Origin of the sequence: Streptomyces sp. SAJ15, from assembly GCF_007595705.1 — a bacterium.
Taxonomy (GTDB): domain Bacteria; phylum Actinomycetota; class Actinomycetes; order Streptomycetales; family Streptomycetaceae; genus Streptomyces.
This window is the reverse complement of record NZ_NISY01000025.1, coordinates 1-42,293: the sequence shown is the minus strand read 5'-3', so window position 1 is coordinate 42,293 and position 42,293 is coordinate 1. Positions and strand designations below refer to the sequence as shown.

The window sequence follows — 42,293 nt, the reverse complement described above, 5'->3', positions numbered from 1 at the left end:
CAGGACTGCGGGCCGCAGACCGGCGGCGGCGAGGTCGTCGAGCATGTCCAAAGCGAGCTGCCACTTGGGCCGGTGGTGCTCGGTATCGGGGATCCGGCAGGCCCGCCTGCGGGCCTGCGTGTTGGGCCCGTCCCAGGTGGCGGGCAGGAACAGGCGCCAGGACAGCGGGCACGAGGCGGTGTCGGAGGCGGCGTGGACGCTGACGCCGATCTGGCAGTTGCCGACCTTGCCCAGGGTGCCGGAGTACTGCCGGGCCACCCCCGGCGAGGAACGCCCGTCCTTGGGGAAGCCGGTGTCGTCCACCACCCACACCTGCGGCCGCACCGCGGCCACCGCCCGCCATGCCAGCCGGGCCCGGACCTGCTCGACCGGCCAGGTCGAGGACGTCATGAACTGCTGCAACTGCTGATGGTCGACACCGAGTCGTTCGGCCATCGGCTGCATCGACTTGCGCCGACCGTCCAGCAGTAGCCCTCGCAGATACAAGGAACCCTTCGCCCGCTGGTCCCGCCGCGCAAGCGGCGCGAACACCTCCCCCGCGAACTCCTCCAACCGGCCCCGACACGCAGCAAGCTCACCCGCCCTCATACAAACAGCGAACTACCGAACACCCACCACGACAGGGCCAGCTAACAAAGCACTACTAGGCGCCGCGCCGCCCGCCAGGTGGGTGCTGGCGAAGGCTGGGAGGCGCGGGCCCAGCCGCGACGTTGTACACGCCGTCGACTGCGAGGAAGCACGGGCCGGAGCGCCGACCTTCACTCTAGAGCGGGGCGCTGGACGCGGCGCAGCACCCCGGCGACCAGCTGTGCTCACCGTGTGGTGCCGCCGCTGAACTCGATACCCTCATCAAGGGCCTCGACTGCGGTTTCGGCCAGACCTGAGCGGCGGGTCAGTGGCGGGTGACGGCATAGCCCGTGTCGTTGACAGCGCGGGTCCACACGTCGCGGTCGAACCACTTGCTGATGTTCGGCTGCATCTCGGTGATGGTGCGCATCCGGGTCTCCCAGTCGTGCCCGGCTGGGCCGCGGCTGCCGTCGCACCCGGCGCAGCCGTCCTCGCCGTGGATGTGGCCGGCCATCCACGCGTTGACCGCTACGTTGAGGATGACTGCGTACAGGTCGCCGCCGGTCTGCGCCAGGGAGTCCGGCACCCCGGCGAGCACCAAGGCGAGTTCGGGGTTGTCGATCGGCGGCATCGGGGCCTGGGCCACATCCTTCTCGCGGCTGCTGTCCTCGTAGGAAGACAGGCTCCGCGCGAGGCGGTCGGCTGTGGCCCTGGCGTCGAAGTAGCGCCAGGCGGAGCGCACCTGGATCCTGAGCTGCTCCGCCACGGTGCTGATGTTCTTCTCGATGGTGTCCTCAACGGTCGCCGGCGCGAGGGTCACCCCGAGGCGGGCCAGCTCCGCGAGCGTCTGGGCAACGGCTTCCTTGAAAGCTTTCGTGTTCCGCACCCAGGGAATCGTAGGCGTGTCTGAGCAGCCATCGGACTGCTTTACAGACATTGGGACCCCACCCACCGAGCCGGAAGTCGAGGAACCGGCCGCGGGGAAGTTCGTCGACCTCATGTCGTCTTCGGCCTCCTCCCGGCTGACCTGCACCGAGCCCCAGCTCGAACTCCTCGGCTAGCTTCCCAGCCATGCGATGGTGCTCGGGCACGACGTGAAGACCAACACCGCCTTCCTCCAGCAGATCGCCGCCTGACCAGGCTGAAGCCGGGCGCTCTGGAGAGGGCGCCCGGCTCGCTGTCTGCTTCCGCGTCAACTCCAGCGGCAGCCATCCGCAAGACCCGATGGACGCGGTACCGGCCGCTGAGGTGCCGCTCCAGCCACTCCACGCGCCGCGCAATGGTTATGCTGCGCGACGTTGACGACCAGGTCGCGCCCAGCCGCATCACCTGGGTGGCCTGCGCCGCGTTGGAGAAGCGGCACCGCGGCCGCCCGGACGGGGCACCACGGCGTTCCGGTACGCCCCAGCCCGGAGCCAGTTCACGAGGCAGCGGGCGACAGGTAGTGCCGGGCCCACATCGGGCAGCCCCCTCGGCTACGGCCCAGTCGGGATCCGTCGCACACGGCGCGCCGCTGCCGCCGCGGAGGCGCTGGAAGTCCTGCTCCCACCGCACGGAGATGCCGTATCCGCGAGACATGGCTGCGTTGTTCGGAATGGCCCGAATCGGAGCCCGACGAGACACGCCAGGTGCGCGCGAGAAACTCGGTGCCGTGACCGTGCTTACCGGCGGCGCCACCGGCAGTTCCGTGACGTGAGGGCGTCGGGACAACGGGCCTTACCGACGGGTACGACGGGTTGACGTCACGCAACGCCGAGCGCGCGCAGGACGGCCCCCGCTAGGTCGGGCGTCCACGGGGAATCCGGTCCGCTGCTGCGGCTGACTCCCTGAGCCAGCTGCCGGAGGCTGTACAGGTCGATGGTCCGTAGCCGCCACTCGTGCGGGTGTGCACCAGGCCGTCCTCGCCGCGACGGGCCTGGAGTCCGTATACGCCTGTCTCGACCCTGTTCGTCACTTCCATGCCCACGATCATGCCTGGGACCGAGGGCTACTGGTCGTACGCCCACGCGCGGCCGGTCTGTCGGTACTCCTCCACCGGGATCGGTTCCGCGCCCGGTCGCATGCGGGCGGTGTAGAGCAGGCCGTCGAGGTGGTCGATCTCGTGGGCGACGAGCCGGGCGAGGCCGCGCTCGTACACTGTGGTCACCTCGGTGCCGTCCAGGGCGGTGGTCACCACTGTGATCACCAGAGGGCGAGAGACCATGCCGCGGACGTCGAAGAACGACAGGCACCCCTCGAACTGCTCGTCCATCTCCTCCGAGCGCGCCGTGACGCGCGGGTTGAGCAGGACGATCGGGGCTGCAGCGGGGTCGACGGGCTGGACGACGGCCGCCGCCCGGCCGATGCCGACCTGCGGCGCCGCGATCCCCATGCCCTTGGCGAAGGGGTGCACGCGCGCGATCCGCTCCATCGCCGCGAAGAGCGTCTCGACGGTCTGCTCGGCGGTGTCCTTCTCTGCGGGCAGGTCGAAGGGGCGGGCGGCCTCGGCGAGGACGGGTGCGCCGTACTGCACGACGCCGAGGTCACGCATCTGCTTGCTGGGCCGCACCGTCGTCACGTCAGCTCCCTGTCGCACGTATGGGGTTCGGGCCGGGCGGCTCGGAACCGCCATTCGAGACGGTACCGGGCGTGCAGGAGCGGTGTGGAGGTCGTCCAGGAGAACAACCGGGTGCCGTTCTCGTCCCTGCGGACGGGGGCGGTCCGCAGCGGAGATGCCTCGGCGGTCATGGACGTCTCGGTGCCCCAGACGACCGGGTCGAGCGCCGTGGGAAAGGCGAGCTGTACCTCCAGGTGCTCGGTGGGCAGCCGCACGGCCCGCTGGAACCACCGGCCCCACTTCTCGTCCCCCACCGAGTAGGCGTACTCGATCCACACGGACTCTCCGGGGTAGAGGGGGAAGCGGCCTTGGTCGTTCTCGAACAGCAGCCAGATCTCCTTGAAGGCGTCGCGGTCGTGCTTGGCCTCCCACCGCATCGCCTCCCCGCGGCACGTCGCGCTCAGCGCCAGCTCCTCCCAGGTCAGCGGGTGGGTCCGGTAGTGCGCGTTGGAGCGCTCCGGCTCGCCCGGGTACCGGTCGACGCTGATGCGGATCAGGTAGCGGGTCACCGGCTCGGTGCCGGTGTTCCGCAAGCGCCGGCGCATCGTCAGCCGGTATAGACGCCCGTCGTAGTCGAGGCGGGCGGCGTCGTGCTCGACGACGAGCGCGGAGCCGGTCGCGTACGGCTGCTCGGCCGCCGCCCGCGGTGCCGGCGGTGCCGTCCGCCCGCCTCGGGCTTTGGCCGCCTCGTAGTCGCACCATCGCTTCCAGATGGCCTTGCCGGCGCCCAGGGCCTCGTCCGCGCGGCGGGCGAAGTCCTCGGTCGGCTTGTGCCGCCCGGACTCCACATGGCTGACGTACGACGGGTCGAAGCCCATCGCCGCCGCGAGCGCCCGCTTGGACAGGCCTCTCACCTCGCGCCAGTAGGCGGTCTCGGCCGCGAATGCCTCGGCCGCCTGCTCCATGGTCATCGCATCGTGCTGCTCTCCCATCAAGACCCCCCGGCCGGCTGGTTGATGACGAACGTGAGTGAACCGTGAGTGAGGCCAGTTCACCATCCCGTCACCGCCCCTGGCCCCGGTTTTCTGCCCTTCAACCGGCCCGGACGACCCGGGCCCGGCGGGAGGGAGACCGCCGTGCGGCTGCTGTACCTGCTGAACATCTCCAACCCCGGACGGCTCTCTGCTGACTCCGGCTTCACCTTCGCCGGCCTCCTTACCCCCGCCCTCGCCGACGCCGGGGTGGACGTGACCGTGGCTGCTCCGGCCCCCGCCGGCGACGAGCGGGTGGCCTTCGCCCCCACGGCCTCGCCGTCCACGAAGTACCGCGCCCGCCTCGACCCCGGCCTCGACGAACTCGTGGCCCTCGTCCGCCAAGTCCGGCCCGAGGTGGTCGTGGCCAACCAGATCGAGGCCGCTCCCGCGATCCGCGCCGCCCTCCTCGAAGCCGGCACCGACGCGCGGATTGCCGGGTACTGCCACTACCTGCCGTTCTCCTTCACCGACGACGGCGACCTGAACCTGGACCCGTCCCTGGACGACGGCGGCCTGGGGCGGCCGGTGTTGCTGACCTTCGCCGCCGGCCTCGCCGCGTGCGACCGCGTGCTCGTCCACTCCGCCACGGCCGCGTCCTGGACCACAGCGGCGGCCGACCGCATGGGCGTCGAGCTCGCCGAGAAGCTGCACGTCGTGCCCGCCCCGCGCGACGAGCGACTGGTCCGCGACCCCGCCGACGTTCCCCCGCCAGACGGCCGCGTGACAGCGTCTACAACCACCGCCTCTACGCGCACTACGGCACCGCCCACTTCACCGCGCTCGCCCGGCACCTGGTCACCCAGGCGCCGGTGGAGCTGATGGTGATGGACCTGTTCGGCACCCGCAGCCCCGAGCGAGTCCGCCTCGACCCCAGCCCCGAACGCCACCGCGCCCAGCTCGCCGCCCTTGACGGCGTCACCGTCGTCTCGGACCGCGGGGACCGGGTCCGCTACCGGGACCTACTGGCCAGCGCCCACTTCGGGATCGCCTCGTTCCGACCGGGTTGCCCATGGTCCATGAGCGTGGTGGACTGCCAGGGGATGGGCCTGCCGGTCATCGCCCCCCGCACCGGTTGGCTGGCCGAGCACATCGACGACGACCTGCTCTTCGACACCGACGACGAGGCCGTACGGATCGCGCCGCGGAGTTCTACCGGGTGCACGCCAAGCGCGCCCACGCCTCCACCGCCGACGCCGCCCCGTCCGCCGTGGCCGCCAGCTACCTGGAGGCGATCGCGTGAACGGGTTCGACGCAGTTCTGCTGTCCTACGACGAGCCGATGGCGAACGCGCTGCACCGCCGTCTGGGCCAGGTGCTGGGCGGCACGGTCAAGCGCCTGCACGGGGTGCGGGGCATGCACCGTGCCTACCGGCTGACGGCCGAGATGGCCGACACCGAGCAGTTCTTCCTCGCCTACGGCGACTTCTCCATCGACAGCCGCTTCCCCGCCGCCGACGTCGAGCTACCGGCCGAGGCGGTGTCGATGCGGGTGTGGCGGGCGGTCAACCCGGTCAACGGGCTGACCTACGGCTACGGCGGGCTCAAGCTGATCCGGCGGTCGGCCTTGCGGGAGATGACCGAGGCCGTCGACGTCCTGGAACCCCGCCTTCCATGCGTGGTACGGGCTCTGGTTGAACCGGGTCGTCCCGGCCGTGTCCTGGCAGAACTCGACCTTGCCTGGGAGAGCGGCGACGAGTGCGCGATGCTCGCGCGCGGCAGCGAGTACGGCATGGCCGACGCAGACGCCCGTCATCGGATCGACGCCTGGACAGGCAGCCGCGAGGGCGGCACGCTCCGCCACCCGGAAGGGCTGCCGGGGCCAAGCAGCATTGCGGTGCCCGGCCTGGCCTGTGGGAGGCGGAGGCCTGCCGCCACTGACGCCGTGCAGGCAGTGCTCGCCGTGCCGGGTTGCAGGGTGCGCCTCAAGGCAGGCGGGAGTGCGCGACCTGGGCGGTGTCTCCCGTCGTGTCGTCGTCGCCGGAGACCAGGAGGCAGAGCGGCAGATGGACCGGCACTTCGGGGAACTGGAACTGTCCACGCGCCAGAAGCTGGCGCTCACCTGCCGGATCGCCTACGACGGCGGCCATGACTCCGGGCTCGCCGGGCAGATCAGCGCCCGCGGGCGGGAACTGGGCACCTACTACACCCAGCGCCTGAGGCTGGGCTTCGACGAAATCACCGAGGACAACCTTCTGCTGGTGAACGAGGACCTGGAGGTCCTGGAGGGCGAGGGCATGCCCAACCCCGCCAACCGCTTCCACACCTGGATCTACCGGGAGCGCGCGGACGTCAACTGCATCATTCACACCCACTCCCTGCACACGGCCGCATTCGCCATGCTGGAAGTGCCGCTGGTCGTCTCCCAGATGGACACGACACCGCTGTACGACGACTGCGCCTTCCTCAAGGACTGGCCGGGCGTTCCGGTGGGCAACGAGGAGGGCGAGATCATCTCCGCCGCCCTCGGCGACAAGCGGGCCATACTGCTCGCCCACCACGGCCAGTTGGTGACGGGCTCCACGATCGAGGAAGCCTGCACCCTGGCCCTGCTCATCGAGCGAGCCGCCCGGCTGCAGCTGCTGGCGATGTCCGCGGGGACCATCCAGCCCCTGGACCCGGCTCTGGCCCGCGAGGCCCACGACTGGACCTCCAGCGACCGGCGCAGCAAGGCGAACTTCGGGTACTACGCGCGCAAGGCGCTGCGCAATCACCCCGACTGCCTGACCGGGCAGGTGGAGCTGTGACGGCCACCCCGCCCCTGAAGGGCATCATCTCCTACCCGGTCACCCCCTTCGACGCCGTCACCGGCGAGGTCGACCTGGCCGCGTTGCGGAAGCTCACCGACGATCTGGTCGCCGCCGGCAGTCACGCCGTCGCCCCGCTGGGCAGCACCGGCGAGAGCGCCTACCTGACCGAGAAGGAATGGGACGCGGTCTGCGAGAGCACCCTGACCACGGTGGGGGGGCGGGTGTCGACCCTCGTCGGCGTCTCCCACTGGAGCACCGAGAGCACGGTCCGCCGCGCCCGCGTGGCCGCCCTCCACGGGGCCACCGCGATCATGGTGCTCCCCCAGGTGTACTGGAAGTTGACCGAAGCCGAACTCGTCCGGCACTACGACGAGGTGGCCCGGGCCACCGACCTGCCGATGATGCTCTACAACAACCCCGGCACCAGCGGGGTGGACCTTCAGCCGCAGACCGTGGTCGCCCTCGCCCGGAAGATCCCCAACCTCACCATGGTCAAGGAGTCCTCCGGCGAGGTCTCCCGCTTCCGCGCCATCCGTGAGCTGTCCGACGGAGAGCTGTCCGTCTACAACGGCAGCAACCCGCTCGCCCTGGACGCCTTCCGTGCCGGAGCCGCCGGCTGGTGCACCGCCGCCCCCTGCCTCGTACCGCGGCACGTGCTGGAGCTCCACACCGCTGTCAGCCGAGGGCAGCACGACCGCGCGGACGCACTGCTGCAGCAGCTGCTGCCGTTCCTGCAGTTCATCGTCCGCCACGGTCTCCCCCGGACCGTCAAAGCAGGTCTGGACATCCAGAACCGCCCGGCCGGACCGCCACGGCCACCACTGCTGCCTCTGTCCCAGGACGAGACGCGGCAGCTGCGGACGATGCTCACCCGCCTCTTGGCCGGCGGGCTGCCACCGGCAGTCACCCCGTCCGCCATCTGACGCAACGGGCGAAGTTTCCGCTTCCGCGCTGAGGGGCCGGCCCCTCAGCTCTGCCGGGGCGACGCCTGCTGGACGACCTCGAAGGACCAGACCGTCGAGCCGGTCGCGGCGGGGGCGCTGCTGGGCGGCGCCCGCGCGGGACGCGAAACGCTGCTCCAGCACCTCGCGCTGCTCGGCCGGAACGGTCAGAACCGCCCCGGCATTGCGGCGAGGGTGACGATGCCGAGACGTAGGCGCGCTTTTCGTACCTGGTTGCCACGGCCCGGAAGTTCTTGAGCGCCATGACGGTCCGTTCCACTTCGTTCCTGCGGGCGTACCTGTTGGGGTCGAATCCGGTGGGCCGGCCGCCGCCGCTGCCTCGGCGTCGGCGGTTGGCCTGCTGGGTCCTGGGTTCGGGGATGGTGTGCTTGATCGGGCGTCGGCGCAGGTCTCGCCGGTTCCTGCATGAGGAGTACGCCCTGTCGCCGCTGAGGTGACCGGGCCGTGTCCGGGAGCGTCCCCCGCGCTGGGGCGGGGGACGCGGATGCGGTCCAGGACCGGGATCATCCGGGGCGCGTCGCCCCACTGGCCCGGGGTGATCAGCAGCGCCGGCGGGCGGCAGCGGCCTTCCCCGACCAGGTGGATTGTGGTGGGCAGTCCGCCGCGGGAGCGTCCGAGGGCCTCGTCGCTGCGGTGCTAGACAGGCCGGGACCGCTTCCCGGGAACGCGGGGTGGGCGGGCGCCGGCCGCGTGGTGGTGGGCCTGGCAGATGGTGGCGTCCACGCTCGCCATGGACCAGTCGATCCGCCCTGCGGCGCCGGCGTCGGCCTGTACGGCATGCGGGATGCTGTCCCGGGTGCCGTCCGCTGACCAGCGTCGGTGCCTGGAGTAGATCGTTTTCCAGTTCCCGAAGCGTGACGGTAGGTCACGCCAGGGAACACCGTCCGGAGTCTGCAGAAGATCCCGTTGATCACGGTGCGATGGTCCTTCCAGCGTCCGCCCCTGCCGCTGTGCTTCGGTAGATGTCCCTCCAGCCGGGCCCACTCGCCGTCCGTCAGATCACCCCTCCCCACGCTGGCCAGAACGATCGAACGCGGACACTGTCACCGATCTGGGCGATGGGGACCTCGGCCGCGCGGGGCTCTCCTGCCAGATCATGCAGCCGGGCCGGTGCGCATCAGCAGCCACGCGACGCGGGTGTTGCCCGGCGCCTGGGTGCCCAGCTGCTCCCACCCTTTTGCGGCGTCGCCGTTGGCGAAGCGGACGTCCCACTCGTCCCCGGCCGGCGGTGGGGCGGCGCGGTCTTCGCGCTGTGGGCTCACGCGGCGGCCGCCGGCTCGGGCACGGGCCCGAGGTCCTCTCCGGAGTCGGTGGTCAGCGCGGCGCACAGCTCGGGGCCGGCGTGCACCTCGGCGGAGTGCCGCCACTCGGTGATCAGCTGGGCGACAGCGGCGGTGTTGTCCGGCTCCACGGCCGCTTGCCGGGCCTCGGCCAGCTCGGCCGAGAACTCGCGCACGTCGTGCGCGGGCAGGTAGGGCACCCACGGGAACGTCGCCGGCAGCACGTCCAGGACCAGGGTGCGGCCCCGGGAGGTGCGCATCATCTCCACGAACAGGCGGCTGGCCGCGCCCATGACCTCCTGGTCCTGCTCGGCGCGCGCGGCCGTGGTCAGCACCAGGTCCTCGTCGTCCCGCCGTCGGAGCAGCATCCGCCGCGTTCGCGCCGACCGGTGCCCGCTCGACGGTCTCCGTTCGCCACTTGCGCGGCTAACACTGTTAGCCGTACGCTGTGATCACTTGGCTAACAGCGTTAGCCACCCGCCCCGCCACTTCCCCTCGGAGCCCCCATGCATGCCGTCCGTACTCACATCGACATCGCCGCCCCCGCCGCCCGCGTGTGGCAGGTGCTCACCGACTTCGACGCCTACCCGCAGTGGAACCCCTTCATCGTCAGCATCAAGGGCGTCCCCGAAACGGGCGCGGTGCTACAGAACGTCATCGTCAACAACGGCTCCACCATGCGCTTCCGCCCCACCGTCCGCGCCGCCGTCCCCGGGCGGGAGCTGCGCTGGCTCGGGCGGCTCGGGCTGCCCGGCCTCATCGACGGGGAGCACTCCTTCCTCATCGAGGAGACCGGGCCCGGCAGCGTGCGGTTCACCCAGGCCGAGACCTTCACCGGCGCCCTCGTGGCCCTACCCTTCGTACGCCGCACGCTCGACGTCCACGACGCCTTCGCGGCGATGAACACCGCCCTCAAGCAGCGAGCCGAGCAGCAGTGAGCACCGACCAGCAGCCCGTCCGCACCCCGCGCACCCCCCGCGCCGCCCAGATCGCCGCCGCCGCCCGCGACCTGCTGGAGGAGCGCGGCCGCGACGAACTGACCATGCGCGCCCTCGCCGAGCGCCTCGGCATCCGCGCCCCCTCCCTCTACAAGCACTTCCGCAACAAGGAAGCCGTCGAAGCGGCACTCGTGGAGGACGCCCTCGCCGAGATGGGTGCGGCCCTGCACACCGCCCTGGGCGAAGTACCCGCCACCGGCCGCGTGCCCGCGCTCCTGGCCGCCTACCGGCGACACGCCCTCGCCCACCCCGGCCTCTACCGCCTGGCCACCACCGGCCCGCTGCCGCGCGCCGCCCTGCCCGACGGGCTGGAGGAGTGGGCCGGAAGCCCCTTCTTCCTCGCCACCGAGGACCCCCACCTCGCCCAGGCCCTCTGGTCGTACGCCCACGGCATGGTGCTCCTCGAACTCGACCACCGCTACCCGGACGGCTCCGACCTCGACCTCACGTGGCAGGCCGGCGCCCGCGCCTTCACAAAGCCGCGCCGCTGACCGGCACGGTCGCGGCACAGCGGGGACTGTGCCCACTTCGGCCGTAGAACGGCGCTGCCTCCGGGCGGCCGGAACAGAAGAGGAGAAAGGCGCGCAGAGGTTCTCCGGGCCGAAGCGGTCTCGAACTGCCAGGAAGACTGCGTGACATGGAACCCGACCGCGTCCGTTCCTGGGAGCGGATGACCGTGTACCGGGCTACAGGAGCGGCCGGCACACTCGGCTCTGCCTCGCTGCTGGTCGCCGCGTACCTGGAATACACCGGCGTCAGCACCGAGAGGTTGCACCTGGAACACGCCGGTGCCACAGCGGAGGCGGCCTGCCGTCTCGCCGAGGCCGCGCACCCCACCGGCTGGAGCGCCATCGCTGTCGAGGACGCCGTGGACGCGATCGGCACCCTCGTGGAGGCCCTCTCGTCCCTGGATGCGCACTCCGCACGGCTCCTCGCCCCGATCAGGGTGACCCGCGCGGTCGAACGCCCCGCATCTGCCGCGCTGGAGCATCTGGTCGCCCGGTTGTCCGCAGGCCCTGGCCATCCGCGAGCGGCATCCGGAACAGCCTCGCCGGGCAGCCGGGGCAGGCGATGCCCGCAGCCGCGGCGGCGGTGGGCGCGGCCACGTCCGGCGCTGGTACGCCTGGGGCCGCCCCCGGGAGGGGGTACGCGGGCCGCCCTGGCAGGCAGGGCGTGGAGAGGCTGCGCAGCCTTGGCCGCGCAGTGATTCAGGATGCGGGTGTGGCGGTGGTCTCTTCGTCGGTCAGGCGGGCGCGCCAGTTGCTGACGTGGGCGTCGGGCATGGACGCCAGGCGGGCGATTTCCCCGTCGCTACGGCCGTCGGACCAGGCCAGGATCCGCGTCACGGTGCGGTTCCGTGCGGCGCGGAATTCCTTGAGCATGTTCTCGAGGCGTTCGACTTCCTGGGCTTCGAAGACGAGCTGCTGGTCGACGCCGGAGCGTTCCTCGGCGCGCAACCGATGCATATAGGCGTCCAGGCCCGTCAGGACCAGGCCCTCCTCATGCGCGGCGTTCTGGAACCTTTCGGCCAGAGCCGCCAGCACGCAGTCCGTAACGTCGGCGAGGTTGGCTCCGGGGGGCTTGGCCGCCTCCCAGGTGCCCCGGCCGGACTCCGTCGTCTCCAGCCAGATGCGGGCGTCCGTCGGAGTGCGGTCGCCGCACGCCTCCGCCCGGTAGGCGTACAGGGCGGCACGGTGGCCGTAGAAGGTGAAACCGTCCTCGATCTCCTGATCGGTGGCGCGGCACATCCGCCCCGGTACACCTCCGTAGCCGCTCTCAGGACGGTAGTCGGCGTAGGCGTCGAGTTCCGCGTCCGTGGCCAGGCCCCAGGAGGGGTCGCACAGGTCGGGGTTCATGGAGAGGAACGTGCCGACCTCGATGCGCCACGACGGGACCGGTGTCGTGCGTGGTGTGGGCCACATGAGCTCGCCGGAGGGGGCCTCGGTGTGGGTCGTGGCCTGCTCGATGTCGTCCCAGGCGGTGGCGGCCTCGGCCGACCATTCCAGCTCGTCCTCCGGCCCGATCCGGTGGACCGAGTCCACGAGCCGCTGCACGGCGGGCAGTATGCGCAGCGCGAGCGCGTGCAACTCCTCGGCGGTGAAGAACCGCCAGGAGCAGCCGCGCTGTTCGTCATGGGTCAGGTGGCCGAGGAGCTGCACCATGACTCCGGGGGCCGGAATGGTTCCGTCGCCGAGCGCTCTGCGGGGAGGACCGGGGAGCTGACTGCTGCGGTCTTCGTGCGAGGCCCGCCAGTCGATGTCGCCGAACCAGACGGTGCCGTCGTGTGCGTCCACTGCCAGCCACTGGTGGTAGCCGGCTCCCGGGCCGTAGCGCTGTTCCTGCTGCTCGGCGTGCTCGTCGTGCCACACGTATTCGGCGGGGGGCGGGGCCAGCTCTACGGCCATGAAGCCGTCCTCGGGGCGGTAGCCGGTGAGGACGCGGGCTGTTCCCGGCGCGCTGTTGGCTGCGGTCATGAGGGGTTTCCTCTCGGTGGAACGTCAACCGCCGCAAACGTAGTGCGCCCGGCACTCGATAGTTTAACTTTCAGCCATTGTGGCCGATAGTCGGAGGTGCCGAAAACGCTGGGCCACGGTGCGGTCTACGCGCGTGCAGCCGCCGCCAAGTTGGCTGCTTTTCACACGGCCGCAACAATTCGTTCACCTCCGGCTGCCGCCCCCGCCGCACGGTGGGCCTCAGGAGAGCGCGGACAGTGCTTGCGCGGCGAGCATCTGCTCCAGCGCCAGGACGGCGTGCGGGGCGTGCCGGGTGTTGATGCGGACGGCGTAGATGTAGCGCGTCAACTGCGGCTCGGCCAGGGGGCGGGCCACGACCCGGGCGGTGCCGCGGCCCAGCGCCAGTCGCGGCATGACGGCAACGCACAGGCCCGCGGCCACGAAACCGAGGACCGTGTTGAAGTCGTCGCCCTCGTATTGCAGGCGGGCCTGGAAACCCGGTGTCTGGGCCATCTGGGACAGCAGTTCCAGGTGCAGAGCGGCCTCCGGAGCCGCGATCCACGTTTCGGTCGCGAGGCTGGCCAGGTGGATGACCTCCCTGCCGGCCAGGCGGTGGTGTTCGGGGACCACGGCCACCACCGGATCGCGTGCGACCAGCGTCCGGCGCAGCATCCGGGGCGGCGGGTCGGGAATGAAGTCGTAGTCGTAGCTGAGGGCCAGGTCCATGTCCCCCCGCTTGAGCCGGTTGTAGCCGGCCTCGGGTTCCAGTTGGGAGAGGCTGACCTGCACGTGGGGGTAGGCCGTGTGGAGTTGGGCCAGTGCTTGCGGGACGATGCTGGTGGCGGCGGAGGCGAAGGCGCCGAGCCGGATCCGGCCGGCCGTCCCCGCGCGCATGGCGTCCAGTTCCGCCGATGCCGCCGCCAGCACGTTGCGGACGCTGTGCCCGGCGTCGAGAAGGACTTCGCCGGCCGGGGTGGCGCGGACGGGGCGGCGCTCGAGCACCCTGAGGCCCGCGCGGCGTTCGAGTTCGGCGATCTGCTGGGAGACGGCGGGCGCGCTGTAGCCGAGTTCGCGTGCGGCGGCGCTGAAAGAGCCGTGCCGCACGACGGCTTCGAGGGTGGCGAGCAGGCGGGGGTCGAGTGCGTGCACGGAGTTAAGGCTCACTTATCTATTGCGAAGATGTGTTTTCTTGTGGTTGCGGTTGAACGCCAGCAGGATTCTTGCTCGCGGCAAGAAAAACGCAAGCCCGTGCTCCTGGGGCGGGAGTGCCGCTCCTGTGCCGGTCGGGGTGTCCTCCGCCGGTGCCCCGACCGCCTCCTGCCGCAGCCCGCCGTGGCTGCGGAACGGCCGGCGGGCGGGTATGGATCCGGCCGTCGACGATCACCTCTCATGCCCCGGAAGGAAGTGGTATGCACCTACGCCGGCTGTCCTCAGGCGGCGGTTGGTCACGCCGTCGCGCTGCCGCCGGCATCGCCCGCGGCACACCCGTTCCCGGAGTGCGCCGGGGCTTGCAGCCGGTGAACGCGCACGCGGGCGGCACCCTCCTGCAGCGCCTGCCCCACGGGGTGGGCCGTCACGGCCACAGCCCCCACCTTCGGCGGCAAAGCCGCCAGTGACCTGCCGGAGTGCGCCGGCACGCCGGGATCCCGGTCGCCGGGGGTGCCGCGGTGCACTCCGGTGTTCCTTGACCATCTGGGCCATCTGCTCGACCGGTTGGAGCAGAAGATCGACACGCGACGCACTGGCATGTCGGTCGGCCCTCATCGACATCGTGCGCCCTCAGCGTAGGGCCACCACCATGGAAGGCAGACCCGAGGCGTGAGCGAGCAGTTCCTCAAAGACGAGAAGCGCCCCACGGCCCGTCACGTCGACGCCGGGGACACCGGCTACAGCAAGTCCTTGAAGCCCCGGCACGTCAATATGATCGCCATCGGAGGTGCGATCGGCACCGGGCTCTTCCTCGGCGCGGGCGGTCGCCTCGCCGACGCAGGGCCCTCACTGTTCGTCGCCTATGCCGTCTGCGGCGTCTTCGCCTTCCTCGTCGTGCGTGCGCTCGGCGAGCTCGTCCTGTACCGGCCGTCCTCCGGTGCCTTCGTCTCGTACGCCCGGGAGTTCCTGGGGGAGAAGGGCGCGTACACCGCCGGCTGGATGTACTTCCTCAACTGGGCGACCACCGGCATCGCCGACATCACCGCCGTCGCCACGTACACCCACTACTGGGGCATGTTCTCCGATGTCCCGCAGTGGGTGATCGCGCTCGTGGCCCTGGCCGTGGTCCTCACCGTCAACCTCATCTCCGTGCGGATCTTCGGCGAACTGGAGTTCTGGTTCGCGATCGTCAAGGTCGGCGCGCTGGTGGTCTTCATGGGCATCGGGATCTTCCTCCTGACCACCCGTCACCCCGTCGACGGCGCCGTCCCCGGCCCGGCCCTGATCAGCGACAACGGCGGGGTCTTCCCCAACGGCCTGCTGCCCATGCTGCTGATCATCCAGGGCGTCGTCTTCGCCTACGCCTCCGTCGAACTGGTCGGAGTCACAGCCGGTGAGACCGAGAACCCCGAGAAGATCATGCCGAAGGCGATCAACTCGATCATGTGGCGCGTCGGCATCTTCTACGTCGGCTCGGTCGTCCTGCTGTCGATGCTGATGCCGTGGAGCAGCTACGGCGCCGGCGAGAGCCCGTTCGTGACCGTGCTCTCCCGCATCGGTATCCCGGCGGCCGGCGACGTGATGAACCTGGTCGTCCTTACCGCGGCCATGTCCTCGCTCAACTCCGGCCTCTACTCCACCGGCCGTATCCTGCGCTCCATGGCCGTCAACGGCTCCGCACCGCGCTTCACCGCCCGGCTGAGCCGCAGCCAGGTGCCCTACGGCGGCATCCTGCTCACCAGCGGCATGTGCGTCCTCGGCGTCGGGCTCAACTTCGTCGTTCCGGCGGACGCGTTCGAGATCGTGCTCAACCTCGCCGCCCTGGGCATCCTCGCCACCTGGGGCATGATCATGGTCTGCCACCTCCTCTTCTGGCGGAAGACCCAGAGCGGCGCATTGACCCGCCCCTCCTACCGCCTGCCCGGCTCCCCGTGGACCGAACTGGTGACGCTGGCCTTCCTCGCCTCCGTCCTGGTCCTCATGTACGCCGACGGAGGGGCCGCGCGCACCACCGTGCTGTGCGTGCCGCTGATCGCCGCGGCGCTGGTCGCCGGCTGGTACGCGGTTCGCGGGCGCGTGGCGGGCGCCGCCGCCGAGAGCGAGGACTGAGCCGGCCACCGGCCCGCGGCCACCGGCCACCGGCATCTGCAGGTCGCAGCATCAGCGGTGGTGCGGCGGCGGTGGCGGGACGGTGGCCGTGCCCGGTGGCGTCTGCGGCCACACCAGCAGGACCGGGCAGGGGGCGTGGTCGACGATGAAACGGCTGGTGGGGCCGAGGCTGCGGGGGCCGAGGCGGGTGCGGTCGCCGTCGCGGGCGAGGATGAGCAGGTCGGCGCCCTCGGCGGCGGCCACGACCTCGCGTTCGATGCGACCGGAGCGTTCCCGCCGGGTGCACGGGCGTCCCAGCCGCGCGGCCGCGTCGGCCAGGAGCCGTTCGCCCGCATCGTGGGCCAGGTGCTCCACCCGTGTGCCGGGGTCGCGGTCGGGGCGTGCCCGGCCCAGCAGACCGGCGTAGGCGCCGTGCGCCACGCCGGGCGCGCCGGGGCCGCTGATGTGGAGCAACACTGTTTCGGCGTCCGCGGGTGTGTGGGCGCGCGCGGCGTCGACACAGGCGGGCCAGGTGCCCTCGACGATCCAGACGATGACACTCACGCGTTCAGCCTCCGATCGTGTGGAGTGACACCCACAGTGCCACCACCGCCGGCAGCAGGGCGGCAGGCGTGGCGAGCAGGCCGAGCCGGGTGAACTCGCCCAGTTCCACGTCGGTGTCGTGTTCGCGCACGATACGCCGCCACAGCAGCGTGGCCAGGGACCCGGCGTAGGTGAGGTTCGGGCCGATGTTCACCCCCAGGAGCACGGCCAGGACGGCGCCCGGTCCGGTGGGGGCGGCCAGCGGCAGCAGCACCAGGACGGCGGGCAGGTTGTTGATGACGTTCGCCAGGACGGCCGCCAGCGCCGCGATGACCAGGAGGGACACCAGGCCGGTGCCCTCCGGGAACACGCGGCCCAGGGCGTCCGCCAGGCCGTTGTCGACCACCGCCCGGACCACGATGCCCAGCGCCAGCACGAAGACGCAGAACGGCAGGGCCGCGGCCCGCACGAGCGTGCGGGGGCTGGTGCGCCGTCGGGCCAGGGCGCGGACCGCCAGGACGGCCGCGCCCGCGGCCGCCGCCCAGGCCGGGTCGATGCCGAGCGTCGAGGCCAGCACGAAACCCGCCAGCGTGCCGGCCACCGTGAACAGGGCGAAAAGCGGAAACTCAGGGGTCTCGACGGCGGGCGGGGCGCCGGCGCCCGCGTCGAGGTCGGTGGCGAAGAAGCGGCGGATCACCAGGTACTCCGCCCCGATGGCGACCAGCCACGGCAGCGCCATCAACGCGGCGAACCGGGTGAAGGACAGGCCGCTGGCGGCGAACGCCAGCAGGTTGGTCAGGTTGGACACCGGCAGCAGCAGCGAGGCGGTGTTCGACAGGTGGGTGCAGGCGTAGACATGCGGCTTGGCACGGGCGCCCAGCCGGGCGGCGGTGGCGAAGACCACCGGAGTCAGCAGGACCACCGTGGCGTCGAGGCTGAGGACCGCGGTGATGAGGGAGGCCATCATGAAGACGATGCCCAGCAGGCGGCGGGGCCGGCCGGCCGACCGGCGCGCCGTCCAGGCGCCGCAGGCATGGAACAGGCCCTCGTCGTCGCACAGCTGGGCCAGGACCAGGACGGCCGCGAGGAAGCCGATCACCGGGCCCAGCCGGGCGGCCTCGGCCACGGCATGGTCGAGGGGGATCGCTCCGGTGGCGATGACCACGGTGGCGGCGGGGACCGCCACGACCGCCTCCGGCCAGCCCCAGGGCCTGATCACCGCGCAGGCCAGCACGGCCAGGAGCAGGACGACGGACAGTGCTTCTGAGAGGGAGGCGTTCAGGGTCAAAACCTTTCGGGTGCGGTCCTCGGCACGAGGGGGAAGAGTTCCTGGTACAGCTTCACCTATGTCCCTGCGTGCCCGGTCGCTCCGCTGCGGGCCGACGTGGCGGCGTGTCCTGGGCCCTTCCCGCCGCAGCGGACGCGGAAGAAGCCTGTGGCCGGCGGGAAACCGAAAAGGCGCCTTCGTTCAGGCAACCGTGAGCAACACGGCCGCGTCCGGACCCGTCGGAACCGGAGAAAAGCTCAGGGAGGGGCCGCCTTGTGACTTCCTGTACTCCCCCCGCACTCCCGACGCGCCGGTGGTCGTCCGACGTCGGTTCGCGGTCGGTTCTCCCGGCGAGGGTCACGGTCACGGGCACGGGCACGGGCACGGGGTGAACGGTACGGGGCGACGTTGCTGAGCCACGCCATCGCGTGCGTGAGCCATCAGCCCCCGTGGATACGCGAGCGGGCCCGGACCGGCCGGTCCGGGCCCGCGAGCTGCCGGGGGCTGCCGGGGGCGCATCCTCTACAGGTCGAACTCCACGTGCTCGACGTCCGTGAAGCGGACTTCCTCCAGGGAGCCGGCGCGGCGACCGCCGTCCTGGAAGTACACCTCCTTGAGCGCTTCGGCGGCGATCTCCCGCAGGCGGTCGTCGTCGGCTCCCTGGTCCTGGGCGTCGAAGAGGCGGGCGGCGTAGTGGGGTGGCAGGGCGACGGTCAGGTGCCGGATGCGGTCCTGGTCGGTCGAGCCGATCGGCGCGGCGTAGCCGAGGCGGGCTCGGGTGTCGATGACGATGCCGCCGGTGGTCGCCGCCTTCTGCCGCGCCTTCGCGCGGATCTGCGGCTGCCACCGCTTCTTCACCTCCCGCTCCAGGCGGGCGGCGAGGTCCGGGCGGGGTGTTCTGATCTGGTCCTTCACGTACCGCTCGACGGTACGCTGGGAGATGCGCAGCATCTGGGCGACCGGCTTGGTGCTCTTGAGCTGCTTGACCAGGTAGCGCATCTGCGCGCCCGCGCTCTTGGGTGCCGGGCGGGTGAAGGACTTGTGCACCGCAGCGTCCAGGCCGTCCCGAACAGGCTCATCGTCGCCTTCTCCTACTCTCCGTTGTCGGCGTCGGTGACGGTGCCGTCCTTGATGTACCGGGCGAGGTTGAGTTCCGGGGCGTTGAACTGGTCCCGGACGCCTTCGCCCCACAGGACGGTCTGGGTGCCTTCGTGCTTGACCAGGCCGGGGTTGATGCCGAGCTTGAAGCCGCCCGGCAGCGGTTTGCCCTCCCGGTAAGGGTTGTCCCGTAAGTGATCTTGCCGTGGGATGATCTCGGCCGTGGCTGGTGTGATCACGGCGTCTGAGCCGTCCTGGATGGCCCCGTTCGCCGGACTGAGCCCGCGTGCCTTCGGCAAGTTGATGAGGCAGCTGCATCGCGAGGGCGGCGACGCGCCGGGCCGTGGCCGGCCGTGGAAGCTGTCCCTGGAGGACCGGGTGCTACTGGTGGCCGCGTACTGGCACACCAACTTGACCCTGTGCCAACTCGCGCCGCTCTTCGGAGTGTCCAAGTCCACCGATCGCGTCATCGACCACCTCGGCCCCAGGCTCGCGCTGGCCCCGCGCAGGCGCTTCGCCAAGGACGCGGTGCTGATCGTGGAATCGCTACTCGACGAACCACCAGGTGGTCATCGACGCCGACACCCGCCCGGTCGTGGTGGTCGGCCGGCCGCTGCCGGGGAACCGCAACGACTGCCTGGCCTGGGTCGAGTCCGGTGCCAAGCGGGCGGTCGGCAACACTACGACGATCGCGGACGGCGGCTACCTGGGCACCGGGCTGATCATGCCGCACCGCCGGCGCAAGGGCGAGGAACTGCCCGACTGGAAGGAGGCCCACAACAAGAGCCACAAACGGGTTCGCGCCCGCGTCGAGCACGCCTTCGCCCGTATGAAGACCTGGAAGACCCTGCGCGACTGCCGCTTGAGAGGCGACGGTGTACGCCACGCGATGCACCGCGTTGCCCGCCTACACAACCTCGCTCTCACGGGATGACTCCCGCCGCAATGCGGGACCTGAGAGGTCCACGGGAGACCGGCCTTGGGGAGCATCGGGGCAACCGATATCGGCTGCCCCGATGCTCCCCAAGGCCGGAGACGGCTCCCCACCTCGCAGTCTCGGAGGAGAATCAGTCGAGGCAGAACTCGTTGCCCTCGATGTCCTGCATCGTGATGCACGACTCGTTGACGCCATCGGCGCGCTGCGTCAGCACGTGTTTCGCGCCGAGCGCCATCAGCCGCGCGCATTCGGCCTCGAGTGTGGCCAGGCGCTCCTCACCCACGAGCCCGGCGCCGGCCCGCACATCGAGATGCACCCGGTTCTTGACGACCTTCCCTTCGGGAACTCGCTGGAAGAGCAAGCGCGGGCCCACACCCGAGGGATCAGTGCACGCGAAGTAGATCTCATCCTCGGGCGGCAGCGAGCGGTGGTACTCCTCCCACGTGGCAAAGCCCTCCGGGACCGTCGGCACGACGTACCCCAGCACCTCGCACCAGAAGGCGGCGAGGCGCGCAGGCTCCGCGCAGTCGAAGGTCACTTGGAACTGTTTGATCGTTGACATCGGCGCACGATAACAGGGCCCTGCTCATCTCCCCAGGTCGGGAGGTCCGCACGTTGTCGGGAGGAGGCGCCTGCCACCCGCTGCTGTGTCGTGCGGTCGCAGGGGTGAACCGAGGTCAGTGCCTCCCCCAGGGGAACCTGGGATGCCGTCCCGGCCAGCGACTCTCGTGCTGCCAAAGATCAGTTACGGGATAGTGGCTTGCACCATCGGGCATCTCCGACCGGCGTGCCGGAAGGACAATTTCGGTCAAGAAGCCCGTTTCATAGGGTCGTTGACGATCGCAGCGAAGACCCCACACCACGGTAGTCACGCACACGCATGCTCACGTCCACGATCAGCTGTGTCGTCTCTACCGCCGCCGCTACCGTTGCCGGGCTCAACCGTCCTCACCCGGCGAAGCCGCCGACCGGGCCCCGCTTCCACCGAGAACACAGCCCGGAATCGCCGTCACGACGGCCGGCGCATCGCCCCACGCGTGGCTGACCAGACCACGCCCGCGCTGGAGGCGGCATTCTACCCCCACGCTCCATGTTCACCACGCCGCCGGCCTGCAGGGCACGGCCGCGCTCGACACCCGTCGCGGGGCGTGGATGATGCTCGATCCGGACGCCTCGCGGATCTGGCAGGCGCCGGCACCGTGCGAGGCGGCACAGCCGGGCTCGCAGATGAGATCGCCCTCCCCGCTGGCCAGGACCCGGAGGCCGTCGAAGGCCGGATCACCGCGTTCGTCGAGCACCTGGTGGCCGCCGGCGTGCTCGTCGACACCGACCGCCCGGCCCGCAGGAGTGGCGGCGATGACGGCCGTGGTCGTGGCACCGCCGCAGCACGGGCCTCCCGGCCGGACGCGCTGCGGACACCGGGGGGAGCGGGCCGATAGTGTCGAGGGTCGGTCGCAGGCTGAGGGGGGTCCATGGCGAAGCGCAGGCCTAGTACTCCAGTTGCACTTTGCTATTGCCGCTGGTTAAAGGCTTGTTTTCGAGTGTAACGAGCTGACTGGTCGTCATGTTGCTGGAGTTCGTGACCGGCGGCATGTGATGGCTGTTGTGCTGATCGTGCAAGATGATGTGCGGCCCGATGTCTGGGCTTCGGAGCTGGAGGAGGTGCTGCTGCGGATCGGTCACCGGTTCGGCCGGGTCGATCTGCGGCGGCGGATGCGGGACTACGTGCGCGGGCTGCTCGGTCCTGTCGGCAGGAAGAACGGCTGGCAGCTGGCCGAGTACGTCGGCCATGATGTGCTGGCTGGTCTGCAGCACCTACTGAACCGGGCCCGGTGGGATCCGGACGAGGTCCGTGACGACCTGCAGGAATACGTGGCCGAACGGCTCGGCGAGCCTGACGGTGTCCTCATCATCGACGAGACAGGCTTCCTCAAGAAGGGGGCCACTTCGGCGGGCGTGCAGCGGCAGTACTCGGGCACGGCGGGACGTACAGAGAACTGCCAGGTCGCCGTGTTCGCGGCCTATGCCTCGACGCGGGGCCGGACCCTGGTCGACCGGCAGCTGTACCTGCCGAAGTCCTGGATGTCCGACCGGGAACGGTGCCGGGCGGCGGGGGTACCCGACGGTCGCGCGTTCGCCACCAAGACCGAGCTCGCCCGGCACCTGGTGACCAGGGCGCTGGCCTCACCACTGCCCATCGCGTGGGTGACCGCGGACGCGCTCTACGGCCAAGACTGGCACTTCCGCCGCATGCTTGAGGAAGCCGGAGTCGGGTACGTCGTCGCCGTGCCGAAGTCGCAGCAGGTCAAGTCCCTGGCCGACTGCTGGCGCATCGACCAGCTCATCTCCGACGCACCCGACGACTCCTGGGAACGGCTCTCCTGCGGCGACGGCGCCAAGGGCCCACGCGTCTACGACTGGGCGGCCGCAATGCTGCCGACAGTCCCGTTCTTCGAGGGTGACGGGCCCTCGCACCGTAGGTGGGTACTGGCCCGCCGCAACATCGCCTGCCCGGACGAGATCGCCTACTACCTGGCATACGCGGCCACGGGGACCACCGTGAACCAGCTTGTCGCCGTCGCCGGCAGCCGCTGGGCGATCGAGTGCTGCTTCCAGAGTGCGAAGAACGAATGCGGCCTCGACCAGTACGAAGTCCGGCGCTACCCGGGCTGGTACCGGCACATCACCCTCGCGATGCTCGCTCACGCCTTCCTCGCCGCCATGGCCGCCGCCAACGCCGCTGAAAGGGGGGCAGCAGAAACGGATCTTTCCTCGTCCCGCTCAGCCTGGCGGAGATCCGCAAGCTCATGGCAGCTTGCCGCCCTGGAGCAAGTCACCGTCAGCACACGCATCACGCCCTGAGATGGTCCCGCTTCCGACGGCGCCACCAGGCCACCGCCAAACGCTGTCACTACCAACGCCGCACCGGCATCACGAACTCCACCAACATGACGACCAGTCAGCTCGCTACACTCGAAAACAGGCCTTTGACCAGCGGCAATAGCAAAGTGCAACTGGAGTACTAGTGATCTGAGTCAGAGATAGAGATTCTTCGACAGTAGGCGGCGACTTTGTCGAGGATCTCGTCGGCGGTCTTCGTCCAGACGAACAGCCGTGGGTTGTCGTTCCTGTCGGCGAGCCAGGCCCGGATGTCGCGTTCCAGTGCCTGGACGGAGCGGTGGACGCCCCGCTTGAGCTTCTTCTGCGTGAGCTCGGCGAACCACCGCTCCACCAGGTGTTCAGCCACGAGGAACTCGTGGGCGTGAAGTGCAGGTGGAAGCGCGGGTGGGCCAGCAGCCACTTCTTGACCGCGGGTGTCTTGTGGGTGACGTAGTTGCCCAGGATGAGATGGACCTCGAGGTCCGCGGGCACCTCCTTGTCGAGCCTGGCCAGGAACTTCTTGAACTCGACGGCCCTGTGCCGGCGGTGGAGAGAGCCGATCACCTTGCCGGTGGCGACCTCAAGAGCGGCGAACAGGGTGGTGGTGCCGGCGCGGACGTAGTCGTGACTGCGGCGCTCAGGGACTCCGGGCACCATCGGCAGAACGGGCTGAGACCGGTCCAATGCCTGGATCTGTTGGGTCGGGGACGGGGTTCCGTGCGGCTTCTCGGCCGTCGGTTTCCCCGTCCCCGCCCGCCGAACCCGGCGTGCGGGTCATCCCCGCACCGGGCTCTCCATGTGAACCGATGGGTTCAGCTGACGAGTTCGGAGACGTGCCCGACGAACGCCGCGTCGTCGTGACCGGTCCGCCGGAAACGGGCTCCGACCGGGTCGATCTCGTCGATGTTGAACGGCGTGGCGATCTGCGCTCCGCGGTAGCGGTAACGCTCGACGCGCATCTTCACCGGGCTGTAAAGGACCAGGCCGTCGTCGCAGATCCGATCGGCTCCGTAGTAGCGTCGCCGGATCTGTTTCCAGGTCATGTGGGGATGCTTTCGGCGGATCCAGTAGATCACCCGCCACCAGGCATACCAGCCCAGGTAGGCGAAGGGTCTCTTCGATGCGCCGTAGCGGAAGTACGCAGCCCGGCCCCGCAGGATCGGGTTGATCTTCCGCAGCACGTCCAACAACCGGAGCGAGACCGCTCCTGTTCCTGTGGCCTCCTTGATCTTGTGCATCACCCGTGCCAAGGCGTCCTTGGACGGGATTGTCAGCACCACCTGACGACCGTCGCCTCTGCGCCTGCGCTGGATGCGAAAGCCCAGGAAGACGAAGCCGTCGTTGATGTGGGTGAGGTGTGTCTTCTCGACCGAGAGGGTCATCTTCAGGCTGCTGGCCAGCAGCTCGCCGATCTCCGACTTGATGGCTTCGGCATCGGACCGAGTGCCGGAGACCAGCACCACAAAATCATCAGCGAAACGCACCAGCCGGAAGTTCGGCAACCCCTTGCGGCGGCGATTCTGCCGCCGCCAGTTCGGGCTCATGTCCCGTTCCCAGATCCGGGCGAAGTACTATCTGGCGATGAGCGAGGGCGACCGGCGCCGCCTCAACTGTGTCCGCAGTCGCTACCACAGCGACCTTGGAGGATCCGCATACTCGAATCGATCTCCGCGTGGGTACCGGTGGCGACCACCCGGCCGGCCTTGAACGCCACCACGGAGTCGGCGGCCCGGATGGTGGACGGCCGGTGAGCGATCACCATGAGGGTGCACTCAGTGGAGATCTGCTCGATCGTGCGGGTCAGAGCCGCTTCATTCGCGGCATCCAGCTGAGAGGTCGGCTCATCAAGCAGCAGCAACCGGGGGCGAGACAGCAGTGCGCGGGCGATGGCCACGCGTTGGCGCTCGCCGCCGGAGAGCATGTCGCCGTGTTCTCCGACAGGTGTGTCCAATCCCTTCGGCAGCCGACGTACCAGGGAGTCGAGACTGGCCAGCTCCACGACGCGGCGCAGCTCCTGGTCGTCGGCGTCCGGCTTGGCGTAGGTGATGTTCTCGCGCAGCGATCCGTGCAGGACCGGGGCGCTCTGTTCGACCAGGCTCATCATGGACCGGCACTGGTGGATACTCATGCCGTTCGTGATGTCCACGCCGTCGAGCAGGATCCGCCCGTGATCCGGTTCGTAGAACCGGGCAAGCAGTGAGAAGACCGTGGACTTGCCGGCACCGGAGGGTCCGACCAGGGCGACATGCGTGTTGCGCGGCACGGTGAAGGAGACATTACGCAGCACGGGGCGGTCCGGTTCGTAGCCGAAGCAGACGTCACGGAACTCCACGGCAGGCGTCGTGCCATCGGTCGGCGGCGACGGCTTGCGGAGATTCGTGGTCGTCGGGGCGTGGTCGGTCTCGCCGGGCAGTTGCGCCACCCCTTCGATGCGCTGCAGAGCAGCCATTCCTCTCTGGAGTGTGGCCATGACATCGAAGAGATTAGCCATAGGTGCTGAGATGTAGGTGACGTAAAGCAGGAATCCGACCATGTCGGCGAGTGAGGACTGGCCTTCGGCCACCCGAATTCCGCCGACCACGAGTACGGCCATCATCGAGCCGTGCATGGCAAGCGTCATAGATGGCCCGACCACCGCTTCGCGCTTGGAAGCCTGCAGATTCTGCTCGTACGCCTGCCTGGCCAGCCGCCCGATGCGCTCGCGCTCCCGGCCTTCGGCGCGCATGACGCGCACGGTTCGGATGGCGGACAGCGCCCGTTCCAGCTCGGACGACATTGCCCCCAGGCTGTCCTGAGCGTCCTCGGCGGCCTTGCGGATGCCGGCCAGGACCAGCATGGTCAGCCCGCCGATCGCACCGACGATGACCAGCACGATGAGGAACAGGCCGGCGTCCAGCCAGAGCATCATGGAGATGCCACCAGCGATGACGAAGAAGCCGACCACGACCTCGGACAGGTCATAGGCGATCGAGTCACGGAGTAGAGTGGTGTCGCTGGTAGTGCGCGTCAGGAGGTCCCCGAGACGATGCTTTTCGTAACGGCGCATGGGTAGCCGCAACATCTTGTCGATGATGCGGAGCCGGAGGTCAAGCACAAGCCCCTCGCTGGTGCGCTCCAGCGAATAGTGCGCGAGTGCCGAGAGCGCTGCCTCGACGAGGAATACCACGCCGAGGACGACGGTCAGCAGCAGATAAGGGCGGTCGGCGGAAAACCGGTCGACGGTCTTCGCAGCCAGCAACGGCTGGGCCAGGCCCATGACCGCGCCCAACAGGGAAAGCGTCAAGGCTATGGCAAGTGCCCTGCGGTGGCCACGGGTCACACGCAAGAGATCCCGAAACCCTACACGCAGGGACTCCACCGACCGTGGCTCTTCGTCGTCGCCCCAGGTTTCGGCGGCAGCCTCTTCCAGCTCGTCCGTATCGTCCCTGCGAGTGGACCGGAAGCTTGTTAACACGTGCCTTCCTCCTCAACCGTCCCGCGGCTCGACCGACATCAGCGGGTGGAAAGAGTCGATCCCCGGGCCTTCATCGACAGCGCGCCCCTCAGCTTCGACCCAGGCGTGCGCGCCAAACGGTGCGGTCCGGGCCCCCACGCGCCAGACCGGCCAGTACCCCCGCATGCGGCACAGTAGCGCGGTGGCGATCGACCGTGGCAGACATCCCTTACCCGCGCATGTGACACTGACCGCGACTACGGCCTGGCGTGCCTGGTAAGCCTGTCCGTAGTTGGCCCTACCCGCCCGGCCGCGCAGCCAGGTCAAGATCACGCGGATGTGCCGGGGCGGTAGCCGGGTCAGCGCCAGAGCCGCCGCGACAGCGACACGCGCCAAGAAACGGGTGCGCACCGGAATCCGGTCGCTGATGCGAAATAACGTCTCGGGGGTACTCATAAGCGCACCGTCAATTCTGCGTCGATGAGCTGTTCGGCCAGCTCACGGATGTCGAGGACCGCCTGTTCGGCACTCACTTCGCCAGCAGGGCAGTCGACGATAAGTGCACCGGCCACCTCATCCTCACTGGCACCCTCCAGCAGCATCCGCAGTGTGAGCGACGCGCTGTGATTGAGCTGCCAGTACTCGCCGGAACGCTGGTCGAGCAGCACGCTGCCATCAGCGGTCTCGGCCAGTGAGACGTTTTCGCGTAGTCGGAGGGTCATCGGGATGCCTCCACGTCGGTTCGGCTGAGCGTCATCGGCTCGGCGCTTTGGCTCTCGAGATCGCGCAACCACCGTTCGCAGCTAAAGGTCATGGACATCGCGTAAGGGGTGAAGAGTCGAATCTGGAACCCCGTGCAGATTGCGCGCAACTTCGCGGGATCGATCAGGCCAAGTGCGGCGAGGCGTGAATCCTCGCAAAGCCCAGCGAGTTTGCTGATGTTCGTGCGAATGCCTGTGTGCTCCACGTTGGAGCCTTCGGCCTTGGTCGTACGGGCCAGTGACTGGTCGGGCACGATTCCGCGCATCGCCTCAGTCAGCAGGGGTTTGTAGGTCCAGGGTGTGCGCCGCTCATGGGCCCGAGCCGACATGCAGGCGTTGATGACCGCGTCGTCCAGGTAGGGCGAAGTGAGTCTGACTCCCTCAGCCGCGTACAGCGAAGCAGTCCCCCGTATAAGGCTCGCGCACAACCTGATACCCCAGATGGTGTGGTGAGCGGTCCAGTTGCGACCGTGTTGCCGTGCACTCCCGGCCTCCTCGCCGAGTAATTTCCGCGCGGCTGCCACTGCGTCGGGTGTAGCCCACGGGGGGAGCTGGAGCAAGGAGGATGCGCCCTCGTCCTCATCGTCCAGGGGTGAGGCGACGATTCGTCGGGCGCGGTCAGCTAGCCAAGCAGGGTAGGAGCGTCGTTGCTCGAGCGCCATGCGCCCGATGTCCGACCAGGTCCAGTGCTCCAGGGCACGATAGCCGCGCATGTAGGACAGCGCGGTCAGCGGGCGAGTGCGGAGAATGTCGAACACCCCTGTCGAGCCGCCGGGGAGCGCTTCGTCCCCACCGTCGCCAGTGATGTGCGCCTGTGAGCCCTCTGCGCCGACCATCTTGGCGATCGCCCGGTATATCGTCCGGTCCTCCACACCGGGGAACGGCTCTTCGCCCGCTGGACCTGGCTTGAGGAGGTCTCCGTACGAGGTGGGTAGGTCCGTGAAGGGAACCTTGAGTCGCCGTACGCCTGGCAGGTTCTTGGCGGCGATGTCCGCCCATTTCGGGTCGTCATCACCGAGGTCTGCCGCCAGGGTCGTGAGGGTGGTCAGCGGGCTGCCAGCCCTGGCGAGAAGAAAGCAAAGCGTGGTGGAGTCCAGACCGCCGGACAGGTCGGCGGTCAGCGAAAGCCCGGAGTCGACCCGGGTCTGGACCGCGTCTGTCAAAGCTTCTCGTAGCCTGCCAGCTGCCTCGTTGAGCGACAGGTCATCCGCGGGCGGCGTCCAGCGGAGAGTCATCCGAGCGTTGCCCTGAGGGCTGAGGATGAGGGAATGATCCTCCTCTACTGCGTGGATCCCATGCCATAACGGCATGTTGACGGTGTGTAGGGCCACCTCTGACAGCAACAGCCGCAACAGCAGCCGCTGCTCGTCGACATCAGCACCGGCGAGTGCTGCCAGCGCGTCCGCCCGGGTGGCGGCAACCGTCATGCCACCGACTTGGGTGTAAACCAGCCTACGCAGTCCGGAGAGGGTTCCCTGCGATCGGGTCGTGCCACGTACCGTGGCCAGCAAGTGGAAGCAGCCAGCCAGCTTGTCCTGTGCACGGTCCAGTTCGGCGACGTGTCGGACATGGGCGGCGATGTCGGTGAGTCGCGCTGAGTCCGCCGAGCAGAAGCCGAGGGTTGCCACCTTGGTGGGGCCGGCCGTACCGACCCGGAGGTCCGCCGGGTCCCATTCACCGATGAGCCACGGTCGACCGGACGGGTGATCCACCCGCTGCGATGTCAGACCGAGCCTGGCGGCGATCGCTGTTGACTCCGGGTGGTCCGGGAGGATGACGAGCCACTCGCCCGAGCGGTCGAATAGATTCATGGAAGGAAGTCCCCATCCAGACACATGGTTACGGGTGCGGTGGTGCGGACGCCACTGAGGTGGCGTCCGCACCACCGTCTAGGGATCCGATCCTCTAGGGATCAGCGATCAGAGAATCACGTGGCGCGGACGGCGCCGGTGAGCCTTGTCCTTCCTCGCCGGACGGCTGTGCATGGTGAGCTTTCCGAACGCGCCGATCTTAAGCGCAGTGGGCTTGGAGTACATATTCCAACTCCCTCATGTTGTTGATCGATGGATTAGCCGGTGCACCAGCTCGCGCGATTTTGCGATCTCGCGCTATTCGAGAGTACGGACGACATCATCAAGAAGTCCATGCCACCAGCTCGGAATTCCCGACAAAGCTACTGGGGTTTCTGTCATTAGCGGAGTCAATTCCTGCCATAGGGATGTCAGGATGCTGCCCTAGTCAGTCGACTGATGCAGCGGATGTGGCTGACCTGGAGAATCCTGCAGGGTTCTGGTCGGCAGCCAGTAACCCCCACCGAGCAGCCGCAGCGATGGCCTCACTGCGGTTGCGGGCACCGACTCGGCCGTAGAGATTTCGCACAAGTCGGTACATCTGCCGTTCGGAGTAGCCGGCGGATCTGGCAACGTCCGCGATCGATGTACCGGAGGCGAGCTGGTGCAGCAGATCCATCTCGGGTCCGCTGAGGACCAGCGCGCTAGGCGCCGCGGCCGTCCGGTCGGCGAGCGCCTGCGCGACCTCGGACGGGAGGCGGCTATTCCCCCGTAGCGCACACCGCACCGCCTCCCCGATCTCTTCTATCTGTGCGTCGTGGCCGACCACTCCTTGCGCCCCGGCGGTCAGGGCAGAGCGATAGTCGTCCACGGAAGGCTTTTCGAGCAGTGCGATGACGGCCCGAGACGGCCAGGTCTGCCTCAGCTGAGAGATCACAGCTGTGCATTCCGGGCGGGCGTGCAATAAGCAGGCATCCCACTCGATCTCATCGGAAACATCGATACAGTCGGATTCATAGATGATGAAGCCCGACTCCTTAAGGCCGAGCGCCAGTCCGTATCGAAAGGCTGGTGCGCTATGAACGACCAGAACACCTTTGTTCCGCATCAAATCCTCATGCGGTCGGCCATCAGACACTTCTTCCCCCTGTTGGTCTGGAACAACTTCCGTGAGCTTCGCGTCCGAGTCGGCGGGATTACACGAATAGCCCCCGGCCGAAAGGCCGCCTACTCGCGAGTTGAAAACTTATGCACTGTTCAGTGTTTCCGCCACGGCGAGGTGCTACTGCGACGGCTCCGCTCCACAGCTTCGCCAGCGCGCGAGCCCATCGGCCCGACAGGTACACCTTGGACTCCGCAGTCGCATTTGAAAGGGAGTGGGATCGATACGCCGGGCGCCAGGATCTTCTGGCGGTCGAGAAGCGGCGGCAAGACCCCGACCGTCCGCTGCCTGGTCAGAGCGGCCGACCAAGGCTCCACATTTGGCCGGACGGACATCCGTCTGCTCAGGGCGCCACTAGAGTGGATCTCCGGAGATTCCCCAGCGGCGTAGTGCTCGCGCCCGCCCAGCATGCTGCGTTTCCCTCTCATCAGCTCCCTCCCCGCAGCAGGGATCGCAGCGCAGCCCGGCACTATGGCAACATGCTGCACTTTGGTGCAGCATCCTGCAACGAGAGGCGGTGAAAAGTGGACAACCAGCGCGGAGCATCTGAAACAGCAGAGACTGCCGACCTGGAGGGCTACGTCCGCGCCGTGAAGACGGATCTCGCCACGCGGCTGAGGCATGTCCGCCAGCACCATCCAGAAGGGCCCTTTACCCTGGCCCAGTTGGCCGAACGCGCTGGGGTGTCAAAGCGCACTCTGGCATCGGCTGAGTCTGCAGATGGCACGAACCTAACCATCGAGACGCTGGTGAAGGTGGCATACAGCCTGGGTATCCAGCGCCCAGCCTACTTCCTCGACGATCAAGTCTTCCGGCAAGTCAACGTCGAACTGGAGACGGTCAAGGAGTTCCGGCGGCGCGGGGTGCACAGCGTCGCCTTGCGGACGGCGACATCCTCAAGCCCGGCCGCCGCCTCAGTATCGGCTCTGTCCGACCTCCTTCAGGGGATCCTCGCCTCCGCGAAGGCCGCCCGTGACACCCTGCACGAGCTGCCCGCGGCCGATGGCGGCGAGCCCAACGCAGACGATGGCGAGCTGTGATGGTCACGCGGTGGCGGCTCCGGGCAGGGGACCGGCAGAAGGCAAGTCTCCAGCAGCGCTGTGAAGCCCTCGTGCGGGACCTGAATCTTTCCGCGCACACGAAGCTGACGGTTCAGGGGCTATGCAACCACTTAGCGCACGTGTACCGACGCCCGATCCACCTTGTGCCACTGCCTCTGCCCCTTGGCAGTCCCGACGGCATATGGGTTTCCGCGGACGGCGAGGACTACATCGTCTTCGAACAACGCCTCGCTCCAGTACACCAGCATCAGGTCATCCTCCACGAGATCGGGCACCTGATCTGTGGTCATGAAGCAGCCCCGGTGATGACCCCAGAAGCCTCCCAGCTACTCCTGCCCTCCCTCGACCCAGCGTTGGTACGACGGGTTCTCGGCCGTGAACATTCGCACTCAGAGGCCGAAATCGAAGCGGAACTCGTCGCTTCCTTGATTGGGCGCCAGATCAGCACGTGGAGCGTGGAACGCATCCGGAGTGTTCCACCCGGCGCCCAAGAGCTCATCGTTCGGCTTTCCGCGCTCGAAAAACCCGACACCCGAGGAAGAGATGAATAGCATCCTCTATCCGACCTGTGCGGCAATGGCCTTTCTCGCTCTGATCTACAAGTTACGTGTCCTGCGGACTGACCGATCGGTCACCCAGGTTGCGTTGATCGGAAACTTCTTCTTCCTGTCCGTCACCTACACTGTCTCAACTCCAGCCATATGGGCAGCGACTAGCCGCACAGTAGGGGTCGTCAACTTCTCCGGCTTGCTTACGCAGAGCTGCGTGATCCTGCTGACTGCCTGTCAACAACTCATATTGCTCCATCTCTCTTATAAGCCGGAAGTCGCCTGGCGAAAGGCGATTCCACGGCTGATCGCACTCGCCACTGCCTTGATCGCTATGGTGGCCCTATTCTCGGCAGCTACCCATCAGCGAGAGGCACCGAACGACTTCGCTGTGACCAAGGCCCAGTACTATCCCGCCTACCTTACGGTCTATTTGCTTGCCTATGCCGCCAACCAGATCGACGTAGGAATTATGTGCTGGCGCTACGCCAAGATCGCGCCTACCCGATGGCTACGCCGTGGGCTCTTCCTCATCGCAATGACCCTTCCCTTCGCCATGATCTACATTGGGTGTCGCACGGCAGACATCGTTGCCGGTCAATTCGGGACCAGCGGGCATGCTTGGGAGCCCGTTGCCCAGATCGCCGTGACTATTGCCACTATTACAAAGACACTTGGATGGACTCTGCCCGACTGGGGTCGCTACCTTAGTGCCCTGTGGGAGCGGATCGACTGTTACCGCGCCTACCGTGAGCTGGGCCCGCTCCACAGCGAAGTCACGGCCCAGGTGCCCGAGTCCGTGCTCCGTCTGGGTCCGGGCATGGATCTACGCACCCGACTATACCGCCGCGTGGTCGAAATCCGTGACGCCCAATGGGCGCTGCGTTTGTGGATGGTTCCCGCCTTGACCACGGAGGCCAGGCAGCGGGCCGCAGCTGCCGGACTTCACGGCATTGAGCTGGCCGCCACAATAGAGGCGGTCCAACTCAGGGCCGCACTTCAGGCGAAAGCCCTAGGCGTTCTGTCGGCCCAGCACACAGATTTCCCCCGCACGGCCGAGCCTGAGGACCTCGCTGCCGAAATCACCTTCCAGCGCAAGCTGGCTCATGCCTTCACCAACTCCCCGGTTGTCACAGACGTTATCCGGCAGTCCACAATCACTCCCGGCTCCAAGGAACTCGCATGACAATTCCGTTCCCGCCCAGGGTGCTTCCTCAGCCATTTGACAGCGCGCATTTTGCCGATCCGTATCCAACATACGCGCGCCTCCGTGACGGGGGCCCTGTTCACCGGATCGCGCTTCCCGACGGCTCCCCCGTCTGGCTCGTGACCAGAGAGGCTGACATCCGCGCCGGGCTCACCGACCCGAGACTTTCGGTGAACAAGGCCCACTCCAGCACTGGCTACACGGGCTTCTGCTTGCCGCCCGCCCTCGACGCCAACCTCCTCAACATCGATCCGGATGACCACCTACGGCTACGACGGCTGGTCTCCAAGGGCTTCACCCCCCGCCGCATCGAGGACTTGCGTGGTCGTATCCAGTCCGCAGCCGACGACCTCTCCGCGCGTCTCGCTCGCCGTCTCACCACCCGTGGCTGTGCCGACCTGGTCACCGAGTTCGCCAACCCGTTGCCGCTCGCAGTCATAGGTGACCTGCTCGATGTCCCCGAAGCTGACCGGCTCCCCTTCTCCACCTGGGTGGGCACCATGCTCGCTCCCGAACACCCAAGTCAGGTCTCCGAAGCGGTGGACCGCATCCACCGATTCCTGATAGGGCTCGTCGCTCTCCGGCGCGCGACACCCGGTGACGACCTGCTCTCCGCCCTGATCGCCGCCCGCGACGAGGGCGATCGGCTCAGTGAGGATGAGCTGGTCTCCCTGGCCTTCCTGATTCTCATGGCCGGCAGTGAGAACGCCCAGCACATCATCAGCGGCGGCCTGCTCGCGCTGCTACGCCACCCGAGGCAGCTCGCCATCCTACGCACCACTCCTGACCTGCTGCCCGCGGCCGTCGAGGAGATCCTGCGCTACGCGCACCCCAACCAAATGGCCATCCGGCGCTTCGCCACTGAGCCGGTCCAGATCGGAGGCGTAGCCATCCCAACCGGGGACACCATCCTGCTGTGCCTGGCTTCCGCCCACCGTGACCCTGCCCGATACGCCCACCCGGATTGTTTCGACCTACGCCGTGAAGACAAGGCTCATCTCGCCCTGGGGCACGGGCTGCACTACTGCCTGGGTGCGCCCCTGGCACGGTTGGAGATCCAGATCGCGCTGGGCACGCTGCTCCAGCGTTTCCCCGGCATCCGGCTCGCGGTCCGCACAGAGCAACTCCAGTGGCGCGCGTCCTTCCGGTCCCACGCCCTCAAGGAACTGCCCATCACCATCAGTGCGGCTCCATGAGATCTGCCAGATGGCGCGACCATGCCAGCGAAGGACTCCTATCCCACGCCGGTGTTGGCAGCTCAGCACTGCGCACCTCTTGGAGACGCCCCGCGACCACTTTCAGGTTCAGTGAGCTTCTTCAAGTTGCTCACCGATCGGGTGATGGGCCGTGAAGCGCAACGAACGAGGCCCCCGAGCTGTTGATCGAGATGTCTGACGTCTCAATCACGTTGCTCGGGGGCCTCGTTGGTCATCCATCCTGCCGCACTTGACCTGCCGCATGCGCTGGTGGAGTGGGTCACCATGCTGGTTGTCACCCGTGAGGGCGACCGGCGCTGCAAGCTCCGTCCGTCTCAGCGGGCGATGGTGGCACTGGTGTACCTACGAGAGCACACCACTCTGGCGAAGATCGCCGCCGGGTTCGGGATCAGCGAGTCCACCGCCCACTCCTACACCCGCGCGGTCGTCGACCTACTCGCCGAACGAGCACCAGGTCTGCTCAAGACGCTGCGCGAGCACGATCCCGACTTCATCCTGCTTGACAGCACCCTCGCCGAGTGCGACCGGGTCGGCGACGGCCGGGCCGACTACTCCCACAAACACCGGCGCCACGGCGTGAACGTGCAGGTCGTCACCGACCCCTGCGGCCGACTGCTGTGGCTTTCGCCCGCCCTGCCGGGCCGCACACACGACCTGACCGCCGCCCGCACCCACCGGATCATCCGGATCTGCGAGCGCCAGGGCGTTCCCATCCTGGCTGATCTCGCCTACCAAGGCGCAGGACCGTGGCTGACGACCGGCATCAAACGCAAGCCACTCCAGGGACTCACTCCCACCGAGAAGACCCTCAACCGGGCGCTGGCCGCAGCACGAGCGCCCGTTGAACGCGGCGTCGCGAGTCTGAAGTCTTGGCGGATCTTCCGCAGGTCCCGGTGCAGCCCCAACCGCATGACGTCAATAGTCAAAGCCATCCTCACGCTGGAGCGGCAGCGCTGAAGAAGATCACTGTGATTGAGCGCTTCGTCTGGCGATAACCGTCACATGAAGCGCTCACGCGGAACCGAAACCCTGGGGTCAGTCCTGATCTTGGGTGTACTGAGCCGCGTACCAACTGGAGTCGATGGCGGGGTTGCGCAGCGCCCCCCAAAATCGGTCGTCAGGTATCGGTGGCAGTGGCGGATGGCCCAGGTCCGCATGCAGATCCGCACGCCAGTCGAGGGTGAAGTGACTTCGCATGTTTGCGCTGTCGCACACGGACCTGTACGGGGACCCCCAGATCCCGAGCGCTATCTGCTCCGCGGCCCACCTGCGCGTGCGCTCTCGTCCGGTGTCGGCCTGCGCAAGCACCGCGCGGAGTCGCAAGGCGAGCGGGCCGGTCTGGTCCGGTTGTGGCGGGGCCACGCCGCGCTCCCAAGCGTCCAGGGCTGCCTTGACCTCCGGGTAGTTGTTCAGGCCCGTTTCGACCGCCAGTCTGCGCAGCTGCTTCCGCGCGGCGTCGACCACCCGCTCATACGGCAGGGTCGCGATCAACGCACCGAGTTCCTCATGCCCGTCCAGGTGGCTCACATGGAGGAGGTCGGTGGGACTGAAGGACAGGTCCAGCTCCGGGAGCTGCTCATCCGGTCCGGGAAGGGGCTCGTCGGCACTGGGCTGCGGCCTGGCAGGCAGAGGCCCCTCCCAGAACAGCCGGCCGTTGAACGTGACGACACCAGCGTCCTGGCCGCGCTCAAGCTTGCCAGCCAATTCGGCCAGATACTCACCCAGCGAGTCGGCTTCTCCGAAGCTGGTGCCGGTCTCGTCGAAGAACCGCCCGATGGCGCCGAAGGAGTCCCGCCCAGTACGGCAATCCATCAGAAGACCGTCCGACGTCACGTCGTAAGAACCGAACTTCACGTAGTCGTGAAGCCAGTAGCCCTCGGTCTCCCCGTCGAGGCCCTGGTTGATGCCGCGCATGAACCCGGTGTCCCCGAGGATTCCGCTCACTCCGAGCAGCCGGTCGCCCGTGCTGAACCGGAAAGCCTCAGGTCCCTCCAGCGCCCCGTTGTGCCGGAGGAGTGAAGCGATCAGGTCCGGAGGAAAGGTGACCCCCAATTCCTGTTGTGCTGCTGCGATCTCCTCGTCTCCTGCGGGCGGCCGAAGCGTGGCAAAAGTGCGGGGCGCGTGCTCGCGCAGCCACGCGTCGATGCGAGTCCATGAGTCCTGGACCAGGTCTGATGTCATAGGGCCGACCTTAGAGCCGGCGGCTGACAACAGCTTGCTCGTCGCTCACCGGCCTTGCCGTCGGGTTGGCGTTCACGCCGGCAAGCTCGAGTGGACCCTTGTCCCGGCTTGCCAAGCTGTTGGCACCGGGCGCTGCAGCCGCCCGCTCGACACTGAAGCGCTCAGTCGTAATCACCCGATCGGTGGCCAACTCGAAGAAGCTCACTGACACCCCGCCGAGGCAGTAAGGGCTACAGGCCCTGCCGGTTTTAACCAGGCTCGATATGTCCGAAGGAAACGAAACCCAACGCACCATCAACTGGTTCAAGCGGCGGAGTGCCCCTCCTACCACGGTAGGAGGGGCACTCCGCCGCTTGGCGGGTAGGAATCCTCCTCTGGCCCCTGCCGGTCTTGTGACAGTCACCTATACGTTGTGAGAGTAATTCAGCCCTGCTGAAGAGATTTCAAATCAGATCAGAGCCTGAGTCACTTCCCAAATCCCGGAAGCTTAGGAGCTCACTGTGAGAAAACTAGTCAGAGGTTTCATTGGGTCCGCAGCGGTGGCATCATTCGCTTTCGCGGGAGTGGTCATCACCTCCCCTCCGGCGAGCGCCACCCCCCGCGACTGTACGACGTTTCTGCGCAATCATGGCTACGTGATCGGGCCTGTTGCGAAGGCGTCATGCAATGCTGCTGAGAATGGGAGTGGTCCCGCGAAGCTGGCGTGTCAGCTTACGTTACAGGACATCGGCGTCAAGAGGTCTGACGCCAAGACGGCTTGTTCACTCAGCTCGAAATAGCACGCCATTCAAGGGTGAGAAGCTAGCCCGTCCATGGAAGGCATATCCAACTCATCTGGCCGATCTCGTCGGCGCTGGGAAAATGTCGTAAATGATGTCCCACCGGTCGGCGACACCGGAAGGTTCGGGATCGTCGCCGGCCGGTGCCGGACACAGCGCACTCTAGCGGGAATATGCCACCAGTACGGCATCGGGAGCAGTGAAGGCGGCGGCCAGGGTATCGAGTTGCACGGACGAAGCCCCGCCCATCCACTTGGATGGGCGGAGGCTTTCGTTGTTTCAAGCCCTCACAGCAAATAGGAGAACGGATTCTTCGCACGCTGCGGCCACACAGTCCCCTACAGCCAGTGCTGGTACTTGTTCCTATCACCCTCGTACCAGTTTGTGTACACCGACCCGTTGCGGTTGCTGTCGAGAGCGCGGACTGTCGCGACGTTTGCGAGCTCCCAGCCGGCGGGCCTCTTTATCTCTGCCCACATCTGGTTTTTATTTCCATCCTCGCACTTCCTCACGTACGCGCTGCCGGCTTTGTTGCTGTCGAGGCACCACCACCTACCCCGGTTATCCTTAGCCCGCAAAGTGTAATTTCCAGTGTCAAGGCGGGTCTCGTACCATTTCTGGTACGGATTGCTGCTGTAGCACGGCCTAGCTTGGACATCGCCGCTACTCAACCCGGGCATGAGCTCCAGGCACTTGCCGGTGGCCGCGTTCTTCCATGTGACGAAGCCGTCAGCTGATGCCGGGCTGGAGGCGGTGAAGCCGCTGGCGGCAGTGCTGGCAGCCGCCGGGGGCGCCTCGGCGCCGTCCCGGCTCTCGGCTCCGGCGCCAGGTGCCGTGGCGCTACCGCCCTTGGCCCCCACCGTCGAGCTGATTCCCGTCGTCCCGGCCGAAGCGGCGCCACTGCTCAGAACGAGGGCTGCCGTGGCCAGCGTCGCTGTCACCGCAACCTTACGCGTCCAGCTGCCTGTTGCGGTCATAGTTTCCCCTCTTCTGGGAGCGCGGTCAGTGCTCACTTTTCCTTCTCGGCGCCGGTAACGGCTGGCGCCCGGAATTGAGAGTCAAACAGGTGGACGAGACCTGGGAGAAGGTAATTCGATCAGTTTCGAAAGTCGGGACATGGAAGGCGCACGTGATCACCATCCCCCTGAGCGCTGACGCGCTGGCGGCCACCCGGTTCGCGGTCTCGCCTCTGATGCACGCCGGTGCGGTGCTGCACCCGTGTCGGCCGAACGCGGTGCCCAACAGCTCCTTGCCGAACTGCGAGGTCACTGACGTACTACAAGGCAAGCGGCTGCACCTGCTGGCCGCAGTACGAAAGCTGGTCCACGCCTTCACTCCGGCCTTCTATGCTCCGGTCTTCCTGACGCCCCCGCCGCCCGCGGGCCGGGCCCCTGATCCGCACGAGGATCTCCACCACGTCGCCACCGCCCCCAGCCATATCGTGGCCCCGCAGATCAGCCGACTGCTCGGCGCCGAGCCGCACCAGACGCCGACGGCCTCGGCCGCGCTGCGCACCGTGCGTAACGCCGTGGACCGCGGCGAGCGGGACTTCGCCGAGCGAATCGCCCGCGAGATGAGCACATTCTGGGACATGTGCCTCGCCCGGCGGTGGTCGGCCGTCGCCGCCCACGCAGAACAGGACATCACCCTGCGGACCCGGATTCTCGCCCACTACGGCATGGGCAGCACACTGGAGTCGCTGCACGAGGCGTTTCGCTACGGCGCCAGTTCCCTCCGGCTGGCCGACCGACTCAGCGCCGAGGTACCCGGCGGCACACCCTTGGTCCTCTTCCCCTCACCACTGGCGCACAACTGGCTGCTCAACGTCGCTCCCCGCGGGGAGCGCCCGGTCTACCTCATCTACCCCACGAGTCCCAAGACCGCGCAAGCCCTACCGAACGGAGCGGCACAGCAGGCGCTGGGCAGGGTCATCGGTCCTACCCGCTGCACCCTGCTGGCCGACCTCGATGTGCCGCGCACCACCACGCAGCTCGCCGCGCTCCACCACCTGAGCCCCTCGACCGTCTCCTACCACCTCGCCCGGCTCCACCGGGCCGGGCTGGTCACCCGGGCCCGGATCGGCAATTCCGTGTTCTACCAACGCGGTCAGCGAGTGCTCGGGGACCTTGTAGGCGACCCCGTCCCGGCCGCGACTGCTGCGACTGAACCAAGCCCCGAGCCTTACAGTCAGCTACTTGGGGTCTGACAGCGTTGGCGGCGACTCGAACTGAGCGGCGCAGGAAGGAGGCCCTGGAACGACAACAGATACGTGACCAGGCTGCGCGCGATCGCACTCAGCTTCGCGAACTGCGGGCCAAGCAGCAGAAATGGCGCAGAGACCGCAGGCAAGCTGCTACCAGAGCCTGATGGACGCTGCCCATGAGGCTCAAGGTGTCATTTGGTAGCTGGTGCGGCTCACACTGGAGCCGTTCGACCAGCATCGGTATGACATCAGGCGGGGGTCCGCGATCGATGCCGTTCGCGCGACTCGCCGCGCAGCCGACGCAGTTCAGTTGGAAGGGCTGGCAGAAGTTGCCCAGGCTGCCGAGGAATATGCGAAAGCCGTAGATCGGCATATCGTGCCGCCGATTGAGGCCCTGATGCAGATGAGCCAGGGGCCACTGAGCGAAGAGCAGCGCGAGCGTAATCTGTCAACTGCTGCCGAGACGAACGCCCTGGTAGAGAGCTGTCAGCAACGCTTCGTTCCCCTGGCTCGCCAGGGGCTGGACGAATTGATAGAGGACATCGAAGTCCCTTCCTCTCCGGGACGGCCGTGGATGATGTGCAACCGAGCCCAATGGCGGGATAGCGGCGCCGCGCGAACCTGCGCGTTTGGGCGTCGACGGCCCGACCTCGTGCTGTTCAGGTGCGGATCTGGTGGGGCAGTGCGCCCGCCTGGGACTGCTTCAGGTACCAGCTGATCTCGTTGGGGAGCTGGTCGGCGTAGCGCAGGAGCCGTTGCAGGGTGCCTTCGTACAGCGGGTCCGTGCGCGGGCGGTCGAAATCGGTGAGCCGCCCGGCCCATAGGGCAGCCGCTTCCGTCGGAACGTCGTCGCCGAGTTCGGCAGCACACTCGATGACGCCCTCCACCGCGCGGAGCAGCTCGAGGCGCTCTTCCTCGTGCCGGTCTCGCAACTCGGGCTCGCATGCGATCAGCAGGTCGGCGCACGGGATCGACAAGGCATCGCGCAGCTGGCCGAGAGTCGGCTCCTCGCACAGCGCCGTCACCGCGGCCGCCGACAGCGCGGGCCGGCCGCCCACGACGCGGTCCAGGATGCTGGTGCCGAGCACCGCGGCCACGCTCGCGTAGCGGTACGCCGCGCTCGTAGCGGTCGGCCAGGCGGCCGAGCCGGAGCACCGGCCTGGCGGGCGCCGCGGGCTAGTACTGCAACGGTGTTTGCTGTGAGGGTTTGGCAGGGTCTGGTGGTGTGTGGCCGCGTCGTTTGTAGTGGCTGATGCGGGCTTGGTGTTGTCGTCTGCGTCGCCAGTGTGACCACTGCAGCACGTGGTCGACGGGTGCTGGGTGGCGGTGGGTGAGGCGGTGGATCAGGCATCTGAGCTCGGGAAGGCTGAGGGGGACGAGGTCGCAGGATCCGTTTCTGCTTTCCCGGTGTCGAGTTCGCGGGCCCGCAGGACGGTGAGGCAGGCGTGGGCGGCCATGGCCAGTGTCATGTGGCGGTGCCAGCCGTCGTAGCGACGGACCTGGTAGTCGTCCAGGCCGCATTCCTGCTTCGCGCTTTGGAAGCATTCCTCCACTGCCCACCGGCTGCCGGCGACACGGATGAGCTCGTCGAGTGTGGTCTCGGCGGGGCAGTAGGCGATGTAGTAGGAGATCTCCTGCGGCCGGCTCACGCTGCGGCGGGCGATCACCCAATGCCGGCGGTCTTCGCGGTGCCAGGGACGGACCTCCACCCTGGCCCAGTCGTAGACCCGTGGCCCGTGGGCGCCGTCGCCGCTGGAACGGCGCTTCCACTTCTGCCTCGGGAGACCGGGAAACAGGTCGTGGACGGGGTGGTCCATGGCCCAGCGGGTGACGACGGTGTCGTGCCGGGTCGTGGCCATGACGTGGAAGACATCGGCCCGCTCCAGCTCGGTCCGCCAACCTTTGGAGAAGCCGTAGGCGGCGTCCGCGGTCACCCACCGGAACGGGATCTTCTCCGCGATGGCCCGGCGGACCATCGCCCTTGCGGTGACGACCTTCGTCTCGAAGGCGACCGTGTCCTCGATGCCGGCGGCCCGGCAGCGTTCACGGTCATCCGTCCAGGACGTGGGCAGATACAGGCGGCGGTCGATCAAGGTGCGGCCACGGCCGCCGGCATAGGCGAGGAACACCCCGATCTGGGAGTTCTCCGTCCGGCCGGCGGTGCCGGAGTACTGCCGCTGGACCCCAGCCGAGCGGACTCCCTTCTTCAGGAATCCCGTGTCGTCCACAATCAGCACCGCTTCCGGGTCGCCGAGATGCTCGACGACATAGTCCCGCACGTCGTCGAGGACCTCATCAGCGTTCCAGTCGATTCGGTTCAGCAGCCGGTGGATCCGGTCCGGACCCGCATGCCCGGCCTCCTCGGCAAGCGTCCATCCGTTCTTCCGCTCCAGCGGAGCTATCAGCCCCTGCATATAGGCAAGAGCCGACTCCCGCGGCTCTGACCTGGAGAAACGGTGCACGAACCGCTCATGCAAGGCCCTCAATTCACCAGCCCACGACCGGGCAACAGCAAGTTCCCCACCCATGACGCAACCAACGACCAAACTGGCCAGCAGTCACGGCAAGCACCGTTGCAGTACTAGTAGTGCTTTGTTAGGTGGTGTCGTAGGGCTGCCATGGGACGGTCTGCTGGCAGGTGGGGCAGGTTGCGGTCCAGGTGGCGATGAGGTGTTGGAGGAGGTCCAGGGCCTGGTAGAGGGTCAGGCCCTGGCAGGAGCTTTGGGGCTGTTCCGCTGTTCGGTGAGGAACAGGTGGGCGGCGGTGACGAGGGTGACGTGCCGGTGCCAGCCGATGAATGAACGGCCCTCGAAGTGGTCCAAGCCCAGGGCGGACTTCAGTTCGCGGTAGTCGTGCTCGATCCGCCAGCGGGCTTTCGCCAGACGGACGAGGTCCGTGGCGGGAAGGTCGGCCGGCAGGTTCGAGATCCAGTACTTCACCGGTTCCGCCTCGTCTTCGGGCCACTGGGCGATCAGCCAGACCAGACCGATCGTGCCGTCGGCGGCGGGCTTGGGCCGTCGGCCAGCGAGGCGCACGCGCAAGAGCACGAAGTGCGAGCTCATCGCCGCTTTCGAGCCCTTGCGCCAGGTCACGGTCCGCCCCCTGCCGCGGCCTGCGGCCAGCACGTGCTCGCGCAAGGCCGCCGGGCGGGTGCGGTAGCGGGGCAGCGGCCGGGGACCGAGCCCGCCGTAGTCGGGCTGATATGGCACCGCCTCTTCACCATGGGCGGTCATCTCGCCCTTGATCTGGAGCATCCAGGCCAGGCCGCGTCCGTCCAGACCACGCCGGAAGTCGGCGTTCGCGCCGTAGCCGGTGTCCGCGACCAGGACTGCGGGCCGCAGACCGGCGGCGGCGAGGTCGTCGAGCATGTCCAAAGCGAGCTGCCACTTGGGCCGGTGGTGCTCGGTATCGGG

General features: G+C 68.0%; 39 protein-coding genes and 5 pseudogenes. 17 read left to right on the top strand and 27 right to left on the bottom strand.

What is annotated here, in order from left to right:
* A partial coding sequence (locus CD790_RS33595) for an IS701 family transposase (RefSeq protein WP_399218671.1) occupies positions 1–531 on the bottom strand: 531 nt, incomplete at its 3' end.
* 361 nt (positions 532–892) lie between these two features.
* Positions 893–1,453, bottom strand: a complete 561-nt coding sequence (locus CD790_RS33585; RefSeq protein WP_260868098.1) for a hypothetical protein — start codon at positions 1,451–1,453, stop codon at positions 893–895.
* A 16-nt stretch (positions 1,454–1,469) separates the two neighbouring features.
* Between CD790_RS33585 and CD790_RS35100 the strand changes: the two genes are divergently transcribed.
* Positions 1,470–1,628 carry a hypothetical protein gene (locus tag CD790_RS35100; RefSeq protein WP_186319392.1) on the top strand — a complete coding sequence of 53 codons (159 nt, stop codon included), beginning with the start codon at positions 1,470–1,472 and terminating at the stop codon, positions 1,626–1,628.
* 926 nt (positions 1,629–2,554) lie between these two features.
* Here CD790_RS35100 and CD790_RS33580 read toward each other — a convergent pair.
* Complete coding sequence (locus CD790_RS33580) at positions 2,555–3,124, bottom strand: peptide deformylase (RefSeq protein WP_144387170.1); 570 nt, start codon at positions 3,122–3,124, stop codon at positions 2,555–2,557.
* On the bottom strand, positions 3,121–4,074 hold the full coding sequence (locus CD790_RS33575) for a helix-turn-helix transcriptional regulator (protein WP_260868097.1): 954 nt from the start codon (positions 4,072–4,074) through the stop codon (positions 3,121–3,123). The genes CD790_RS33580 and CD790_RS33575 overlap by 4 nt, the downstream gene beginning before the upstream one ends.
* Before the next feature lie 165 nt (positions 4,075–4,239).
* Between CD790_RS33575 and CD790_RS36500 the strand changes: the two genes are divergently transcribed.
* The 4 genes from CD790_RS36500 to CD790_RS33555 all read left to right on the top strand — a co-directional run bounded on the left by CD790_RS36500 (position 4,240) and on the right by CD790_RS33555 (position 7,806).
* A complete protein-coding gene (locus tag CD790_RS36500; RefSeq protein WP_260868096.1) occupies positions 4,240–4,956 on the top strand; it encodes a glycosyltransferase in 717 nt (238 codons plus the stop codon).
* Positions 4,957–5,373: 417 nt separating this feature from the next.
* Positions 5,374–6,225, top strand: coding sequence for a hypothetical protein (locus CD790_RS35095; RefSeq protein ID WP_186319391.1), 852 nt, complete (start codon positions 5,374–5,376; stop codon positions 6,223–6,225).
* On the top strand, positions 6,140–6,880 hold the full coding sequence (locus CD790_RS33560) for an aldolase (protein WP_144387174.1): 741 nt from the start codon (positions 6,140–6,142) through the stop codon (positions 6,878–6,880). The genes CD790_RS35095 and CD790_RS33560 overlap by 86 nt, the downstream gene beginning before the upstream one ends.
* Positions 6,877–7,806 carry a dihydrodipicolinate synthase family protein gene (locus CD790_RS33555; RefSeq protein WP_144387167.1) on the top strand — a complete coding sequence of 310 codons (930 nt, stop codon included), beginning with the start codon at positions 6,877–6,879 and terminating at the stop codon, positions 7,804–7,806. Before CD790_RS33560 ends, CD790_RS33555 begins: the two co-directional genes overlap by 4 nt.
* A 226-nt stretch (positions 7,807–8,032) precedes the next feature.
* On the opposite strand, the pseudogene CD790_RS33550 reads toward CD790_RS33555, so the two are convergent.
* The 3 genes and pseudogenes from CD790_RS33550 to CD790_RS33545 form a co-directional block, all read right to left on the bottom strand.
* Positions 8,033–8,858: pseudogene (locus tag CD790_RS33550) on the bottom strand (IS5 family transposase); the annotation flags it as partial.
* Positions 8,859–8,939: 81 nt separating this feature from the next.
* Positions 8,940–9,107 carry a hypothetical protein gene (locus tag CD790_RS35090; RefSeq protein WP_186319390.1) on the bottom strand — a complete coding sequence of 56 codons (168 nt, stop codon included), beginning with the start codon at positions 9,105–9,107 and terminating at the stop codon, positions 8,940–8,942.
* Entirely contained in the window at positions 9,104–9,493 is a 390-nt protein-coding gene (locus CD790_RS33545) for a hypothetical protein (RefSeq protein WP_186319389.1), read from the bottom strand. Before CD790_RS33545 ends, CD790_RS35090 begins: the two co-directional genes overlap by 4 nt.
* Positions 9,494–9,631: 138 nt before the next feature.
* Between CD790_RS33545 and CD790_RS33540 the strand changes: the two genes are divergently transcribed.
* Together CD790_RS33540 and CD790_RS33535 are read left to right on the top strand one after the other, a co-directional pair.
* Positions 9,632–10,063, top strand: a complete 432-nt coding sequence (locus CD790_RS33540) for an SRPBCC domain-containing protein (RefSeq protein WP_144387166.1) — start codon at positions 9,632–9,634, stop codon at positions 10,061–10,063.
* Entirely contained in the window at positions 10,060–10,614 is a 555-nt protein-coding gene (locus CD790_RS33535; RefSeq protein ID WP_313956570.1) for a TetR/AcrR family transcriptional regulator, read from the top strand. The genes CD790_RS33540 and CD790_RS33535 overlap by 4 nt, the downstream gene beginning before the upstream one ends.
* 717 nt (positions 10,615–11,331) lie before the next feature.
* On the opposite strand, the gene CD790_RS33530 is transcribed toward CD790_RS33535, so the two are convergent.
* Positions 11,332–12,597, bottom strand: coding sequence for a hypothetical protein (locus CD790_RS33530; protein WP_144387165.1), 1,266 nt, complete (start codon positions 12,595–12,597; stop codon positions 11,332–11,334).
* Between the two features lie 219 nt (positions 12,598–12,816).
* Positions 12,817–13,725 carry a LysR family transcriptional regulator gene (locus tag CD790_RS33525; RefSeq protein ID WP_186319388.1) on the bottom strand — a complete coding sequence of 303 codons (909 nt, stop codon included), beginning with the start codon at positions 13,723–13,725 and terminating at the stop codon, positions 12,817–12,819.
* A 260-nt stretch (positions 13,726–13,985) separates the two neighbouring features.
* Between CD790_RS33525 and CD790_RS37075 the strand changes: the two genes are divergently transcribed.
* Both CD790_RS37075 and CD790_RS33510 read left to right on the top strand, forming a co-directional pair.
* Positions 13,986–14,192, top strand: coding sequence for a gamma-glutamyl-gamma-aminobutyrate hydrolase family protein (locus tag CD790_RS37075; RefSeq protein ID WP_144387163.1), 207 nt, complete (start codon positions 13,986–13,988; stop codon positions 14,190–14,192).
* A 202-nt stretch (positions 14,193–14,394) separates the two neighbouring features.
* Positions 14,395–15,834 (top strand): amino acid permease, encoded by a 1,440-nt coding sequence (locus CD790_RS33510; protein WP_144387162.1) that lies wholly within the window; start codon positions 14,395–14,397, stop codon positions 15,832–15,834.
* 51 nt (positions 15,835–15,885) lie between these two features.
* Here CD790_RS33510 and CD790_RS33505 read toward each other — a convergent pair whose 3' ends face one another.
* From CD790_RS33505 to CD790_RS33490, 4 genes and pseudogenes are all read right to left on the bottom strand, one after another.
* On the bottom strand, positions 15,886–16,377 hold the full coding sequence (locus CD790_RS33505; protein ID WP_144387161.1) for a universal stress protein: 492 nt from the start codon (positions 16,375–16,377) through the stop codon (positions 15,886–15,888).
* A 4-nt stretch (positions 16,378–16,381) separates the two neighbouring features.
* Positions 16,382–17,638, bottom strand: coding sequence for an SLC13 family permease (locus CD790_RS33500; protein WP_144387173.1), 1,257 nt, complete (start codon positions 17,636–17,638; stop codon positions 16,382–16,384).
* Positions 17,639–18,145: 507 nt separating this feature from the next.
* Positions 18,146–18,702 (bottom strand): annotated as a pseudogene (tpg, locus tag CD790_RS33495) (telomere-protecting terminal protein Tpg).
* Positions 18,703–18,714: 12 nt separating this feature from the next.
* Positions 18,715–18,903, bottom strand: a pseudogene (locus CD790_RS33490) (hypothetical protein); the annotation flags it as partial.
* A 40-nt stretch (positions 18,904–18,943) separates the two neighbouring features.
* On the opposite strand from CD790_RS33490, the pseudogene CD790_RS33485 reads away from it, so the two are divergent.
* A pseudogene (locus CD790_RS33485) lies at positions 18,944–19,655 on the top strand (transposase).
* 133 nt (positions 19,656–19,788) lie between these two features.
* Here CD790_RS33485 and CD790_RS33480 read toward each other — a convergent pair.
* A complete protein-coding gene (locus CD790_RS33480) occupies positions 19,789–20,220 on the bottom strand; it encodes a VOC family protein (RefSeq protein WP_144387160.1) in 432 nt (143 codons plus the stop codon).
* 637 nt (positions 20,221–20,857) lie between these two features.
* Here CD790_RS33480 and CD790_RS33475 point away from each other — a divergent pair.
* Positions 20,858–21,097: a hypothetical protein gene (locus CD790_RS33475; RefSeq protein ID WP_144387159.1), complete on the top strand. Its 240-nt coding sequence runs from the start codon at positions 20,858–20,860 to the stop codon at positions 21,095–21,097.
* Between the two features lie 157 nt (positions 21,098–21,254).
* Positions 21,255–22,520 carry an IS701 family transposase gene (locus tag CD790_RS33470; RefSeq protein WP_144387158.1) on the top strand — a complete coding sequence of 422 codons (1,266 nt, stop codon included), beginning with the start codon at positions 21,255–21,257 and terminating at the stop codon, positions 22,518–22,520.
* Between the two features lie 160 nt (positions 22,521–22,680).
* Here the strand turns inward: CD790_RS33470 and CD790_RS33465 are convergent.
* From CD790_RS33465 to CD790_RS33435, 7 genes and pseudogenes are all read right to left on the bottom strand, one after another.
* Positions 22,681–23,234 (bottom strand): annotated as a pseudogene (locus tag CD790_RS33465) (IS630 family transposase); the annotation flags it as partial.
* 116 nt (positions 23,235–23,350) lie between these two features.
* On the bottom strand, positions 23,351–24,082 hold the full coding sequence (locus tag CD790_RS33460; RefSeq protein WP_144387157.1) for a group II intron maturase-specific domain-containing protein: 732 nt from the start codon (positions 24,080–24,082) through the stop codon (positions 23,351–23,353).
* Between the two features lie 62 nt (positions 24,083–24,144).
* Positions 24,145–25,992 (bottom strand): ABC transporter ATP-binding protein, encoded by a 1,848-nt coding sequence (locus CD790_RS33455; protein WP_144387156.1) that lies wholly within the window; start codon positions 25,990–25,992, stop codon positions 24,145–24,147.
* A 12-nt stretch (positions 25,993–26,004) separates the two neighbouring features.
* Positions 26,005–26,427 (bottom strand): lasso peptide biosynthesis B2 protein, encoded by a 423-nt coding sequence (locus tag CD790_RS33450; RefSeq protein WP_144387155.1) that lies wholly within the window; start codon positions 26,425–26,427, stop codon positions 26,005–26,007.
* A complete protein-coding gene (locus tag CD790_RS33445; RefSeq protein ID WP_144387154.1) occupies positions 26,424–26,693 on the bottom strand; it encodes a lasso peptide biosynthesis PqqD family chaperone in 270 nt (89 codons plus the stop codon). The genes CD790_RS33450 and CD790_RS33445 overlap by 4 nt, the downstream gene beginning before the upstream one ends.
* Positions 26,690–28,543: an asparagine synthase-related protein gene (locus CD790_RS33440; protein ID WP_144387153.1), complete on the bottom strand. Its 1,854-nt coding sequence runs from the start codon at positions 28,541–28,543 to the stop codon at positions 26,690–26,692. Before CD790_RS33440 ends, CD790_RS33445 begins: the two co-directional genes overlap by 4 nt.
* A gap of 427 nt (positions 28,544–28,970) precedes the next feature.
* Positions 28,971–29,630, bottom strand: coding sequence for a response regulator transcription factor (locus CD790_RS33435; protein ID WP_144387152.1), 660 nt, complete (start codon positions 29,628–29,630; stop codon positions 28,971–28,973).
* 578 nt (positions 29,631–30,208) lie between these two features.
* Here CD790_RS33435 and CD790_RS33430 point away from each other — a divergent pair.
* From CD790_RS33430 to CD790_RS33410, 4 genes are all read left to right on the top strand, one after another.
* The gene (locus CD790_RS33430) at positions 30,209–30,724 is read left to right on the top strand and encodes a helix-turn-helix domain-containing protein (protein WP_144387151.1); all 516 of its coding nucleotides are present in this window, start codon (positions 30,209–30,211) and stop codon (positions 30,722–30,724) included.
* Positions 30,725–31,216: 492 nt separating this feature from the next.
* Positions 31,217–32,479: an MAB_1171c family putative transporter gene (locus CD790_RS33420; protein ID WP_260868094.1), complete on the top strand. Its 1,263-nt coding sequence runs from the start codon at positions 31,217–31,219 to the stop codon at positions 32,477–32,479.
* Positions 32,476–33,696: a cytochrome P450 gene (locus CD790_RS33415; RefSeq protein ID WP_144387148.1), complete on the top strand. Its 1,221-nt coding sequence runs from the start codon at positions 32,476–32,478 to the stop codon at positions 33,694–33,696. The genes CD790_RS33420 and CD790_RS33415 overlap by 4 nt, the downstream gene beginning before the upstream one ends.
* Before the next feature lie 228 nt (positions 33,697–33,924).
* Positions 33,925–34,674, top strand: a complete 750-nt coding sequence (locus tag CD790_RS33410; RefSeq protein WP_144387147.1) for a transposase family protein — start codon at positions 33,925–33,927, stop codon at positions 34,672–34,674.
* A gap of 78 nt (positions 34,675–34,752) precedes the next feature.
* On the opposite strand, the gene CD790_RS33405 is transcribed toward CD790_RS33410, so the two are convergent.
* The 3 genes from CD790_RS33405 to CD790_RS33395 form a co-directional block, all read right to left on the bottom strand.
* Positions 34,753–35,898 (bottom strand): SMI1/KNR4 family protein, encoded by a 1,146-nt coding sequence (locus tag CD790_RS33405; protein ID WP_144387146.1) that lies wholly within the window; start codon positions 35,896–35,898, stop codon positions 34,753–34,755.
* A 10-nt stretch (positions 35,899–35,908) separates the two neighbouring features.
* Positions 35,909–36,103 carry a hypothetical protein gene (locus tag CD790_RS33400; protein WP_144387145.1) on the bottom strand — a complete coding sequence of 65 codons (195 nt, stop codon included), beginning with the start codon at positions 36,101–36,103 and terminating at the stop codon, positions 35,909–35,911.
* Positions 36,104–37,015: 912 nt separating this feature from the next.
* Entirely contained in the window at positions 37,016–37,654 is a 639-nt protein-coding gene (locus tag CD790_RS33395; protein ID WP_144387144.1) for an RICIN domain-containing protein, read from the bottom strand.
* Positions 37,655–37,806: 152 nt separating this feature from the next.
* Here CD790_RS33395 and CD790_RS33390 point away from each other — a divergent pair, with 152 nt between their 5' ends.
* Entirely contained in the window at positions 37,807–38,883 is a 1,077-nt protein-coding gene (locus tag CD790_RS33390; protein WP_144387143.1) for a helix-turn-helix transcriptional regulator, read from the top strand.
* 656 nt (positions 38,884–39,539) lie between these two features.
* Here CD790_RS33390 and CD790_RS33385 read toward each other — a convergent pair.
* The 3 genes from CD790_RS33385 to CD790_RS33375 all read right to left on the bottom strand — a co-directional run.
* Positions 39,540–39,968, bottom strand: a complete 429-nt coding sequence (locus CD790_RS33385) for a hypothetical protein (protein WP_144387142.1) — start codon at positions 39,966–39,968, stop codon at positions 39,540–39,542.
* Between the two features lie 255 nt (positions 39,969–40,223).
* Entirely contained in the window at positions 40,224–41,408 is a 1,185-nt protein-coding gene (locus CD790_RS33380; RefSeq protein WP_144387141.1) for an IS701 family transposase, read from the bottom strand.
* A 174-nt stretch (positions 41,409–41,582) separates the two neighbouring features.
* The coding region (locus tag CD790_RS33375; RefSeq protein ID WP_144387140.1) for a transposase at positions 41,583–42,293 on the bottom strand (711 nt) is incomplete at its 5' end.

Bases quoted from the DNA above. Each gene is read 5' to 3' on its own strand.
- CD790_RS33575 (WP_260868097.1), bottom strand. From the start codon at position 4,074: ATGACCATGGAGCAGGCGGCCGAGGCATTCGCGGCCGAGACCGCCTAC.
- CD790_RS33560 (WP_144387174.1), top strand. From the start codon at position 6,140: ATGGACCGGCACTTCGGGGAACTGGAACTGTCCACGCGCCAGAAGCTG.
- CD790_RS33545 (WP_186319389.1), bottom strand. From the start codon at position 9,493: ATGCTGCTCCGACGGCGGGACGACGAGGACCTGGTGCTGACCACGGCC.
- CD790_RS33540 (WP_144387166.1), top strand. From the start codon at position 9,632: ATGCATGCCGTCCGTACTCACATCGACATCGCCGCCCCCGCCGCCCGC.
- CD790_RS33530 (WP_144387165.1), bottom strand. From the start codon at position 12,597: ATGACCGCAGCCAACAGCGCGCCGGGAACAGCCCGCGTCCTCACCGGC.
- CD790_RS37075 (WP_144387163.1), top strand. From the start codon at position 13,986: ATGCACCTACGCCGGCTGTCCTCAGGCGGCGGTTGGTCACGCCGTCGC.
- CD790_RS33480 (WP_144387160.1), bottom strand. From the start codon at position 20,220: ATGTCAACGATCAAACAGTTCCAAGTGACCTTCGACTGCGCGGAGCCT.
- CD790_RS33470 (WP_144387158.1), top strand. From the start codon at position 21,255: ATGGCTGTTGTGCTGATCGTGCAAGATGATGTGCGGCCCGATGTCTGG.
- CD790_RS33460 (WP_144387157.1), bottom strand. From the start codon at position 24,082: ATGAGCCCGAACTGGCGGCGGCAGAATCGCCGCCGCAAGGGGTTGCCG.
- CD790_RS33450 (WP_144387155.1), bottom strand. From the start codon at position 26,427: ATGAGTACCCCCGAGACGTTATTTCGCATCAGCGACCGGATTCCGGTG.
- CD790_RS33445 (WP_144387154.1), bottom strand. From the start codon at position 26,693: ATGACCCTCCGACTACGCGAAAACGTCTCACTGGCCGAGACCGCTGAT.
- CD790_RS33440 (WP_144387153.1), bottom strand. From the start codon at position 28,543: ATGAATCTATTCGACCGCTCGGGCGAGTGGCTCGTCATCCTCCCGGAC.
- CD790_RS33435 (WP_144387152.1), bottom strand. From the start codon at position 29,630: ATGCGGAACAAAGGTGTTCTGGTCGTTCATAGCGCACCAGCCTTTCGA.
- CD790_RS33415 (WP_144387148.1), top strand. From the start codon at position 32,476: ATGACAATTCCGTTCCCGCCCAGGGTGCTTCCTCAGCCATTTGACAGC.
- CD790_RS33405 (WP_144387146.1), bottom strand. From the start codon at position 35,898: ATGACATCAGACCTGGTCCAGGACTCATGGACTCGCATCGACGCGTGG.
- CD790_RS33395 (WP_144387144.1), bottom strand. From the start codon at position 37,654: ATGACCGCAACAGGCAGCTGGACGCGTAAGGTTGCGGTGACAGCGACG.
- CD790_RS33380 (WP_144387141.1), bottom strand. From the start codon at position 41,408: ATGGGTGGGGAACTTGCTGTTGCCCGGTCGTGGGCTGGTGAATTGAGG.